The following is a 55,904-nucleotide window of genomic DNA, read 5'->3' as shown; positions in this document are numbered from 1 at the left end:
GCCTTAAGGCATAACGCTGGTAATATGCCCTTATAGGGCTTAGGAAAAACCACCAGCTAAGCTGGTGGATATTTATTAAATTGTAGTTTTTAAATTCCCTCCAGTTTCCTCTATTATTTTTTTTAAATTTTTTATTTTATCCTCTGAATACAGTGGATCTGTGTTTACTACAACTTTATAGCTAGAGGTCAATACATCACTGAAATTGCCCATTCCATCACTTGCTTGAAATGATTTTTGTTCGTTATCTGAAAATACACCTTTGCTTGATATAGCATTTGAAAAACTGTACTCATAGTTGTCAAAATCTATGTAATTGTCATTTAAATCAACTGCAGAGTTTGTGAAACCTTCATTTTTAAATCGATCCAATGCATCATTTGCATTTTTTATTCCATTATAATAAATTTCAATTCTCATGAAATAACACCTCTTTTAGGAATCTTATTTAAAGTTATTATTCTCAATTTTGATAAAAAATATTCTATGGAAAAGTAGAATTATGTTTTTAATTACATATCTATGTATTGAGGTGATGATATGAAAATTGACGTTGTATTTGATGGGGGTGGAGTTAAAGGAATTGGACTAATTGGAGCAATTTGTTGTTTTGAAGACCATGGATATGAAATAAATAGGGCTGCAGGTACATCTGCTGGAGCTATTATTGCTGCACTAGTATCTGCAGGATATAGCGGATATGAGTTAAAATCTATAATGATGGACATAGATTATCGGGATTTCTTTAAAAAGAGAAAGATATATAATATGAATTTACTTAGAAAGTTTATAAGTTTATTAAAAGATAAGGGACTGTATTCTACAAATGCAGTAGAGCATTTTATAAAGGAGCTTATGCTAAAAAAAGGTAAAAGCACATTTTATGATATAAGTGAAAATGGAAAGTCAAAATTAAAAATAGTGGCTTCTGATGTAACTGAAAAAAATATTATAATATTACCAGATGACTTATCAAAATATGGATTAAATCCAATGAATTTTCAAGTATCTAAAGCTGTAAAAATGAGTATAAGCATTCCATTTTATTTTAAACCAGTTAAGTTCTATCATCAAAATAGATGTAGCTATATAGTTGATGGAGGTATATTGAGTAACTTTCCAATATGGATTTTTGATACTAAAGAAAAACCTTTAAGGCCTACTATAGGATTTAAATTAGTAGATAGTAATAAAAGCTATAGTGCTACTAGCAAAATGGATTTCGTGTCTTATCTATTTGACATAGTTGGAACTATGATAGATAAAAATGAAGAAATATATGTGAAAGATAAGGATGCTGTGAGAACTGTGTTTATTCCAACACTTGGGGTAAAAGCTACTGATTTTACTATATCTCATGATATGAAAATGAAGCTTTTTAATTCCGGATATGAAAGTGCTAAAAAATTCTTGAGATTTTGGAGTTTTGAAAAATATATTAGAGACTACTATGCTTAGAGTAAGGCAGGATTTTTATCCTGCTTTTTAAATTTAATAAGATGAGAATTAAAATTTAAGAATACTAGAATATATATACTACATAGAATCATTATATAGGAATAAAAATATATAAATACGAGGTACATATGAGGTGGTCTAAAAAAAAGTATTTTATTTATGGGATTTTCTTTACTTATATATTTGTATTAATATTATTTGGGGTTATGTATTGGAATATAGCAAATCATTCAAATGGAGAGTTCTTTATATTTCAAAATGATATAAATTTGGATACTAAGGTAAATGTATTTAAGAAGAAGATGAAAATAAACAATTATAACAGTGAACTTGATGCAAGTATAAGAAAGTTGATTCTAACTGATGAATATAAAAGACCTGTAGTTAAACTTAATGTGCTTAACAATTCTATATATAAAAATTGCAGTTTTGTGTTTGATAGGACACTTGGAGAAAATTGGGCAGATTATTATTACTTTTTAATGCTTAAAAGAAAGGCTACTCATATAAGTGTAACGAATATGGGTGAAAGTAAAATAAATGGTGGATTTAACAGTTATAAACTTAAAGTAAATTTTTATTTATTAAATGATAAAAGTAAAGATAGGTATTTAATATATGACAAAACTTATTTAAATGAATTTAGAAAGATAGATACTATTTATATATGGGTAGATAACTATGACATAATAAAAAAAGAATATTTTGGGGATAAAAGTTGTATATATCCATTAAATTTTTATTTTCAACAGCTTATGAAGAATTCAATATGTTTTCCAGATAAGAGTCCATTTGTGTTAAAGGAAGTATCCTATGGAAATTTTACATATCCTATATGGAATTTTATTTATTTTAGTGCAGTCACCATAACAACACTAGGCTATGGTGACATACTTCCAAATTCTACAGTTGTTCGTATAATGGTAATAATAGAAACTATAATTGGTGTTGTAGTAAGTGGAGTATTTGTTTCACTGATTTTTTTTGATAAGGATTAAAAGGTCTTATCATTAATTCCTATTATAGATTTTATAACTTCACCGGCTATTATCATACCTGCAACAGGAGGAACAAAAGATATGCTTGCTGGAATTTGGCGCTTTTTAGAGCATTTTTTAGATCCACTAACACATACACAACCATCAATGCAGGTCACAACTTCATCTACTTTTGGTTTAATTGGTATTTCTTCAGAATATAACACCTTTAAATCTTTTATTTTAAGTTTTCTAAGCTCATGTCGCATTACCTTAGCTAATGGACATATTTTAGTATCATATATATCTGCTATTTTAAATTTAGTTGGATCTAATTTATTACCTGTTCCCATGCAACTTATTATATCTATATTATTTTTTTTGCACCATACTACAACAGATATTTTTGAGGATACTGTATCAATGGCGTCAATTACAAAGTCTACATTTTTAGGTATTATTTCATCTATGTTTTTACTAGTTATAAAAGTTTGATAGGATTTTATATTGCAATTTGGATTTATGCTAAGAACTCTCTCTTTCATGACATCTACTTTTGCTTTCCCTATAGTTTTAAAGCTTGCGTGTATCTGTCTGTTTATGTTTGTTAAACATACAGTGTCATCGTCAACTATTATTATATTTCCAACTCCAGATCTTGCTATGGCTTCAAGAGAAAAGCTTCCTACACCACCTAATCCCAATATGACTACTGTACTTTTTCTTAATTTTTCAATTGACTCTTTTCCAATTAAAAGTTCTGTTCTTGAAAGTGAATTTTGTTTCATTTTATAGATTTCAGCTCCTTTAAATATAGTAAGAAAACACTATACTATGATATCACAAAAGATATGTTACAGTTTGTATTTTTAAATATATAATATATAAAATATAAAATACTTGTAATTACTTATATTATAATTGATATATGGTTAAATTAATTTTATATAGTAAGATAAGTATATATTACAAGTTAAAAAATAAAAATATCTTAATCTAAAGTTAAAAAAAGTTAACATAGAGTGATATAATAAGTTAAGTAGTAAAATATAATATTGTCATAGTTAAATTTAATAATTATTGAGTTTAAATTTATATGCAATAAACTTAAAAGTGTGATAGTATTATATAGGTTATTTTAATATGTAACTTTAAAATTGTTTAGATATTGTAGAAATCTAATTTTATTTGTACTTAAGAATTAAAAATGTGTTTAAAAATTGGATGGAAAAACATAAAAGGAAGGATTTTTATGATGAAAAATTTTGTTTTCGACTTTACATTTGTTTTTCAAATAACCGTGTTATTGTTTACTGTGTACTATTTGGTGCTTTCTTTGTTTGGAATTTATAAAAAGAAAGACGATGGTGCAAAGAACTGTGCTCCACAGAAGAGATTTGCACTTTTAGTTGCAGCTCATAATGAGGAAGTGGTTATTGGAAAGATAATAGAGAGCCTACAAGATATTGAATATCCTAAAGATATGTATGATATTTTTGTTATTGCAGATAATTGTTCAGATAAAACTGCTGAAATAGCAAGAAGATATAACGTAAATGTTTGTGAGAGAAATGTTCCTGATAAAAGGGGTAAGGGATATGCACTTGAATGGATGTTCAACAAGATATTTAAGATGGACAAATATTATGATGCAATAGCTATTTTTGACGCAGATAATCTTGTATCAAAAAACTTTTTAAATGAGATGAATTATAAGTTAGTTCAGGGTTACAAAGTAGTTCAAGGTTACATAGATAGTAAGAATCCAGATGATTCATGGATAACAGAGTCTTATTCAATATCATTTTGGACAGTAAATAGATTGTTCCAACTTGCAAGGGCAAATTTAGGTCTTTCCAATCAAATAGGAGGAACAGGATTTTGTGTGGAAACTTCTATATTAAAGAAATTAGGATGGGGAGTTACATGCCTTACTGAAGATTTGGAGTTTACTTGCAAATTAGTGTTAAATGGTTATAAAGTTGGATGGGCACATAATGCTATTGTTTACGATGAAAAACCACTTACACTCAGACAATCATGGAGCCAGAGAAAGAGGTGGATGCAGGGATTTACAGATGTATCTTCTAGATTCTTTTTTAAATTGTTTAAAAAAGCGGTAAAGGATAGAAGCTTAACTGCACTTGACTGTGCTCTTTATACAATACAACCTTTTATAACGCTTTTTATGGGAGTTGCGGCACTTTTAACACTACTTCAGAGTAATCATGGTTTTAATATATTTGTAATAAATTATCTCTTTGATGAAAATACATTTACACAAGTTTTATGGAAGCTATTTAGTATATTCCAATTTTTATTCACTCCATTTATAATGCTTCTTGAGAAAAAATTATCTAAGAAGATGTTTTATATATTTGGACTTTACTCTTTAAATGTTGTGATACTGTCATATATATTTGCATCTCCAACATTTTCACAAGTGTTACTTGGAAATGCAGTATATTTAGCTATATTTATAGTAACAATAGGAATTGTTGATAAGAAAAAATCTATAAAGTTATTTATTTGGTATCTTTTGTATGGAATATACACTTTGACATGGATACCAATTACAATACAAGGAATATTGGACAAGAACAAAAAAGAATGGAGTCACACAAAACATATAAGACAGATAGGAATTCAAGAAGTGGAATAGAAGGTATAAAAAGTATAATAAGTTGGTTGGCGTTTTCTTAAGAATGTTGATCAACTTTTTTATAATTAAATTATGATAATTTTGCAGGTGATAAAGTATGATATATAGGTTACAGAAATACATGGCTTATTGTGGAGTTGCATCAAGAAGAAAATGTGAAGATATGATACTTAAAAATAGAGTTAAAGTAAATGGAGTTATTGTAAATAAACTTGGTACAAAGGTAGACACGAAAAAAGATGTAGTTGAGCTTGACTCAAAGGTAATACATATGGAATCTCATAAAGTATATATAGCACTCAATAAACCAGTAGGATATATATGTACAGTAAATGACGAAAGAAACAGAAAAACAGTTCTTGATATTGTAAAAGTAAATGAAAGAATTTATCCAATTGGAAGATTGGATATGGATACATCTGGACTTCTGTTATTAACTAATGATGGTGCTATCTGTAATAATATAATGCATCCAAAATTTCAAAAGGATAAAGTGTATATTGCAAAGGTAAAGGGAAATTTGAGCCATGAGGATATAGAGCGATTTGAAAATGGAATTGATATAGGAGGGTATGTAACTAGTAAAGCAAGTATTAAGGTATTAAGATATGATAAATACACATCTGAAGTTAAAATTAAGATACATGAAGGAAAAAATAGGCAGATAAGAAAGATGTGCGAGAAAATAGGCCATCCCGTCATAACACTTAAAAGAATTGCTATTGGTAATATAAAATTGAATGATTTAAAAATTGGAGAGTGGAGATATTTGACTAGTAAGGAAATCAATGAAATTTTTAACAAATAGTTGAGGTAAATTAACCTCTCTATTTTTTTTATAAGATATATTAACATATTAAATATTATGTAAATTAAAAACAAAAGTAAACAAAATGAAAGATAAGTTGATAATATATTCAATAGATGTTAAAATGAAATAAAAGTTGCATAAGTTAAAGGAAAAAAGAGAGGAATGAAATAATTATGGAAGATATAAATAAACAAGATTTAATGAGAACTATCCAAGTTAAATTTCCAAGACTTAGCAAAGGGCAAAAGCTAATAGCTGAATACATATTAAAACATTATGACAAAGCTGCTTTTATGACAGCGGCCAAATTAGGAGTAAGTGTAGGTGTTAGTGAATCTACAGTAGTAAGATTTGCTAATGAACTTGGATTTTTAGGATATCCAAAATTGCAAAAAGCTCTTCAAGAACTAATAAAAAATAAATTGACAACTGTACAGAGAATTGAACTTTCAAATGATATAGTAAGCCAGGAAAATCCATTAAAAGGTGTATTAAAAGCTGATATGGAAAATATAAGGTCAACTCTTGAAAAAATAAATCATAAGACTTTTGATGAAGTCATAAATAGTATATTTAAAGCAAAAAAAATATACATAATAGGACTTAGAAGTTCTACTGCCATAGCAGATTTTTTAGGATTTTACCTAAATTTAATACTTGACAATGTAAAAGTTGTTGGCTATGGAATAAGTGACATATTTGAACAGATGATAAACTTAAAGGAAGATGATCTTGTAATAGGTATAGGTTTTCCAAGATATGCATCAAGAACTATAGAGTCTTTGGCATTTGCAAAGAGTAGAGGAGCTGAGGTTGTTGCAATAACTGATAGCTTACTTTCACCACTTGCATCAGCTGCTGATTACACACTAATTGCACAAAGTAATATGGCTTCTTTTGTAGATTCTCTTGTAGCACCACTTAGTGTAATAAATGCACTTATAGTTTCTGTAGGACTTAGAGAAAAGGAAAAAATATCATCTACATTTAGTAATTTGGAAAATATATGGCAGGAATATGGAGTTTATTCATTTAAGAGTCAGTAAAATAAAAAAGTAATTTATAATTCCTATTTTATTTGAAATCTATTTAAAATAGAGAGTATAAATGATAATATATTTTATAGAGGTTAAACTATTTTAATAGGACGGATGAATTTATGGCAAAGGTGATAGTAATTGGTGGCGGACCTGCTGGAATGATGGCTGCTATAACAGCTTCTAAACATAATTCTACAATTCTTTTAGAGAAGAATGAAAAGCTAGGTAAAAAGATGTACATAAGTGGTAAAGGAAGATGTAATGTTACAAATGCAAAAGATATAAGTGAATTTTTTGACTATATTCCAGGAAATGCTGATTTTTTGTATAGTTCATTGTATACTTTCACAAATCAAGATACTATTGACTTTTTTAACAATTTAGATGTAAAGTTAAAAGTTGAAAGAGGAGATAGAGTTTTTCCAGTTTCAGATAAGTCATCTGACATAATAAAAGCTATGGAAAAGAGTTTGCATAGAAATAAAGTGGATATAAAATTGAATTCTAATGTGAAAGAATTTTTACATAAGGGTAATAGAATTTATGCAGTTAAACTTTCAGATGGAACTATTATTAAAGGAGATTATTTTATACTTGCTACAGGTGGAAAGTCATATCCTCAAACAGGATCTACTGGAGATGGATATCGTTTGGCAAAATCACTTGGACATAGTATAGAAAAATTAATTCCTTCACTTGTTCCTATAGAAATTTATGATAGTTTAGTAAAAAAACTTCAAGGACTGTCACTTAAAAATGTAGAGCTTTATATAAAGAATTCTCATGGTAAAATATTATATGATGAATTTGGAGAAATGATTTTCACACACTATGGTATATCAGGACCTATAGTTTTAAGTGGTAGTAGAGTTGTAGGAGAAAATCTGCATAAAGATAAACTTAGTGCCATTATAGATTTAAAACCGGCGCTTTCTACTGAACAACTTGATAAAAGAATACAAAAGGATTTTATGGAATTTTCAAATAAAAGTTTTAAAAATTCACTAGATAAACTTCTTCCAAAAAAGATGATACCAGTTATTATTGAAATGTCTGGAATAGATCCAGATAAGAAGGTAAACTCTATAACAAAAAAAGAGAGGTATAACTTAGTTTCAAATATAAAACAATTTAAGCTTAATATAAAGGGATCTAGACCTATAGAAGAAGCAATTGTAACATCTGGTGGAGTAACTACAAGAGAAATAAATCCTTCTAATATGAAGTCAAAGTTAATTGATAACCTGTATTTTGCTGGGGAAGTTATTGATGTTGATGGATATACTGGAGGATTCAATATACAAATTGCACTGTCTACAGGGTTTAGTGCAGGAAGTGGGGTAGATAGTAAATGATAGCATTAAGAGGTGCTACTACTATAAAAGAGAATAATGAATCTGAAATAAAAAATGCATCTATTGAGTTGTTTTCAAAACTTATAGAGTCAAATGATATTGACTTAAATGACATAATCACAATAGAAATATCATGTACAAATGACATAACAAAAGCTTATCCAGGTAAATTTATAAGAGAGCATTTTAATTTATCTGATGTAGCAATAATGCATTTTAATGAAATGGAAGTTGATAAAGACTTAAATGGATTTCTTCCACTTTGTATAAGATTACTTCTTCTTGTAAATGTAGAAAAAGATAAGAAAAAATTTATATATCTAAATGATGCAAAAAAATTGAGAAAAGATTTATTAGATGAATAATGTCATAAAATAGAGGATTTTATTTTTTTTTATAGAATATATATAAGATGTAATATCATATTTTTTATTTCTCAAGTTTGAGAGGAGAGAAACAAATTTTGAGTATATCTATAGCAATAGATGGTCCAGCAGCTGCAGGAAAAAGTACTATAGCAAATATAATAGCTAGAAAATTTGATTTTATATACATAAATACGGGATCCATGTATAGAGCTGTTACGCTTATGTGTTTAAGAGCTAAAATAGATTGTAGCAATATAAGCGCAATATATAATTTAACTAAATCATTGGAGATGCATTTCAAAAACAATAGACTTATAGTAAATGGAGAAGATGTTGAAGATGAAATAAGAGAATTATATGTTACAAATAATGTATCAAATTATGCGTCAATAAAAGAAGTGAGAAATATACTTGTACAAATGCAAAGAGATATGTCAGATAAGTACAATGTAGTTATGGATGGAAGAGATATAGGTACTGTTGTATTAAAGTCTGCACCGTTGAAATTTTTTTTGACAGCAAGTGCAGAGGCTAGAGCTAAAAGAAGATATGACGAGTTAACTAAAAAAGGTATAGTTGTAGAATACGATGATATATTAAATGATATACGAGAAAGAGATTATATTGATTCAAATAGAAAAGAATCACCACTAAAAAAAGCTAAAAATGCAATAGAGATAGATTCTTCAAATCTTTCAATAGATCAAGTTGTAGATATAATGTCTAGCCATATAAAAGCATATATGACAAAATTACATTATAATTAAAGGTGGATAATATGAAGATTATTTTAGCAGATAATGCTGGATTTTGTTTTGGAGTAAAAAGAGCTGTAGAAGAAGCTTTAAATGCAAAAGAAAAATATAAAGATAGAGAAGTATATACTTTGGGTCCATTGATTCATAATACTGATGTTGTGAATTATTTAAAACACAAAGGTATATATCCTATAGAATTAGAAAATATAAACAATATAAGTAGTGGAAGTGTTATTATAATACGTTCACATGGTATACCTAAAAATGTATTTGATATTCTGAAAGAAAAAGATTTAGTTGTCGTAAATGCAACCTGTCCATATGTATTGAATATACAAAAAAAGGTTGAAGAATATAATAAGATGGGATATCAAATATTAATAATAGGAGATAAAAATCATCCAGAAGTTAAAGGAATAAATGGATGGTGTGAAAGTACTGCAATTATTTCAAGAGATGGATCAGAATTGGGAAACTTGCCTAATAAGTTGTGTATAGTATCTCAAACTACAGAAAAACAAGCAAATTTTGAAAAAGTACTTAATATAGTTGCAAAACAATGTAAGGAATTTATAGCTTTTAATACAATATGTAGTGCTACAGAATCAAGACAAAAATCGGCATATTCTATATCAAAAAAAGTTGATATGATGGTTGTTTTAGGTGGTAAAAATAGCTCAAATACTACAAAACTCTATGAAATATGTAAGAGCAATTGCAGTAATACAATTCATGTTGAAAATTCAGGAGAAATACCTGATAATATAATTCATTCTAATAAAATAAAAACTATAGGTGTTACAGCAGGAGCTTCAACACCAGATTGGATAATAAAGGAGGCAATTTTGAAAATGAGTGATGACAAAAATTTGGAATTAAACGAGCAATTATCATTTATGGATGAAAATGACAAACAGATAATACTAGGTGAAAAGATTACAGGCAAAGTAATATCTGTAAATGAGAAAGAGGTATTTTTAAATATAGGATATAAATCAGATGGGATACTTCCTAAATCAGAAATAACAAAGGATGAAGATGCAAATTTAAAAGAGTTAATAAATCCAGGAGATGAAATAGAAGTAAAAGTAGTAAGACGACAAAATGAAGATGGGTATGTTGTTCTTTCAAAATTAGAGCTTGAGAGAGAAAATGCATATAGAGAATTAGAAAGTGCAAGTGAAAATAATGAAATATTAAAAGTGACTGTAAAAGAAGCAGTTAAGGGTGGTCTTGTTGCCAATTATAAAGGAGCTAGAGTATTTATACCTGCATCTCATGTTGAACTCTATCATGTAGATGATCTTTCAATATATGAAGGAAAGGAATTCGATGTAAATATAATAGAATTTAAATCAGATAAAAAGGGAACAAGAGTTGTAGCTTCAAGAAGAAATATATTAAAAGTGGAAAAAGAAAAACAAGAGGAAGAAACTTGGAATACTCTTGAAAAAGATACTGTAGTAGAAGGAGAAGTTAAAAGATTAACTGATTTTGGTGCATTTGTAGATGTACAAGGAGTTGACGGACTTTTACATGTATCTGAACTTTCCTGGGGAAGAGTTGAAAAACCAAGTGATGTACTAAATATAGGTGATAAGATAAAAGTATATATACTTGATGTAGATAAAGAAAAGAAAAAATTATCACTTTCAATTAAAAAACTCCAAGAAAATCCATGGGTAAATGTAGAAGTGAAATATCCAGTAGGAAGTGTAGTTTTAGGAAAAGTTGTAAGATTTGCAAGTTTTGGAGCTTTTGTTGAATTGGAGCCAGGAGTTGATGCTTTAGTTCACATATCTCAAATAAGTCATAAGAGAATAGATAAACCAGAAGATGTACTAAATATAGGTGATGAAATAAAAGCAAAAATACTTGATGTTAATAAGGAAGATGAAAAAATAGCTTTAAGTATAAAAGAAGTAGACGAAATTTAATATAGTTAGTATATTTATAAAAGTCCCGTAAAAATTCCGTGATTTAAATATCACGGTAATACAGGACTTATTTTATATAGGTAGGTGTTAAAAACACTTAAATTAACTTTATGGGGAAGTATACTATGTATGAATGTGTAACATTGATGAAAAAAGATATTGAAATATTTCAGAAATTAAATGATGAAAGAGAACATTTTAATCCACTAAATAAGAATTTCTTTAAAGATTATTTCAAATGTAATTTTGCAAAGCAGATTTCAATGAGGAGAAAAGTAAAACTCATAAAATACAATTCAAGTTATATAGGATATATATGGGTAAGTAACTTGAATAAAAAGGTATACAAAATAAATGCTCTTAATGTTATTAGAGGATATGATAATACATATTTACCATATAAATATTTAAGTGAATCCATAAAAAAGAATGTTAAAATAAAGTACTTATGCCAAAAAAAAAATAATAATTTTGATATATTAAATTCAATTGGATTCGTAAAAAAAGAGGGTACATTAATATTTAAATTAGACATTGATGAAAGTATAGACTTTGAATTAAAAGATGGACTTAGTTTTCATGTATTAATATGTGGCAAAGATGAAGAACTTCGCTGCAATATTCAAAATAGAATTTTCCAGGAAAAAAGTAGAATTCCACTTACTGTAGATGATATATATTATGATGAAATGCAAAGTTACTATTTAGAAAATGGTGCTATTTTCTTAAAAAAGGGTAATGAGTTTATAGGTTATGGACAAATAATTTTAGAAAATAATATTACTCCCATACTAGTAAATTTTGGAATAATAGAAAAATATAGAGGACATGGATACAGTAAGTATTTTCTAAAATATCTATTGAAAATCACTTATCATAATGGATTTCATAATATAAGAATAAAGGTGAAAAGTTCAAATTATATTGCAATAAACTTATATAAATCAATGGGATTTAAAATATATCAAGAAATATATAATTGGGAGTTAGAAGCATAATAAACAAAAGGTTTATTATGCTTCTTTATTTATGCTTCTATTTAATTATTGTATTTTTCAAGTGCTAATTTTAATATATTCATAGCTTTTTTTAAGGAATCCTTATTTATACAATAAGATATTCTCACTTGATTTTTGCCAAGTCCAGGTGTAGCATAGAATCCCGTTGCAGGTGCAAGCATAACTGTATTTTTATTATAGCTAAAATCTCTAAGTAAAAACTTTACAAAATCTTCTGAATCATCTACAGGAAGCTTGGCTATAATATAAAATGCACCTTCTGGTTTATTACATGAAACTCCAGGAATATTATTTAGTTCTTTTACTATTAAATTTCTTCTTGATTCATACTCACGTCTAGTTTTTTCAAAATAGCTTTTTGGAGTGCTCCATAAAGCCGATGCACCTATTTGTTCTATTGTAGGTGTACACAGCCTTGATTGACATAATTTCATTATGTTATACATAAATTCTTTATTTTTAGATGCAACAATTCCTATTCTTGCACCACAAGCACTATATCTTTTAGACATACTATCTATAATTATTATTCTGTCTTGTATATCTTTCATAGATAGTGCAGATGTAAATTCAAGTCCATCGTATATGAATTCTCTATACACTTCATCTGCTATAAGATATAGATCATATTCTTTTACTATATCCCCAAGTATTCTGAGTTCATCTTTTGAATAAACCACACCTGTAGGATTACTTGGATTTGATATTATTATTGCTTTTGTATTTTTGGTTATCTTATCTACTATGTCAGATTTGCTGGAAATATGGAATCCGTTTTCTGGCTTAGTTAAAAAAGGAACTATTTTAGTAGATGAGATTTGAGCAAAACTATTGTAGTTGGTGTAAAAAGGTTCTGGAGAAATAACTTCATCTCCTGGATCAAATATTGCCATAAATGTCATTAAAAGAGCTTCACTACCTCCATTTGTTACTATAAGTTCTTTATCTGTAAATTCTGTGTCTAAATTTTCTCTATAGTAATCTATAAAGTTTTTCTGAAGCTCAGTTATTCCTTCTGATTGTGTGTATTTTAACACGTCTTCTTTAAAATTTGAAATTGCATTAAAAAAATTATCAGGTGTTTTTATATCAGGTTGTCCGATATTTAAATGATATATATTTATACCTCTTTTTTCTGCTTCTTCAGCATATGGAATAAGACTCCTTATAGATGAAAATTCCATATTAAGTATTCTATTAGATAATTTCATAAAATTAAGCCCCCCGACCCTTAAAATTCTTATTTTATAATATTTTCTGTAGGAATATGAATAGATTTTAACTCAAATATGCTATTACATTTTTGCAATTGTCTAAAATAATATCTATCACAAATGCAGTTTGATCTTAAATTTGATTTTAAAATAGTATTTTTTTTATCTGATTCTTTTAAAGATTTTATATCATACATTGTAAACTCCTCCTTTTAATAGGGAGTTTACCCTGAAAAAAGATTTTTTATTCTAATAATATTCTTACATAGTGTTGGAAATAATAAAAGAACCACATAATATAATTTTTCTGTATATAGTGGCTCTTCTATAGACATTTAATTTACATCATAAATATTATGTAAATTAACAAAAAAGTAAACTAACTAAAAAATTAAAAACAAAAAAATAAAAGTATATAAAATCTACAATAATAAATGTAAAATTTTATATACTTTAATATAAAAATAATATATTAGTTTTTAATATAATCTGTATAATTATATATATAATAAAATAGATCTTTCGCTATAGGAGCAGAAGTTTGAGATGCATAGTAATTTGAAGGATCCGGTTCATCTATAGTGACAATAAGAGTAATTTTAGGATCCTTGTAAGGCATCATTCCAGCAAAAGATGAAACATACTTTCCAGGAACATATCCACTACCATTTGGATCTGCCTTTTGTGCAGTTCCAGTTTTCCCTGCGATATCATAGCCTTTTATATATGCACTTGATCCTACACCCTCAGATACAACTTTTTCAAGATATCCTCTAAGTTTTTCTGTAACTTGTGTATCCATTATTTTTTTAGAATCTAAATCTTTGAATTTACTATCCTCTATAAATACATTATTTTTGCTCATAGTTCCAGTTTGTTTCATAACATGTGGTTTTATCCATGTTCCACCATTTGCTATTGCATTAAAGGCTGCCATATACTGAACTTGAGTAACTCCAATACCTTGACCAAAAGCTATATTTGCAATATCTATATTTTTTAAATAACTTTCATTTCTCATAATTCCAGAAGCTTCTCCTGGAAGGTCAATACCTGTTTTTTGTCCAAATTTGAATTTATTTATATATTGATACATATTTTTTTTCCCAATTTTAAGACCAAGTTGTGCGAATCCAACATTATTAGAATCTTTAAGTATATCTACAAAACTCATCATTCCATGGTCGGCTTTATCCCAATTCCATATTTGTGTTCCATCAATTTTTATACTTGGTTTACAAGAAAAATATTGATTTTCGTCTGATGTCTTTGTTTCAAGAGCTATTTCAGAAGTTATTGCTTTAAATATTGACCCAGGTTCGAAAGTACTTTGAATAGCTGCATTGTATATATTTGAAGATTTAAATCCAGTTTTAAATTTATTTACCATAGCAAGTATTTCACCAGTTTTAGGATTCATTATAGTAATTGTAACGGATTTTGCATTATTTGTTTTTAATGCTTTAGCTGCTTCTTTTTCAGCAAATAACTGTAAATTTGAGTCTATAGTTAAAACTACATCTTTACCATCTACTGGCTTTATATATTTAACACTAGTGTATGGAAGATCAAGTCCTTTGCTGTCAACTTGAGATATACTATAACCTGGAGTTCCTGAAAGTACGTCATCATAGCTTAATTCTACACCACTTACACCTTTATTTTCTGAATTTGTATATCCAAGTACTTGAGATAGAAAATCTCCATTAACATAATACCTCTTTGTATCAGGTGAAATTATTATTCCATTTATATTAAGAGCTTCAATTTTATCCTTTTGATCACTTGATATCCATCTTTTAAGAATTTTGTAGTTACCATCTGATTTTAATATAGTATCAATATCGGAAGTTTTCATCCCAAGTATAGTGGAAATTTTACTTTCAAGTTCACTCATACTCATTTTTTTAGTTTCTAATGATTTTTCCATAGTCTTTAAGTCAATATCAATTCTAAAATCATTTTCGTTAGTTACAAGTTTGTTGTAATTTCTATCAAGTATTTCACCTCTAGTAGGTTGTATTAATGTCTTGCTTGTCCATTGTTTTTCAGCCTTTAGTCTTAGATAATCTCCCTGGACTATCATGATATATACTAATCTTCCTATAAATCCAATAAGCACAATAGTAAATATAATAAGTATAATAAATAATCTGTTTCTCAATGAAAATTTTTTCTTTTGATTTTTATGTTTCAATTTTATTCTCCTATGTTTTTGATTTTTTTATTTATGTATTCTTTTAAAATTATAAGTGTTATATATATATATTACCATATTATTTCTTTTTAATTTGACTTTATGTGTTATAATTTTAATATATAATAATTACTAAAGTCTAGATTAAATTATCTAGGCATTTTTATTGCAATTATTACTTTATTATTGTAAAGAAGTAAAACTATAAACTACTAAGGAGGAAATTATAAGTGAATTTACTAAGAAAGAAGAGTATAAATGATTTTTCAAACTCAATAAAAAAAAGTGGACTTAAAAAAGAATTAAATTATATGGATTTAGCACTTTTAGGTATAGGATCCGTAGTTGGAACAGGTGTATTTGTATCAACTGGACAAGGTGCCCAAATTGCAGGACCTGCTGTAATAATATCTTTTGTTATAGCTGCAATTACAAGTGCTCTTTGTGGGCTCACTTACTCTGAACTTGCATCAATGTTTCCTGTTGCAGGAAGTACATATTCTTATTGCTATGTTGCATTTGGTGAAATAGTAGCTTGGATTATAGGCTGGAACCTAATGCTTGAATATCTTGTGTCAGGAGCAGCTGTTGCATCTGGGTGGTCAAGCACCTTTGTTGGAATTTTAAAATCTTCAGGAATTAATCTTCCAAAGGCAATTACAACAACTCCACTTAAAGGCGGAATAATAGATCTTCCATCGGTTTTAATTGTAGCTATTATAACCTATATATTATATATTGGAATAACTCAAAGTAATAGAGTAAATAGCATAATAGTTGGAATAAAAATATTTGTAATACTTGTGTTCATATTTATAGGAGTAACTCATATAAATCCTATAAACTATCATCCATTTGCACCATTTGGAATGAAAGGAATAATGTCTGGTGCTGCAATAATATTTTTTTCATTTATAGGTTTTGATTCTGTATCTACAGCAGCAGAAGAGAGTAAAAATCCTAAAACAGATGTTCCTATTGGACTTGCTATTTGTTTAGGAATTACTATTGTACTTTATATAGCAGTTGCCGCTGTACTTACAGGAATGGTTCCATTTAAAAATATAGATGTAGAAAATGCTCTTCCAGCTGCACTTGCAACAGTTGGAATTAATTGGGGGTCTGCATTAGTTGGAGTAGGTGCAGTTATAGGAATGATCTCAACTCTTCTTGTAATATTATATGGACAAATTAGAATATTCATGGTTATGGCAAGAGATGGATTGCTTCCAGAGTCATTTTCAAATATAAATAAAAAACACAGAACTCCAGGAATTTGTACAATTGTAACTGGAGTTATAACCGCTATAATATGTGGATTATTTCCACTAAATGTAATAATAGATCTTTGTAGTATTGGAACACTGTCCGCTTTCTTATTTGTATCTATGGGTATTATAATTTTAAGAAAAACTATGCCAAATGTTGAAAGAAAATTTAAATGTCCATGGGTTCCCTTTACTCCAATAATTACTATATTATTTTGCTTATATTTAATGATAAGTCTTCCAACTGTTACATGGATAAGATTTTGTGTATGGACAGGGGCAGGATTACTTCTATATTTTATATATGGAATGAAGCACAGTATATTAAATGATGAAACTAATTATGTAAATAAAGTCCAATAAATCATAATATCTTTACACATATGATCATTAACGATATAATTGTATGGTAAAAATAATGTGATTGGAGAATACAAAAATGAATAAACAGCAAGTTCATATATATGATGATAAACAAAACAAGAATATAAATGAAAAAAATTTTTTAATTGAAACATGGGGCTGTCAGATGAATGAAGAGGATTCAGAAAAATTATCTGGTATGCTTAAAAATATGGGATACAATAAAACTTCTAATAAAGAAGATGCCGATATAATAATATTCAATACATGCTGCGTAAGAGAAAATGCGGAGCTTAAAGTATTTGGTAATCTTGGAATGCTTAGAAAATTAAAAAATAAAAATCCAAATTTAATAATAGCTGTATGTGGTTGCATGATGCAGGAAGAGAATATGGCAAAAGATATAATAAAGAGATTTCCTTTTGTAGACATAATATTTGGAACTCACAATTCTTATAAATTTCCAGAGTATTTAAATAGAGTACTACGTGAAGGAAAATCTGTTATTGAAATACAGCAAAAGGAAGATGAAATTGTAGAAGGACTTCCTATTGATAGAAAAAGCTCTATAAAGGCATTTGTAACTATAATGTATGGATGCAATAACTTCTGTACATACTGTATAGTTCCTTATGTAAGAGGTCGTGAAAGAAGTAGGGATCCTGAAAACATAGAGAATGAAATTAAATCTTTAGTAGCAAAAGGATATAAAGAAGTAACTTTACTTGGACAAAATGTTAATTCCTATGGAAAGGATTTGGAACCAAAAATTACTTTTGCACAGCTTCTTAGAAGAATAAATGAAATTGAAGGTTTAGAGAGAATAAGGTTCATGACACCTCATCCTAAAGATTTTACAGATGATGTAATAGAAGCTATTTCTGAATGTGATAAAATATGTGAGCACATACATCTTCCAGTTCAATCAGGTTCTACAAGGATTTTAAAGAAAATGAACAGAAATTATTCTAAAGAAAAGTATGTAGAAATAGTAAAAAAAATTAGGGGGGCAGTTCCAAACGCTGCTATAACTACGGATATAATAGTTGGCTTCCCAGGTGAAACAGAAGAAGACTTTTTAGAAACACTTGATCTTGCAAAACAAGTTCAGTATGACTCTGCATTTACATTTATATTTTCAAAGAGAAAGGGAACTCCTGCATATGAAATGGAAGATCAAATTCCTGATGATGTAAAGCATGATAGATTTAACAGACTTATAAAAGTTATAAATGAATCTTCTGCAAAGATAAACAAAACATATGAAGGAAAAATAGAAGAAATACTAGTTGAAGGTCCAAGTAAAAATGATCCAACTAAACTTATGGGCAGAACAAGAACGGGTAAACTTGTAAATTTTACAGGTAAAAAAAGCAGTATAGGTAAACTTGTAAATGTAAAAATAACATCTGCAAATTCATTTTCACTTTTAGGTAAGCAACTGGACTAAAACAAATTAAAGAAAGGAGGAAACTGGCTGTGGTATTAGAAAACACGGCCAATAATTTATTATGGCATTAACTCCTATGATGAGACAATATTTAGATATAAAAGAAAAATATAAAGATTGTATAATATTTTTTAGGTTAGGTGACTTTTATGAGATGTTTTTTGAAGATGCAAAACTTGCTTCAAAGGAACTTGAATTAGCGCTTACAGGAAGAGATTGTGGTCTTAAAGAAAGAGCCCCAATGTGTGGAATACCATATCATTCAGCTGATACATATATAAGTAAACTTATAAGTAATGGTCATAAAATTGCAATATGCGAGCAGCTTGAAGATCCAGCTCTCGCAAAGGGAATTGTAAAAAGAGGAATTATAAAGATACTTACTCCAGGTACATACACAAATGCTTCATTTTTAGAAGAAAATAAAAATAACTATATAGCAAGTCTTTACATAGATGAAAGGAAAAATAAGTTTTCAATTAGCTTTTGTGATGTATCTACTGGAGAATTCAATTGCACAGATTCTTCTTTAGAAATATCAACTATACTAAATGAAATATCTAAGTACAATCCTAATGAAATATTAATTCAAGAAAATATTCCATCTAATATATATAATAAGATAGATGAAATTTTCAAAAGTTCATTTACAAAGCTAAATAATAGCTACTTTACAGATTACAACTTTAATGAAATTTTAAGCAATCAATTTAATAATTTTGATAGTAAGAACTTTAATGAATTTTTAATAAAGTGCTGTGGCTCACTTTTGAAATATATAATTGATACACAAAAAACCTCACTTTCACATATAAATAAACTTAATTATTATAACATAGTAGATTATCTTTCAATAGATATAAATTCAAGAAAGAATCTTGAACTTACTGAAAATTTAAGAGAAAAGAGGAAAAAAGCTTCTCTTTTATGGGTTATTGACAAGACAAATACTGCTATGGGGGGAAGACAACTTAGGAGATGGATTGAACGGCCGCTTATAAACAAAAATGAAATAAATAAAAGACTTGATGCAGTAGAAGAACTTATAAACGATATATCTAATCATGAGGACTTAAAAAATGCACTTAAAAATATATACGATATTGAAAGACTTGTTGGAAAGATATCATCTAAAAGTGTAAATGCCAAGGAACTTATTTTCTTAAAAAATTCTATAGAAAAGATACCAGATATAAAATCTATACTTTCTAAATTTAAAAGTAATTTGCTTTCTAACATGTATAAAAATTTAGATGAATTAAAAGATATATACGATATTATAAATACTGCCATACCAGATGATCCTCCTATATCTTTAAAAGAGGGAAATTTAATAAAAAAAGGATATAGTGCTGAAATAGATGAATTAAAGGATATTAAATCCAACGGTAAGAAATGGATAGCAAATTTAGAACAAAGCGAGAGAAATGAAACTGGAATAAGATCATTAAAAATAGGATATAATAAAGTCTTCGGATATTTTATAGAAGTAACTAAAAGCAACTTAAATCTTATACCTGATGGTAGATACATAAGAAAGCAGACACTTGCAAATTCTGAAAGATATATAACTCCAGAGCTTAAGGAAATGGAAGACAAAATATTAAAAGCAGAAGATAAACTTATAAATTTGGAATATATTGAATTTGTAAAAGTAAGAGAATCTATTGAAAAACAAGTAGATAGAATGCAAAATACATCAAAAATAATTTCTGAATTAGACTGTTTGAGTTCACTTGCAACAGTGGCTCTTGAAAATAATTATTGTAAACCTAAGATAAACTCTGGAGATAAAATCTCAATAGTAGAAGGAAGACACCCTGTAGTTGAGAAAATGCTTGAAAGTGGAGATTTTGTATCTAATGATACATATTTGGATAATGATGAAAATCAAATGTTACTTATAACAGGACCTAACATGGCAGGTAAATCCACATATATGAGGCAAACGGCATTGATTGTTATACTAGCTCAAATAGGAAGCTTTGTACCTGCTAAATCCGCTTCAATTTCAATTTGTGATAAAATATTTACAAGAATAGGTGCATCAGATGATTTAGCATCTGGTAAAAGTACTTTTATGGTAGAAATGTGGGAAGTATCAAATATATTAAAAAATGCTACAAATAAAAGTCTTGTCCTATTAGATGAGGTAGGGCGAGGAACAAGTACATATGATGGACTAAGTATAGCATGGGCTGTTATAGAATATATATGCACTAATAAAAAGATAAAATGTAAAACACTATTTGCAACCCATTATCATGAACTTACAAAACTTGAAGGAACTATTCCAGGAGTTAAAAATTATTCTGTATCTGTAAATGAACTAAATGGTGAAGTTGTATTTTTAAGAAAGATAATACCAGGAGGCGCAGATCAGTCCTATGGAATAGAAGTTGCAAAACTTGCAGGACTGCCAAATAGTGTAATAGATAGAGCAAAGGAAATTCTCAAAAAACTTGAGATGAAAAAAACTGGAATAGATGTAAATACTATTTTTAATAGTGATAATAATAAAAATACTGTAAATAATACTAATGAGAAAAAAAGAAATGATTCTGCTATTCAAATGGATATTACTGATATAGAAAAGCAAAATATACTAAAAGAAATATCTAATATAAATATATTAAATATGACACCTATGGAAGGTTTTAATAAACTTTATGATATAATAGAGAGGGTAAAATCAATATTAAAATAAAGGGTTTGACTTATTATGAAAAGAATAAACTTACTTGATGCAAAAACCACAAATAAAATTGCAGCAGGAGAAGTTATAGAAAGACCTGCCTCAGTAGTAAAGGAACTTATTGAAAATAGTATTGATTCAGGGGCTAAAAATATAACTATTGAAATACTTGAAGGTGGACAAAAACTTATCCGTGTTATAGACGATGGACATGGAATACATCCTGATGACATAAAAAAAGCATTTTTACCCCATGCAACAAGTAAAATAAAAGATATAGATGATATATTTAAAATAAATACTATGGGATTTAGAGGAGAAGCACTTGCAAGTATTGCAGCTATCTCAAAATTAAAACTTAAAAGTAGAATCGAAGAAAACAATTATGGAAAAGAAGCAACAGTAAATGGTGGAAAAATACTAGAAGTTTGTGATGTTGCATGTAATTTAGGTACAATAGTAGATGTGCGTGATTTATTTTTTAATGTACCTGCTAGACAAAAATTTTTAAAATCAAAGAGCAGAGAAACTGGATATATATCAGATATAATATCCAGATTAGCTCTAGCAAATCCTTCAATTTCTTTTAAATTTTTTAACAATGGTAAAAAGTCAACCACTACTTTTGGCACCGGAAAACTTATTGATACAATAAGGTGTATTTATGGTAAAACTATATATGAAAATATAATACCTATAGAAGAGCATAGTGATATAGTTTCTATATATGGATATATAGGAAATTCTGAAATTAGCAGAGGAAGTAGAAATAATCAAAGCATATTTGTAAATAAACGATATATAAAAGATAAATCAATAACTACTGCTGTAGAAAAAGCTTTTAAATCTTTTTTAACTATAAATAAATTTCCTTTTTTCATAATATTTATAGATATATTTCCAGAATTTATAGACGTAAATGTGCATCCATCAAAATCTGAAATAAAATTTAGTGATCCTAGATTTATATTTAAATTTGTATTTGATTCAGTACATAAAACGCTAAGAAATACTTTGAAGGATTCATTTACAATAGATACTCATGAGTTAGATGAAAATATAGAAAGTCTTAAAAATTCAAGTGATATCAATAATAAAAATTTTGAAGATAAACAAGATGTACAAATACCAATTGATTTAGAATCTCCAATTGATCTAGAATCACAAAAGTCACAAATTGATATAAAACCTGTTTCTAAAAACTATGAAATAGATACTTTAAAAGAATCTAATACCTATAGTAAATATTCAACTACGAATTCAAATGAATCAACTAAATTTAAAGATTTAGAGCCTAAATTTCCAAAACTTAGGATAATAGGCCAATTTAACAACACATATATAATAGGAGAAGCCTTAAATACCTTATATATTATAGATCAGCATGCAGCACATGAGAAGATATTGTTTGAAAAATATAAAAATGATATTCAAAAAGAAATTGTAGTATCTCAGATGTTAATTTCACCAATAATTATAGAACTTTCAAATAGTGATTATTCTTGTTATATTGAAAATAAGGATTTATTCAAAAAAACTGGATTTAATATAGAATTATTTGGTGATAATACTATATCTATAAGGGAAGTACCTATAATACTTGGAAAACCTAATATAAAAAATCTATTTATAGATATACTTGATAATTTAAAGAATTTAGGATCCGGTAAAACCTGGGAAGTAAAATATAATCTTATAGCAACTAAAGCTTGTAAAGCTGCCATAAAGGCTCATGATAGTTTATCACATATTGAAATGGAAGATCTTGTTGAAAAATTACGATTTATAGAGGATCCTTTCAATTGTCCACATGGAAGGCCTACTATAATAAAATTTTCTCTTACTGACTTAGAAAAAAAATTCAAAAGAATACAATAAAAATGGAGGATAAATTCAAAATGACTGACCTTTTTATACTTGCAGGTCCTACAGCTGTTGGGAAAACCGATATATCTATAAAACTTGCAAAAAAGTTAAATGGGGAAATAGTGTCAGCTGACTCTATGCAAATATATAAATATATGAATATAGGTTCTGCTAAAATAACTAAAGAAGAGATGAATGGAATTAAGCATTATATGATAGATATAATCGAGCCAAAGGAAGTATTTAATGTATCAAAATATAAACTTATGGCAAAAGATTGTATTGACAATATATATTCTAAAAATAAACTTCCTATTGTAGTAGGTGGAACTGGACTTTACATAAATTCTCTCATATTTAATTATAATTTTACAGAAGCAGCTACAGATAAAAACTATAGAAAATATCTTAAAGAGCTTTCAGATAAAAAGGGGAAAGAATATGTTCATAATTTATTAAAAGATATAGATATAGAGTCATATAATAGACTTTATCCAAATGATTTGAAGAGAGTAATAAGAGCTCTTGAAGTGTATAAACTTACAGGTAAAACAATAAGTGAGTACAACAGAGAAAATGATATATATAAAATACCTTATAATGTATATTATTTTGTACTTACAATGGATAGAAAAAAATTATATGATAGAATAAATAAAAGAGTGGACATGATGATATCTTCTGGTCTTGTAGATGAAGTTAAAAAACTTAAATCAATGGGATATGATGCATCAATGCAGTCTATGAAGGGAATAGGGTACAAAGAAATTTTAAGCTATCTTGATGGTAATATATCTTTTGACGAAGCAGTAAGACTAATTAAAAAGGGCAGTAGAAACTATGCAAAAAGACAACTTACTTGGTTTAGAAAAGATTCTAGGGTAAATTGGGTAAACAAAGATAATTTTAGAGATGATAATGATGTAGTTGAATATATAGTTACTAAATTTTATTCTATGAAGAACTTGTTTAAAAGTTAAATACTGGTATAATATAATTATCAATGTTATGAGTTGTATAAAAAGCTACGGAGGGTGAAAAATTTATGAATAAGCCAATAAACAATCTACAGGACATATTTTTAAATGGAGCAAGAAAAAATAGATCTCTTTTAACAATACACTTAACTAATGGTTTTCAAATTAAGGGAAATGTAATAGGATTTGATAATTTTACAGTTATATTGGAATCAGAAGGTAGACAGATGATGATATATAAGCATGCAATTTCTACTATAACACCTTTAAAGCCAATTCTGTTCAATAATGTTCAAAGTAGTGAATCATAAAAAGAACAGGCTATTGCCTATTCTTTTTTTGTGTGCAGATATTACATAATTAATATTATTTACATATTGGGAGGTATTTATTTTGCTAGATATAACTAAAGAAAAACTTAAAAGTGAATATAAAATAAAAGATGAAATAATAGAACTTTACGAAAAAGCTCTTAAAGATGTGAAAGATCAATTTGAGTATTATGACAATATAAGAGAATACAATCAAATTAAAGTTTTAAACGCAATGCAAAAGGAGAGAATAAGCGAATCCCACTTTACAAACTCATCAGGATATGGATATGGCGATATAGGTAGAGATTCTCTAGATAAAGTGTATGCTGACATATTCAATTCAGAAAGTGCTATTGTAAGACCTCATTTTGTAAATGGGACCCATGCACTTGGATGTGCTTTGTTTGGAAATTTAAGACCTAATGATACTCTTCTTTCTATATGTGGAGAACCATATGATACACTTCATGGAATAATAGGAATAGGAGATAAAGATTGTAAAATAGGATCTCTTAAAGAATATGGAGTAAATTATGAGCAAGTAGATTTAAAATCAGATGGGAGCATAGATTTTGAAGCTATAAAGCAGCATTTAGAAAAGAATAAATCAATAAAAATAGTACATATACAAAGATCAACAGGATACGGATGGAGAAAGTCATTTTTAATATCTGATATAAAAGAAATGATTGATTTTGTAAAAAATATAAATCCTAATGTTATATGTCTTGTAGATAATTGTTATGGTGAATTCATAGATACTCTAGAGCCAACAGACGTAGGAGCCGATCTTGCTGCAGGATCTCTTATTAAAAATATAGGTGGAGGTATAGCACCTACTGGTGGTTACATAGTAGGCAAGGATAAGTACGTTACACAGGCTGCTTATAGATTAACTGTTCCTGGAATAGGAGGGGAATGTGGTTCTACATTTGGAATAATGCGACAGTTATATCAAGGGTTATTTTTTGCACCACATGTTGCAATTGAAGCTTTAAAAGGTGCTATATTTTGCTCAAGAATAATGGAACTTGCTGGATTTTCAGTACTTCCAAATTATAAAGATAAAAGAGGGGACATAATACAAGCAATAAAATTCAATGATAAAGATAAACTAATAAAATTCTGTAAGGGTATTCAAAAAGGTTCACCAGTAGATTCTTTTGCACAATGTGAACCATGGGATATGCCTGGATATGATGATCAAGTTATAATGGCAGCAGGTGCATTTATTCAAGGATCATCTATAGAACTATCAGCAGACGCACCTATAAGAGAGCCATATATAGCATATCTTCAAGGGGGACTCACTTTTGATCATGCTAAAACAGGAATACTTATAGCACTATCAGATATAATGAAATAATTCTTACTTAATTTATATCAATAGGTTCTATATATTCCTGCTAACTTTCCAATAATAGTACAATTTGATACTATTATTGGTTCCATTGTTTTATTTTCAGGTTGAAGTCTTATATGGTCTTTTTCCTTAAAGAATCTTTTTAGTGTAGCTTCATTTTCAATAAGAGCAGCTATTATTTCACCATTTTCGGCGGAATTAGTCTTTTCCATTATTGCAAAATCACCATCTAAAATACCTGCATCAATCATGCTATTTCCATGAACTCTCAACATAAAAAGTTGTTTTTTATTTTTTATATAATCTATTGGAATTGTAAACGTATCCTCTATGTTTTCAACTGCTAGAATAGGTGTACCAGCAGATATAGTACCTATGATAGGTATATTTATCATTTCTTTTTTACTTATTGAATTTTCCATAATTTCTATTGTTCTTGGTTTTGTTGAGTCTCTTTTTATAAGTCCATCTTTTTCTAGATTTTCCAAATGCATGTGAACAGTTGAGGTTGATTTCAAACCAACACCTAGGCATATTTCTCTAACAGAAGGTGGATATCCTTTGTCTTGAATATAGGACTTTATAAAGCTGTATATTTCTAATCGTCTATTTCCTTTTTTTTCTGACATAAAAACACTCCTCGAATCTTATTAATTGAAATTATATCATATATATTAATGTAAATCAAACTTATGTTCTATTGTTGACATTTATTTATTTTATGCTTTATACTAGTCATTAGACTATGTACTTTCAGGAGGAAATTATGGATAGAAAATATTGTATATTTGATAGTGGAAAGCTTTGTGATGACTGCGGAGAATGCGAAATATGTGATTTAGATAGAACAAAAAAATGTAATAATTGTGGTAAGTGCATTGAAATGGAAGGTTATGATATGAGAGCTATAAAAATAGATGAAATTATAGAAGATGAAGAGAATGCAAATGTTGAAGAGGGTAACGAGAATGAGTATATAGAAGATTACTCAATTGAAAATCAATATCAATTAAGCAAAGATTATTATAGTAATAAAGAAAGTAGTGACGATGCTTTTGATAATGGTTCAATTCAGTATATAGATGATGTAGATGGGTTAACAGAAGTATTGCAAAATGAAGAAAATTTTAAAAAGTTAATGCATGAAGAATATCCAGGACTAATCAAAATAAAAAATAATAAAAAGGAAAAGAGCCAGCCTTAATATTTAAAAGAGGCTCTTTTTTCTAAGATATAAAATTTTTAAAAATCATCTTCATCACTAAGAGGGTTTAAATTAACTGCTTCACGAAGTTTTTCATCATCTACATGAGTATATATTTGAGTTGTTGATACATTTTCATGGCCTAATATTTTTTGAAGACTTCTTATATCAACATTTCCGTATTTATACATAAGAGTAGCTGCAGTGTGTCTTAATTTATGAGGAGTATATTTTTTATCGTCAAGACCTGCTTTTTTCAAATATTTTTTTAATATTAGTTCTACTGATCTCTTATTTATTCTAGTGTAATTTTTACTTATAAATAAAGCATCTTTATCTTTGATTTTATCATATTCTAAGTTTCTAACTTTCAAATATCTATCAATTGATTTTAAGCATGCATTATTTAAATAAATTGTTCTTTCTTTATTTCCTTTACCTATAACAGTTAAGGTGTCGTTTTTTATCTTTGATATATTAATTCCACACAATTCCGAAAGCCTCATACCGCAATTTAAAAATAGAGTTATCATGCAATAATCTCTTTCTTTAAATCTTCCATCTATAACTTTTAGTAGTGATTTAGACTCTTCTAAAGTTAAATATACAGGATTTCTTTTATCTATTTTAGGAGATTCTAGTTCAAGTGCCGGATTTTCAGATATAATTTTAGCCTTACCATGAAGATATTTAAAAAATGATTTCAAAGAAGCAACTTTTCTAGCTTTTGCATAGTTGCCATTTCCTCTGTAATTTTCTACAAAAGATATGTATGCAAAGAGATCATTTAATCCTATACTCTTTAAGAATTGATTATCTATATCTGATATATTAATATCTTTAAAATCACATTCTTCAGAAACCATTCCTCTATATAATTTTAAAAATTTAAAAAACATAGTTAAATCAATTTTGTATCCACTGATTGTATTTTTAGATTTTCCCTTTATGGTCCCAAGGTAATTGAAAAAATCATTTAAACATCTTGGAAGATTTGAATCATATACATTCTGTAATTTGTATTTCATATACTCACCTTCTCTTTTTATTATATAACTTCGCTAAATGTGTATTTAGCGAAGTTATATATTCGATAAAAGTGGTAAAAAATCCTTCTTATTTCAATAAAAAAATCAAAAAAATCTATATTAATTCCTAATATTTCTATCAATTGATATTATTATCAATTACATAGTAAAAAATGGTTTTTTATAAAATTAAAAATTCATTTTACTTGAAATTAAGTTATCACCATATTGTGGAAATAAAGTTCATATTTATGAAATTAATATTTTTCCACAATAAGTAAAATTTATTATAAAAATTTTATCATTTCTTATTTTGACATTATCCCCTACCCTTTTATCCTAATTAATAAATTTGCATATATTGTAATATAATGCATAATAATGTATTACATTATTTAAAGAATAAAAAATAAATAGTATTAATTTGTAGAATTATATTAATAAACAAATTTTAAAAATATTTTTTTAAAATAATTTAACTGTCAAAATAATTTATTTATGTTATTTTATTGATTTATGTATATCTTTAAAATATTTAGGTAGAATATACTAATGAATTAATAGAAATATAACTAAAAGGAGGTATTCTGCTAATTTAGATTAAATATTATTAGCAGCATCTTTATATGATAGTTGGCATACCAAACGGATTACTAAATTATAAATATTATCCATTTTTAAATACATTTTTCACTAAACTAGGTGCAAAAATTAATCTGTCCCCTTCTACTAATGAAACTATATTAAATTTAGGAAGTAAATATTGCGTAGATGAAGCATGTCTTCCTATAAAAATATTTCACGGTCATGTAGCTTATATAAAAGATAGTTGTGATATTATGCTGATTCCTAGAATAATGCAGCTTGAAAAAAATGAATTTATATGTCCTAAATTTTGTGGCCTACCAGAAATGATAAAAAACAATATACCCAATATGCCTAATATTATATCTACTCCAATCTATGCTTTTTCAAAAAAGAGTTTAAGATCTTGGAGTACACATGCAGGTCTTCTATTTACTAAAAATCTTATAAAAATAAACTTGGCCTATAAATCAGCTTTAAATGTGCAAAAAAAGTTCAAAACAGGTATAAAAGATGCAACTTTTCCAATAAAAGTTGCATTAGTGGGTCATCCATACAATATACATGATAGTTTTGTAAATATGAATGTAGTAAAAAAACTTAATAAACTTGGAATTGGACTTTTTACAGAAGAATGTTTAAATAGATGTATTATAGATGATCAAGTAAAAATGTTATTTAAAAAACCATTTTGGAGTTTTGCTAAAAATTCCTATGCTTTTTCAACTTATATGGCGGAGCAGAAAAAAGTAGATGGAATAGTTTATTTATCTTCATTTAATTGTGGAATAGACTCTGTAGTAATTGAACTTATAAAAGATAGATTACCTGATTTCCCTATATTAGTGCTTAAATTAGATGAGCAAACAGGAGAAGCTGGTTTCAACACTAGGTTAGAAGCTTTTTCAGATATGTTAAAAAGAAGGTGTGTATAAATGAAAATAACTTTTCCAAATTTCGGGAATACTGTATTTGCAGCAAAAGCTGTATTTGATGGACTTGGTATAGATTATGTTCTTCCACCACAAACAAACAAAGATATTCTCCAAAATGGATGTCTTTATTCGCCTAATGAAATTTGTCTTCCATTTAAGATAATGATAGGTTCATACATAGAAAGTATAAAAAAAGGTGCAGATACAATTATTTTAGTAGGTAGCTGTGGTCCATGTAGATTTGGTGAATACTGTGAAGTTCAAATGAATGTATTAAAAAAATTAGGATATAATTTAAAATTTATAGTTATAGATTCTCCAAAGGATATAGGAATTAAAGAGTTTTTAAGAAGACTCTCTGAAATAAATAATGAAAGCAATAAATCTAACTATGAAAAGCTAAAGGTATTATCATGTGGTATTAAAATAATAAATTTAATAGATCTAATAGAAAAAAAGGCAAAAGCATTGTCTGGATACGAATTAAATGTAGGTGAATCAAAAAATATATTAGATGATTGCAAAAGAAAATTAATTAACTCCTCTTCTCCTTATGAAATGCTTAGGATTCTAAAATACTATAAAAATAAAATAAAAAAAGTTGCTGTAGATAAAAATAAACATCCTCTAAAGGTAGCTATAATTGGAGAAATATATACTATAATTGAACCATTTTCTAACCTTTACATAGAAGATAAATTATTAAAATATGGAGTATCTATAGGAAGGTATTTAACTCCAAGTTGGTGGGTAAAAAATATGCTTCTATCAACTGTAAAGTTAAATTCACCTATGATAAGAAGTTATTCAAAAAAGTATATGCCCTTTTACATAGGAGGTCATGCAAGAGAATGTATAGGTGAGGCTATTTTAGCCAAGAAAAAAGGATTTGATGGTGCTATTCAAATATTCCCAATGGGCTGTATGCCTGAGATTGTATCAAAATCTATACTACCAACTATATCAAAAGAGGAAGATTTCCCAATTTTAACTTTGATTGTAGATGAACTTACAGGAGAAGAAGGCTATATAACGAGAATTGAAGCTTTTTTAGATTTACTTGAAAGGAGAAAAAATAAATGTATTATATAGGTGTAGATGTAGGATCTGTTAGTACGGATATAGTAATTGTAGATGAAAATATAAATGTAATAGAATCAATATATTTAAGAACTAAAGGTAGACCTATAAATGCAATTCAAGAAGGTTTTAAAATTCTTTACAATAAATATAGAGATATAAAAATAAGTGGAGTTGGAACTACTGGTAGTGGTAGAAAAATAGCTGGTTCTATAATAGGTGCAGATATAATAAAAAATGAAATAACTGCCCATGCAATAGCATCACTTAATGTAAATAATAATGTAAGGACTATAATTGAAATTGGAGGTCAAGACTCAAAAATAATTATTCTAAATAATGGTATTGTTTCAGACTTTGCAATGAATACAGTGTGTGCTGCAGGAACAGGATCATTTCTTGACAGACAAGCAGAAAGACTTGATATACCTATTGAAGAATTTGGATCATATGCACTTAAATCCACTTCTCCAGTCAGAATATCTGGAAGATGCGCAGTATTTGCTGAATCAGATATGATTCACAAACAGCAACTTGGGTATAATAATAATGATATAGTAAAAGGTTTATGTGATGCACTTGTTAGAAATTATTTAAGCAATGTAGCAAAAGGTAAAGAAATAAAAAAGGAGATATTTTTTCAAGGTGGTGTAGCTGCAAATATAGGTATGAAATCTTCCTTTGAAAATGCTCTCGGATGTAATATAATTGTACCTAAAAATTATAAAGTTATGGGTGCTGTAGGTGCTGCAATTCTTGCAAAAGAGTATATTGAAAAAACAAAATCTAAAACTAAATTTAATGGATTTAACCTTGCAAATATTAAATTTACATCAAAGAGTTTCCATTGCAGCGACTGTGCAAATAAATGTGAAATTGTAAAAATACTTGGAAGTAATAGAGTTATAGGCTTCTTTGGTGATAGGTGTGGGAAATGGAATAATAAAGATAATATCTCTGCATAATAAATTATAACGCATATATTTTACATTGAATAGATTTGACATATCTCACTCCTTTAAGATATAATAATTTACTATTACTATATCTGAAAGGATGTGATGTTGTGCAAAAAAGATATAAAGAAATTTTCTTTATATTAACAAAATTTTTATTCATGTTTATAGGAACAACTTTGGCGGCTGTTGGACTCGAACTTTTTCTAATTCCAAATAACATAATAGACGGAGGCATTACTGGAATATCTATTATGGTAAGTTATATAACGCTCTACCCTCTCGGATTGTTTATCTTTTTATTTAATATACCTTTTTTAATAGTTGGATATAAACAAATCGGTAAGACATTTACGTTTCATACATTATTTTCTGTAATTTCACTTTCTATTATGGTATCTACTTTTAGGAATGTATCTGCTTTTACAAACGATACTCTACTTGCTTCAATATTTGGAGGAATACTTCTTGGAATAGGAGTTGGATTAGTTATAAGAAGCGGTGGTTCTACAGATGGAACAGAAATAATAGCAATAATTTTAGATAAGCTAACAGGATTTTCTGTTGGTGAAGTGGTTATGTTAATTAATATATTTATACTAAGTAGTGCAGGGCTTATATTCGGATGGGATAGAGCAATGTATTCCATGGTTACTTATTTTATTGCATTTAAATTGATTGACATAACTGTTGAAGGTCTGGATGAATCAAAATCAGTTGTAATAATTACAAATAAACACAAGGAAATAACAGATGCACTTTTAGCAAGACTTGGAAGAGGAGTTACATTGTTAGAAGGAAAAGGTGCCTATTCTAATATGCCTACAAATGTAATATTTGTAATAGTTTCTCGTCTTGAAATAGCTAAACTTAAATCTATAGTAAATGGATTTGACAGTCAGGCACTTATCACTATAAGTAATGTAGATGTTTATGGTAAAAGTTTCAAAAAGAAAGCAATACATTAATTTAGAATTAGGCAATAAAAAAAGATATAGACTAAATTAGAACTTCTACATCTTTTTTTATTGCCTATAAATTTATTCTAAGTACATTTTTTACTAAAATTCCTATAATAAATGAAAGTCCAGCAACTCCAAGACTTACTCCTGTCATCTGTAAAAATCTCTTTTTAAAGCTAAATCCTTTGGCTACAGATATATAGTAGTTAAATATAAGTATTATTATAACTGCTAGTATAAGACTTATAACAAGTGCTTGGATATACATATTCTTTGGCATTAAAAAAAATGGCAATATTAAAAGTATAACAGTTATAAAATATGAACATCCAGTATAAATACTGGATTTAAAAGTGCTTCTAATATTTTCAGATTTTTCAGCTATGTATTCACTTGCTGCCATTGAAAGTGTAGCAGATACTCCTGTTATAAGTCCTGCAAGAGCTATGATTTTAGTATTTGCCATAGACAGAGTAAATCCTGCTACGCTACCAGTTATTTCAACAAGAGCATCATTTAATCCAAGGACTATAGAACTTACATATTTTAATCTTTCCTCATCTAAAATATCAAGTAATAAGGATTCATGTTTCTCCTCTTCTTCTGCTATATCCGATAATTCAGGAAAGTGATTTGTAATTTTATAATAATTATATCCTTTAACAGCATGACTTTCTCTCTCTTCCATTTCTTTTAATGCAAAAGTAAATCCGAAGATTCTTGCTATTATAGAATAAAACCATACTCTTTTTTTATCTATAGGTATATGGGTATTGGTATATTTAAAAAGTACATTGTAATGAGCTTTTTCTTCTTCTGCTATTTTATTAAGTATATTTATATTTTTAGCATCCTTTGTGAATTTAGCTACATTTAGATATATTTGTCGTTCATTTACTTCATCAGATTGCATTTTTAACAATATCTTTTTTAAATTCTCATCCATTTTACTGCCACATATTTTTCGTTATATTTTTTAAATGTATTCCTCTTTTTTTAGTTTCTTCTTCGTCAATTGTTATAGAATCACCTTCTATTTTTAATACACACCCCTCTTTCGCATTCATAGGTATATTTATTCTCTTTATGTCCATCATAGTTTTATCTTCTTTTTCACATACTGCATATGGACCTTCAAATCTATCTATTATAACTCTCATTTTGCCATCCCCCAATTAATACTAATATATATTACCATTATATTACTATTATATTACTATACAGATATAGTTACAAGTCAAATATCTATATTACATTAAATTTGCTAATAACGTTTTTCTGTATTTTCCTAACAATATTGCCACTTATCCATGCCGGAGCTATTTTAGAAAATACTATAGCGGTTTTATTAAACACTCCAGGAATTATCAATCCCTTATTCTTTTTTATCCCATTATACGCAATTTTAGCTACTTTTCTAGCAGACATTGAATTTTTTATATCTGCTTTACCTGCATTTTTTGAAAATCCTGTTTTAGTAGCTCCTGGACATAATACAGATACATTAATTCCAAATTCTTTTAATTCATTTCTAAGTGCATATGAAAAAGATAGTACATAGGCTTTTGAAGCATAATATACGGAAATATATGGTCCAGGTTGATATGCTCCTGTAGATGCAATATTCAATATATTACCATGTCCCCTACTTATCATATCTTCTGAAAAAAGTCTAGTTAATTTTGTAAGAGATTGAATATTTACTTTTATAATTTCACTTACTTTTTCACTTGGCATATTGGGAAATAAACCACAATACCCTAGTCCTGCATTATTAATTAGAGTGTTTACCTCTATATTTTCCTTCTTAATTTGGTCGAATATTTTCTCTGAAGCATATTCTGAAGATAAATCTTGAATTATCATTTTAATTTTTACATTGTACTGTTTTTTTAAATTTTCAGTGACTGTTTCCAATTTATTTTTATTTCTTGCAACTAATATAAGAGAAAATCCTTTTTTTGCAAAAATATTTGCTAATTCATACCCTATCCCACTTGAGGCACCTGTGATTAATATTGGATCTTTTAATTTTGCAATCATTTATTATTACCTCCATAATGAGATTATAACATATGGATGTTAAGTTTATATTATTTTTTGTATTTTTAGTTTACTTTATTTGTAATTAACATAATATTTATTATTTAAACTATATTTCAAAATAATAAAATAATAGCAGACCAATTAAATCAGTCTGCCAAAATTTATATTTAACTATCTAAAGCTTCTCTAAGCTCTTCTACAAAACTCCCTGCATTTTTTATAACAGTTTCCTCATTACTGGATTTATCTATTATATCTACTAAAGCACTTCCTACTATAATTCCATTACAATACTCTTTAAATTTAGCTACCATTTTAGGCCCTTTTATTCCAAAACCTATTGCCTTAGGTAAGTCTGTATATGTAGCTACTATATCTATATATTCTTTCATATTGGTATTTATATTTCCAGTAATTCCAGTAACTCCATTTTTAGAAACACAGTACACAAATCCTCCACCAGAATTTACAATTTGCTTTATACGATCTTTTGAAGTAGGTGCAACAAGTGGTATAAGATAAACTTCATATTTCTTCGCTATATCTATTATAGATTCCCTCTCCTCTATTGGAAGATCAGGTATTATAATCCCATCTACTCCACATTTTCCTGAATCGCTTATAAATTTATCAACTCCATATCTAAATATAGAATTATAATATACTAAATATACTATAGGTGTATCAGTATGTTCTCTTATATTTTTAACGCAATTCATTATATCCTTAGTTTTCACACCATTTTTCAATGCATTTTGTGAAGAATTTTGTATAATAGGTCCATCTGCAAGTGGATCAGAATAAGGAAGTCCTATCTCTACTATATCTGCTCCTTTATTGCATATATTTAAAACAATCTTCTCTGTAGTTGCTATATTGGGATCCCCAGCAGTTACAAATGGTATTAAAGCTTTTTTGTTTTTCTTTTTTAATTCATTGAATTTTATATCTATTCTATTCATAATTTATTTTCAGTTTATACTGAATATTCACTTCCTTTTTATTTGTTTTTAGTTTACTTTTTATTTTAATTTACATAATATTTATTATTTATAAAAAATATAATCAATAAATACTACCCATAAATTATATTGCCTATTCGTATAATTTATGAACCTTTTCAATTGTATCTACATCTTTATCCCCTCTACCTGAAATATTTATAACTATTATCTTATCTTTACTTAATTTAGGTGCTAATTTCATTGCATAGGCAACTGCATGAGAACTTTCAAGAGCAGGAATTATGCCTTCTATTTTACTTAAATACATAAATGCATCAAAAGCTTCTTTATCAGTAGCATATTCATATTTAGCACGTCCAGTTTCTTTCAAATATGAGTGCTCAGGACCAACTCCTGGATAATCAAGTCCTGCAGATATAGAATAAGCAGGGAGTATTTGTCCATCTTCATCTTGAAGTAAATAAGTCATCATTCCATGAATTATTCCAATTGAACCATTAGTTAAAGTAGCTGCATTTTCTTTTGTATCTATACCACATCCAGCTGCTTCTACACCAATTAATTTCACAGATTCATCTTTTATAAACGGATAAAATATTCCCATTGAGTTACTTCCTCCACCTACACATGCAACTACATAATCAGGTAATCTGCCTTCTTTCTCAGTTATCTGCTCCTTTGTTTCATCGCCAATTACTCTCTGAAAATCCCTCACTATAGTAGGATAAGGATGTGGTCCTACAACTGATCCCATTACATAAAATGTATCTTCAATATTTTCAACCCATTTTCTCAAAGCTTCATTTACAGCATCCTTTAATGTCCTACTACCTGATTTAACTGGATGTACTTCTGCTCCAAGTATTTTCATTTTAAACACATTTAATGCTTGCCTTTTACAATCCTCTTCGCCCATGTATATAGTACATTTCATTCCAAACATGGCAGCTCCAGTTGCAACCGCTACTCCATGTTGTCCTGCACCAGTTTCAGCTATTACTTTTTTCTTACCCATTCTTTTTGCAAGAAGAACTTGACCTAAAACATTGTTTATCTTATGTGCTCCAGTATGATTTAAATCTTCTCTTTTTAGATATATTTTAGCTCCACCTAAATCTTTTGTCATATTTTCAGCATAATAAAGAGGTGTAGGTCTTCCTGAATATTCCTTAAGATAGTACTTATATTTTTCCATAAACTCAGAATCATCTTTTACTTCATTGTAACTTTCCTCAAGCTCTATAAGTGCATTCATAACCGTTTCTGGAACATATTGCCCTCCAAATATACCAAATCTACCAAATTTATTTTCCAATTGTTTCAATTTATACTCCTCACTTTCTCTATAAACATTTTTATTTTCTCTGGATCCTTAAATCCAGATGTTTCAACACCGCTTGATACATCAACTATATCAGGATTAACTATAGATACTGCTTCTTCAACATTATCTAAATTAAGTCCTCCTGCAAGTATCAAAGTCTTATTAGTTTTAAAATTTTTAGTAAGATTCCAATTAAATTTCTTTCCACTTCCTCCTCTTTTACTATCAAGAAGTATTCCATCTGCATGTCTAAAATCAAAATTAGGAACTTTACCTTTTATCTTTAACGCTTTCCAAACAACAAAATCATTAAAGTTACTAATGTACTCATCGCTTTCCATACCATGAAATTGAATTACATCAAGTTTAACTTCCATTGCCACACACTTAACATAAGAAATATCTTCATCTACAAATACTCCAACTTTTTTAATATTCGGATCTATTGTATTTGATAAACTTTTTGCTTCTTTTAAAGTTACTTGTCTTTTGCTCTTTGAAAATATAAACCCAACATAATCAGGCTTATATTTATTTACACACATAGCATCTTCAAGTCGCCTAATACCACATACTTTTACTTTAAGCACTGTAGGTTCACCTCTAATTTCAATATTTTATATCATATAGAAATTTTTTCATATTATTAATGTCATCTACTTTTCTCATAAAACCTTCTCCAATTAACACCGCGTTTATATCAAGATCTCTTATATATTTAAAGTCATTTTTACTGTTTATACCGCTTTCAGATATAATTACAGTATCCCTAGGTATATACTTTATTAACTTTGCCGTAGTTTCCAAATTTATAGTAAAATTTTCTAAATTTCTATTGTTTATTCCTATTATTTCAACACCTGCGTTAAGAGCTTCATCTAATTCCTCACTATTGTGTACTTCAACAATGCATTGCATTCCTAAACTATAGGCAAGTTTGTAAAATTTTTTTAAGTTTTTTCCTAAAATTCTTACTATTAAGAGTATTGCATCTGCTCCTATTAGTTTAGACTCATATATCTGATACTCATCTACTATAAAATCCTTTCTAAGTACAGGTTTAGAAACTATATTTTTAACCAATCCTATATATTCATCTTTTCCCTTAAAATAGTTCTGCTCTGTAAGTACAGATATAGCATCTACATCAATTTTTTCATACATTTCAGCTATAATTGCTGGATCAAACTTTGAAACTATAACTCCTTTAGATGGTGATGCTTTTTTAATTTCCCCTATAACCGATAATCCTTCCTTTAAAAGTGCCTCTTTAAAATTTCTTTTATAAGCATCTGTATTTTTTCTACTCAATTCATTTACAATGCTGTCAATTGTATACTTTTGCTTTTTAAGCTCAAGTGCATTCTTTTTTGAAGAAACTATTTCATCTAATATCAACTTCTATACCTCCTAAAAGCTAGTTTGAAAACTTATTGCTATAATTTAAAAGTTCACATAGCTTATCATAAGCCTTACCTGAATCAATTAGCTTCTCTGCAATAGAAACACCTTCACTAATACTATCTGCCTTTTTCCCAACATATAGTGAAGCTCCACTATTTAACACTACAATATCCCTTTTAGCTCCTTTTTCCCCCTTCAATATATCAAGTATTATAGATGCATTATACTCTGATGTTCCGCCTTTAATATCTTCACTAGAAGAAATCTTAATTCCAAAATCCTCAGGACTTATAGAATAATTTTTTACTTTTCCATTTTTTAATTCACTAATGTATGTAGTCCCTGTTGTAGTAATTTCATCAAGTCCATCCTCACCATGTACAACTAATGCATGTTCACAACCTAAATTTAAAAGTGTATTTGCTATAGGTTCCGTTAATTCTTTTTTATATATTCCAAAAACTTGTCCTTTTACATTTGCAGGATTTGTAAGTGGTCCAAGTATATTAAATATAGTCCTAACTCCAAGTTCTCTTCTTACAGCTGCCACATTTTTCATAGCTTTATGATAAATAGGTGCAAATAAAAATCCCATTCCTAAAGTATCAATACTATCTTCTACTTTATCTTTATCAAGGTCTATATTTATTCCAAGTTCATTTAATACATCTGCACTTCCACTTTTACTAGATACTGCTTTATTTCCATGTTTTGCAACCTTTACTCCACCTGACGCTGCAACAATAGCTGCTGCAGTAGAAATATTAAATGTTCTTCCTCCATCGCCACCTGTTCCACATGTATCAATAACATAATTACTCTTTAATTTCACAGGTACTGCCATTTTTTTCATAGCTTTAGCACACCCTGTTATTTCAGAAATAGACTCTCCTTTCATCTTTAAGGCCATTAGAAATCCAGCAACTACTGCTTCTTTCTCCTTTCCAGACATTATACTGTTCATTGCACTTTCTGATTCTAACTCAGAAAGATCCTCTCCAGATACAACTTTTTTTATAGCATTAACTAACATAACATACCTCCTGTAAAAAATTTTTTATTATATCATGTCCACATTCAGTTAATATTGATTCGGGATGAAATTGAAGTCCATATATTGGGTACTTTTTATGATTAATACCCATGAGAACCCCATCATCACTTTCAGCAATTTTAGTAAATTCTGATAAAACAGAATTTTCTTCCACTACAAGGGAATGATATCTCATAGCCCTAATTGGTGTCTTTATATTTTTGAATAGTTTATCATCTACATGACTTACCATAGAAGTTTTACCATGTTTTATCTCTTTTGCCCTTACAACATTTCCGCCAAATGCTTTAGCTATAGCTTGATGTCCAAGGCATATTCCTAAAATAGGTATATGCTTTCCATACTCTTTCACAACATCTATGCATATTCCAGAATTTTCAGGTATTCCTGGTCCTGGAGATATTACTATTCCTTGGAGATTCTTAATTTTTCCTATGTCCTCAATTGTAATGCTGTCATTTCTAACTACCTTTATATCTCTATAAATCTCTCCTATATACTGGTATAAGTTATAGGTAAATGAATCATAGTTATCTATCATTAATATCAACTTATATCACCTCCATAAGTACTTTTGCCTTATTTAAAGATTCCTCATACTCAAGTTCTGGAACAGAATCATATACTATACCTCCTCCTGCTTGCATATAAGCATAACTATCTTTAAGAACAATTGTCCTTATTGCAATACATGTATCCATATCACCGCTGTATGAAAAATACCCTACTGCACCTGCATACAAAATCCTTTTATGCATATTCCAGAATTTTCAGGTATTCCTGGTCCTGGAGATATTACTATTCCTTGGAGATTCTTAATTTTTCCTATGTCCTCAATTGTAATGCTGTCATTTCTAACTACCTTTATATCTCTATAAATCTCTCCTATATACTGGTATAAGTTATAGGTAAATGAATCATAGTTATCTATCATTAATATCAACTTATATCACCTCCATAAGTACTTTTGCCTTATTTAAAGATTCCTCATACTCAAGTTCTGGAACAGAATCATATACTATACCTCCTCCTGCTTGCATATAAGCATAACTATCTTTAAGAACAATTGTCCTTATTGCAATACATGTATCCATATCACCGCTGTATGAAAAATACCCTACTGCACCTGCATACAAAATCCTTTTTCGATTTTCAATTTCATCTATAATCTCCATTGCCCTTATTTTAGGTGCCCCTGATACTGTACCTGCAGGCAAACATGACACAAATGCGTCAAAGCTAGATACATTTTTTTTCAACTTTCCCGACACCTGAGATACTAAATGCATAATATGAGAATACTTTTGCACTTCCATAAATTTTGTAACTTTAACACTTCCAAATTCGCTAACTCTCCCAATGTCATTTCTTCCAAGATCTAAAAGCATAACATGTTCCGCTCTTTCTTTTTCATCACTTAAAAGCTCTTTTTCAAGTTTTTTATCTTCTTCTTCAGTTTTTCCCCTTCTTCTAGTACCTGCTATTGGATTTGTACTAACAATATCTCCATGTACACTTACAAGTCTTTCAGGAGATGAACCTATAACTTGGAAATTTTCAAAATCTATATAAAAAAGATAGGGAGATGGATTTTCAGATCTAAGTTTTCTATATATATCAAAAGCTTTCAACTCAGTTTTGCATTTAATTCTCTGTGATATAACAGTTTGAAATATATCGCCTTTTTTTATATACTCTTTAACCTTATCTACATTTTTACAAAATTCATCTTTACTATAATTTGAAGAAAACTCTTTTGTTGTAGAATAATTAGGAATATTGTGAATACTTGATTTATTAGCTATCTGTTTTCCTAGATCTTTAAGATAACTTAAAACACCTTCATAATCCATATTCTCATTTGGAAACACATTATAGACTAGCATTATATTCTGCTTTACATGGTCATAACATATAAAACTTTTGTAAAACATAAAATAAGCTTCTGGTATATTTAACTCATCTGTATTTTCATCACTTATTCTTTCATATTGTTTTATTACATCATACCCGGCATATCCAATAGCACCTCCTGAAAAAGGTATCTTCAACATATCATTACTATAATTTATATTCATAAAATCTTTTATAAAATCAATGATCTTTCCCTCTTTGCTATAACTTGAATCTTTACTTTCTACATATATATGATTTTTAAAACTCTTCACTTTCATATATGGATTTGATGCTATAAAAGAATATCTTCCCTTTTCCATTTCAAACTTAGCACTTTCAAGTATTACTTTATTTTCACATTCTAAATTATAAAATATATTTATAGGTGTAATTTCATCTCCATTTATTTCATAAGTTACTGGGAAAATTACATTTTTGCCTTTAAGCTGTCTAAACTTATTTTCATCCAAATTCATATATTTTATCCTCCCTAATATTTTTATGTAAAATAAAAAACACCTCATCCCTAAATGGGACGAAATGTATAACTTCGCGGTACCACCCATGTTAATTTTATATTTAGATTAAAAAAGCATTTCTTCTTTTTAGGAAGAAATGCGCTACTTTCTAAGCCACCTAAATAATAAAATTCACTTTAAAAGTACGGAGAAAATTCTCGATACTCTGTCTTTTTTAACGGCAGACATCCCGGCTACAGCTACTATAATTCACCTTGCTTCTCACAGATCCATTCAATATCAATCAAAGTATCTGGATTCCACCACCCCAGACTCTCTTTAACCCGATTACAATACCTACTACTTCTGCTCTTAGAATTTGATTTCCTTAACTTGTTGTTTTTAATTTTAAATCCATTTATTAAATTTGTCAATAGTAATTTGGATATTTTATTATTTAATGTAAATAAAACTTATATTTACTACCCCTTTGGTTTAAATATAAGAGATGCTATAAATCCAAAAATTATAGCTGCTGATATACCTGCACTAGTCACTTCAAAAGTTCCTGTAAGCACCCCTATTATTCCATATTTATCAGCTTCCATAAGTGCACCTTTTACAAGTGCATTTCCAAAACTACTTATTGGAACTGATGCACCAGCACCAGCAAATTTTATAAGAGGTTCATATAAGCCTAGCCCTCCAAGTATAGCTCCTGTAACTACAAAAGTTGTCATAGTATGAGCTGGAGTCAATTTGAAAATATCCATCATTATCTGTCCTAGAACGCATATTCCTCCTCCTACTAAAAAGGCCCAAATAAACTTTTCCAAACAAATACACCTTCTTTTACAATTAATATATTAAAATATAAGTAATCTTATTTTTCTATTGAAACAGCACAGGCAATACTAGGTATACTCTCCTTTTGTTGATATGACATTGGAGACATTAATGCACCCGTTGCAACTATAAGCATTTTATTTATTTTATTTTTCTCCATTTCCTTTAAAAAGTGACCATAGGTAGCTACTGCAGAACATCCACAACCACTTCCACCTGAAAACACAGGTTGATCATCATTATATATTATCATTCCACAGTCATTAAAAACTCCTGGTTTAAACTCAAAGCCATCTTTTTTTAGAAGTTCCTCTGAAATTTTATGACCTATCTTTCCCAAGTCACCTGTTGCAACAATATCATAATATGAAGGATCTCTATTTAACTCTTTAAAGTGCGTTTCAATTGTATCTACCGCTGCTTTTGCCATAGCTTCCCCCATATTAAATGGATCAGATATTCCCATATCAATTGCCTTTCCTACAGTTGCTGCAGTTATCTTAGGACCATCTCCATGCTTCCCAAGTATTACTGCACCTGAACCTGTTACAGTCCACTGTGCAGTAGGTGGTTTTTGGCTACCATATTCTGTTGGATATCTAAATTGTTTTTCTGCTGCAGCATTATGACTTGCTGTTCCTGTAAGAACATAATTTGCTGAACCACTATCTATAAGTAAAGATGCAAGTGTCAACCCCTCCATGGAACTTGAACAAGCACCAAATATACCTAAAAATGGGATTGCAAGAGCTCTAGCAGCAAAGCAACTAGTTGTTATCTGATTCATTAAGTCACCGCTTATAAAAAAGTTTATATCTTCCTTGTTCAATTTTGATTTGTTTATAGCTAAATTACTCGCCTCTTCTAAAAGCTTTTCTTCAGCCTTTTCAAAACTATTCTGCCCAAGCCATATATCCTCAAAAATTTTGTCAAAGTCATCTGATATAGCTCCCTTTCCTTCAAAAGGCCCACCTACAGCTGCATGTGATATTATAACGGGCTTTGATTTAAAAATTAAAGATTGTCTTCCAACAAGCATTTTATATCATGCCTCCTAACCATTTAATTATCATAGTAATTATTCCTACTACAAAGGCAGAAAACACACCAAATGTTATAACAGAACCTGCAATCTTAAACATATTTCCACCAACTCCAAGAACATATCCCTCCGTCCTATGTTCTATAGCAGATGAGGCAATAGAATTAGCAAAGCCCGTAATTGGAACTGAAGTACCTGCACCTGCCCATTGAGCAATATGATCAAATACACCAAGTCCAGTAAGAATTGTAGCTATTATTATAAGTATAGCCGAAGCTGGATTTCCTGCTGTTTCCTCTGTAAAATTGAAATACTTTATAAACATAAATTGAAGTGCCTGATCAAATACACATATAGAACCACCTACTAAAAATGCTCTTACACAATTTCTAAAAGCCTTTCTCTTTGGAACCTTTGCATCTGCAAATTCTTGATACTTTTTTTGTTCTGAATTTAAATCTTTATTTGAAGCCATATAATCTGCCCTCCTTACAAAAATATATAAATTATAATTTTATTTTCTTAATAATTCATGAATAGTTTAACCATATATGATATAATTATTACTCTAATACAAATCATCAAAAAACAAATTAAAAGAACCCATATAAAATTTTATATGAGTTCTTTTAATATTTAATTATTAATTAGAGGTAAATATTTATTTTTTATTAAAAATATAAGCTAATTCAACTATATTATTCGCATACCTTTCCAGGATTTAATATATTTTTAGGATCAAAAGCCAATTTTATATTTCTCATAAGTTGTATATAATCATCTCCATATTGATGGAACATATATTTTTTCTTTGCATAACCTATACCATGTTCACCAGAAACAAGTCCATCTAGTTCTTCAGATTTTTTATACAATGCATTGAATACATCATTTAATTTTTTCTCCCAATCTTCTTTTGAAAGATCATCCCTTAGAATATATACATGGATATTTCCATCTCCTGCATGTCCAAAGCTTCTTATTCTTATATTAAATTTCTTTTCAGCTTCAATAGTAAATTTAACAAACTCTGCAACCTTGTTTCTTGGTACAACAACATCACACTCATCCATTTCTGTAGTACTTGCCTTAACAGCTTCAAGAAAAGCTCCCCTTGCAGACCAAACTGATTCTTTTCGCTCATCTGTATCAGAAATATACACATCAAGTGCTCCTTCTTTAAGACATATATCAGCTACTTTCTCATAATCTTCTTCTATCTGTTCTTTGCTATTGCCATCAAATGTAAGAAGAAGGTATGCGTCTGAAGAGTTATCTGGGAACTTCTTCCCTAAAAATTCTTCTGATGCAAGTATAACTTCTCTTTGCATAAACTCTATTGCAGTTGGTATCGATTTTGATTTTATTATTTTAGGTACTGTACTTATAGCTTTATCCAAATTAGGAAATGGTATAAGAAGACTAATTGATTTCTTTGGTAGTGGAATAAGTTTCAATATTATCTTTGTTATTATTCCAAGGGTTCCCTCAGAACCGCATATTAAATCTTTTATACTGTAACCTGAACTATTTTTTACTACCTTTCCTCCTACATTTATAATATTACCATTTGGCAATACTACTTCAAGTCCTCTTATATAGTCCCTTGTAACTCCGTATTTAACAGCTCTCATTCCACCTGCATTTGTACTTACATTTCCTCCTATTGTAGCAGACTTCTCACCTGGATCTGGTGGATAAAATAAATCGTGCTCTTCTACAAATTTACCTATATCCATAAGCAAAACTCCAGGTTCTAATGTAAGTGTCAAATTTTCCTCATCTAATTCAAGTATATTGTTCATCTTACTTAGATTTATCATTATTCCGCCTTCCATTGGAACTGATGATCCAACAAGTCCTGTTCCTGAACCTCTTGCTACTACTGGAATGTTGTTTTTATATGCATATGCCATTATTTTTGAAACTTCTTCAGCACTTAAAACTTCTACCATAGCATCTGGATATTTGCTAACTCCACCTAATTCGTCGTGGCTGTAATCATCATTTATATCTTCTCCAGTAAATACCCTATCTTCTCCAAGTAAATCTACTAAGAACTTTACATCATTTTCATCTAATTTTTTATATTTTGTAGTATATGTTAATTCCATATTTCTCCCTCCAAAATCAAATTTTAAATTGTCTTGTGAAACTCTACATCACTTTACATTCAACATCTGAACCATTTTTTATATTTTCAATAACTCTAGGTATTATTTCATATATATCTCCTACAATACCATAGTGAGCTACATTAAATATAGATGCTTTTGGATCTTTATTTATTGCAATTATAGTATCAGAATTATTCATACCAGCTACAAATTGAACTGAACCAGATATTCCACAAGTTATTATAAGCTTTGGTTTAACTGTTCTTCCGCTTAGTCCTATTTGTTTTTTAGGATCCGCCCATCCTGCTTCAATAAGTGGTCTTGTTGTAGCTACTTGAGCTCCAAGTAAATCTGCAAGTTCATGTATCATAGCCATGTCGGCTTCATTTTTAACTCCTCTACCTGCAGCAACTATTATATCAGCTTCAGATATATCTTCTTCAACTACTTTTTTAGTTACCTTTAATACATTTATACCAGACTTAAATTTATTTCTGTCCATCTGTACTATATTTATCTTTCCTGAAGTTTCATCTGTTCTAGATGGTGCATTCATAACTTTATATCTTACAGTAGCAAGTTGTGGTCTATGATTTGGATTCAATATTCTTGCCATTATATTACCACCAAATGCTGGTCTTATTTGAACAAGGTCAGTATTTTCTTTCATATCAAGTATTGTACAGTCAGCTGTAAGTCCAGTTCTAAATCTAGCTGCAACTCTAGGCGCAAGCGATCTTCCAATAGTTGTTGCTCCAAATAAAAATGTTCCAGGTTTAACTTTATTTATAAAATCTTCTATAGCAGCTGTATATGGTTCAATTCTAAAATCCTTTAGTTCTTCATAATCATATACAAAAGCTTCATCTATTCCATAATGAAGTAACTCTTTAGATTTTTCTTTTATATTGTATCCTACAAATACTGCATATACTGGTTGTTTTATTTTTCCTGCAAGTTCTCTTGCCTTACCTATAAGCTCATAGGTAACTGGATGAATATTTCCCTCTACATGGTCTACATATACTGCAACACCTTTCCAAAGACTTTTATCTATTTTTTTAACTTCATCTTCTACAAATTCCATTACTCCCTTAGGGCCTTTTTTAACACACAATTTGCACATTTTACAAGCCGCATTTATTTCAATTTTTCCATCTTTCTCCTCCATAGCTCCAAAAGGACATATATCAAGCAATTCTTTTATAACTTCAGGATTTACTTTATCATTATGAACTACTAATCTACCCATTTTTAATTCCTCCTACATATTTAAAAATAAATTATTTTATCTAATAAATTTATATCTATAATAATTTCTAAATAAACTTTAATTCCTTAAGTTTTTCAGTAAGCCTCTCTGAAAGTTCTTCTCCTGTACCTTCCCACATTTCCTTATCTGTATTTACTTCTGGTGGAAATATCTTTTCAACCTGAGTTGGAGAACCATTTAATCCATATTTATTTTCATCTTTATCATCAAAATCTTTAAGACTTAAAATTCCAACTTTTCTATCCTTTGTAGCCAACTTCTTTTTATAAGATGGAAGCCTTGGCTGGAATATGTCCTTATCTACTGTCAAAAGACAAGGAAATTTTATATCTGCAACTTCTATAGTATTTGGCATATCCATTTTTACTACCATTGAATCACTTTTTACTTCTTCTATGCTTACTACATTTGCAATATGTGGAACTTGAAGATATTCTGCTATTTCAGGTCCTACCTGTGCTGTATCACCATCAGTTGTCTGCTTTCCACACAATATTAAATCTACATGTCCCATCTTTTTTATACCCTGGGATATTGTGTAGGAAGTTGCAAGTACATCTGCTCCTGCAAACTTTCTATCTGATATAAGAGTTCCTTCATCAGCCCCCATCATATAAGCTTCTTTTATAACTTCAGTAGCTTGTGGTGGTCCCATACTTATTACTTTTATAACTCCACCATATTTTTCTTTAAGTCTAAGTGCTGTTTCAAGTGCAAATAAATCATATGGATTCATTTTTGAATCTATTCCATCTCTTTTTAATACTCCTGTTACAGGATCAACTTCAACTTTTGATGTTCCAGGAACTTGTTTTATACATACTAATATATCCATTTAAACTACCTCCAAAATTTATATTTATCTATTTAATTTTAAAATTTCATCTTAGTTAATTTACAATTACAGCTACCCCATCTGGTATAACTGCTACCTTTGCATCTCTACCTACAATATCGTAGGCCATATTAAGTGCTTCATCAAATGTGTATGCATGTTTCATGTGAATATTCTTTATAATTTCTGGACTACACATATCAGTTACCATAATTACAGTATGCTTATCTAATATCCTTGCAAGTATCTGGGACTCCCATTGATCAGGAGATGTTTCATTTCTTGGAACTTTCAAAACGTTTTCTAAATATTCCTTCGGAGTCTTTACATTTGCAAGATTATTATAAAATCCCTCTCCACCATGTCCATCATTGCATGCAGCCACCATTATTATTACTCCACCGTCTCTACATGTAGCCTCTGCAGCTGTCATTCCTTTAACTGATTGATATATATTTTGATCTAGTGGATATCCTCCATTAGTTGATACTACTATGTCTGCATCTACTTTATTAACTTTAGACAGATCCATTACAAATTTACATCCATCTTCATGCGCTAACTTACTATGTCCTGCAAAAGCATTTATTATCTTCTTGTCACTATCTATAACTACATTTATTATAAATGCCAGATTTGCTTTTTCTGCTGCATAAAGCATATCTTTGTGAATAGGATTTCCCTTTAATATTCCAGTTCTAGAATATGGACTTGCTATAAATTCTGAACAGTGGTTTGCCATAACTGTTTTTGCAGAAGCTATACCAGGAAGTATACTCTTTCTTCCTCCTGAAAATCCAGCAAAGAAGTGTGATTCTATAAATCCTTCTGCAATTAAAAGTTCAGTTTCTACTGCAACTTTATTAATTATAAGTTCACCACCAGATGGAAGTGTTCCTATTTTTACAAGACTTTTCTCATCCCGTGAATCATGTACGATTATATTTTCATTTTTAACTATTTCTTCTCCAAATTTATCTATTAATTCCTCTCTAGTTGAAGCTCTGTGAAATCCTGTTGCAATTAATATTTTTATATCAATTTGTGGATTTACTTTCCTTATTCTCCTTAAAAGTATAGGCATTATTATCTTACTTGGTACAGGCCTTGTATGATCACTACTTATTATAACCATATTCTTTTTTCCCTGTACAAGTTCCTCTAGTTTTGGAGATCCTATTGGATTGTCCAACGCTTTTTCAACTATTTCCTCTTGAGAAAGTTCAGTTTTATATTTTCCTGCTTTAGACTCAAGTACACAGGCTAAATTTTTATCATCTATTTCAATATCAATCATTTTTCTACCATAAGGTAGTTTCATTTTGGCCATAATAAATTCACTCCCTTTAAAATTATTTTATTAATATATATTTTATTTAAGCTTAGTTAGAAACCAAATATTGGCCCTGCAAAGTAAGCTATAGATCCCAAAACGATTACATAAACTATACAAAATTTCAATGTGGCACTAAGTATTTTACCTTCTTGTCCAACAAGTCCTGTAGCCGCTGTTGCAACTGCTATACTTTGTGGAGATATCATCTTTCCTGCTGTGGCACCACCTGTATTTGCTGCAGCAAGCCAAAATTCATTCAAATTCAAAGACCTTGCTACTTGAACTTGAAGTCCTCCAAATAATACATTTGATGATGTGTCACTACCTGTTACAAATGTTCCAAGTGCACCTATTATTGGAGCAATCAGTGGATAAAAACCTCCTGTTATTATAACGAGTATTTCTGAAATAGATTTTATCATGCCACTGTAACCCATTACTTTTGCAAGTGCAACTATTGAAATTGTAGTAATTGCTGGCTTATACATCTGTTTAAATGTATTACCTAAAACTCCTGCTATTTCACCAAACTTAGCACCTTGAATAAGTCCTCCAATAAATGTAGCTACTATAATTAATGTACCTGGAGTAGATACCCAATTAAATGTATATGGTTTGGCTCCTGGCCCAGTATAAATAGGTACTGATGTTTTTACTGAAGATAACAATTTATTTATTGGTGGGAAAAGTGCACTACTTAATATTACAAATGCAAATACCAGTATAAAAGGAAGCCATGCTAAAAATCCTTTCTTAAAAGATATGTGTTCAGCATCTTTTGCAGCAGTATCTTTATAAAATATCTTAGCCACAGCTACAGTAACTATCATACAAACTACAGATCCAAGTATTGCAGGAAGTTCAGCTCCAAGATATTTTGCTGCTAAAACTTCAGGAATTGCAAAAGAAATACCTGACGCAAGAGCTATTCCCCAAAATCCTTTTATTGCTTTTACGCTTTTACCAGTAAGCATTACAAGTACAATAGGCACAATTATAATTAAAACTGCAAGTTGAAGACCAACTGCATAACTCAATTGCCCAACATCTATATTGGCAACCTTTGCAAGAGTAGTTACTGGTATACCTATTGCTCCAAAAGCCGTAGGAGTTGTATTTGCAATCAAACATATTATTGCTGCAAATATTGGATCAAATCCGAGTCCTGCAAGTATACTGGCAGGTATAGCAACTGCAGTTCCAAAACCGGCTATAGCCTCCATAAATCCTCCAAAAGCCCAAGCTAAAATAAGTACTAATATTCTTTGATCAGTAGTAATGCTTGTCATCATTTTCTTTATTACATCCATGCTCTTTGTGTATACAGAAAGATTATAAGTAAATACAGCAGCAACTATTACAATCATTATTGGCCATATAGCTAAAGCAGTACCTTCTAAAGTGGCAGTTATAGCATCAAACATTGGCATTTTCCACACAATTACTGCAAGTATTATAGTAATAAGCAATGTAAATGGACAAGTTTTATGACCTGGCATCTTTAAAGCACTTAATGAAATCATAAGCCAAACTATAGGTATAAGTGCTATAAGGAAAAGCAAATACATATTCATATTATTCCTCCCAATAACTAGTATTATAATATTATGGTATTATGGTAATACCACTTTTTAATTTAAGTTTATCATAATCTTACTAGCATTTCTACAATTGTTATCAAGTTAACAATGTTTTCATATTGTAATATAAATATGTAATTATTGTTATATTAAGGTTTATATAGATTTTATCTCCTAATTATTTTTTTGTTTTTTTTTAATCTATATATAATTAATTATAATTATTGTTAATTAAATAACTTTTATATTTTTTCATTTTTTGAAGGAACTAATATGTATTGATTTATACCTTAAATTCAATATTGGTATTATGGTATTACCAGTTTCTAAATATAATATAACACATATAAATTCAAATTGCCAGTATAGTTACAAAAGTAACATAAAAAATTTAAATTTACATTAGCAGATTATTATTTAAAACTGTTATTATTTGAAAATATCCATAAATCAACTTGAAATTAATATGAGAATTCCTATGATAGTAGATTTGTAGATTTACAATTGATATGAATTATTAAATAAGACTGATTTATACAAATAAATCCACGTCGTAAATTTATTTGTATAAACGAATATATGTTCTGTAAAAATGTTATAAAATTAACATCCTCATCTATTTCTTTTTATGTATTCATTTGTAAAATCAAGATGTTTTCTCATTTCAAGAGATGCTCTTTCTGCATCTCCATCTCTTATGGCTTTATATATGAGTTCATGCTGATTTGCAAGAACTATTAAGTTATTCTCATCTACAAGTATCTTTTTCCTTGCATCTTTTAAAAACGCATCCATAAGAGATGACATTGCATTTAATATATTTATTATCAATAGATTATCTGCAGCTTTAGCTATTTTATAGTGAAATTCCTTGTCATATTTTACATTTTTATTTTCATCTTTGCATACTTTAAATAAGTCAGCTATTCTTTTTAGATCTTCAAGCTCATCTTCATTTATTCTCCTAACTGCAAGTGCTACAGTTTCAATTTCTATTATTTTTCTTACCTCCAATATTTCCTCTGGGTTACTTTCTTGCAACATAAACATTATAGAAATTGGCTCTAGTAGAGTATTTTCAAAATTTTGTTTTATAAAGTTTCCTTCCCCTTGCCTACACTCTACAAGTCCCATAATTTGAAGTGATCTTATAGCTTCTCTTACAGAAGTTCTACTCACCTCTAAATTATCAACTAATTCTCTTTCGGAGGGCAATTTATCACCTTTTTTCAAGCTTCCATCAATGACCATTTGCTTTATTTGATCTATAACCTGTTCATATACTTTTGTACTCTTTATTGGATGAAAAATCATAATACTCTCTCCTCTTTTGAAACTATTTTTTAAAAACTTTTTTCCACATAGCACACATATAAAATAAACTGACAACATCCTGTTCATTATATAGAAGTATCTTTTTTTTCTTTTCTTCAGGCATTCTATCTATATACTTACTATCCTTTACTATTTTACTAAATGTCTTGGCCAAATTAGATCCACTTATAACATCACTATTTCTTTCTATTTTAAATTCCTTTTCAAGAGCTTTAAGCCCTATAGAATTGTGTATTTCCTTTTCATATTGCTTTTGAAGATCAATATGAGTAAAATGTTGACTTATGTCAAATTTCAAATTGTATTTTTTAAGTAAATAATTTATTACAGTAAAATCATTGTTACCTGAAAATGTTACAATATATTTTTTCCCTCTATCATACATATCTTGAAAGTAATCTTGAGCCATTTTTACTATATCTTTAGCATCTTTTTTTCCCTCTATCATGTATTGAGTAACTTTCAACATTTCCTCATTCCAATCATAAAAACAACATCCAAAAACACCTATACAAATTGGTTTTTTGTATATATAGTGTTCTAAATCAAAAAATAGTGCATTTTTTAATATGGAAACACCTTTATCCATCTTTAATTCATTATTGCAATTTGGTCTTTTAACAGATATTTCATTACGTCTATCTATCACCTTATCACTCTTTTCTACATCTTTTAATGCATACATTAACATTATAACATTTTAGATATATAGTTAACATAATCTAGTTAAATTTTCTAAACAATTTCTATACATGTTGGGTCCAAACTATATATCATATCTTTTCTTTCAACTATTATTTTTATTTTATATTTCAACTTTTCATTTTCCACAGCTTCTTTTACAAGTTCTCTAGTTGGATTTACACAAGTTGGATTTCCAACTAATTTTAACATTTCAAAATCTCCTGCAGTATCACCATAGCTATAACTCTTTTCCAAATCTATATCATATTTTTTAACAAACATCTGTATTGCTTTTCTTTTGCTTAAGCTGTCCCACATTGGTATTACTTCACCTGTATATATGTTGTTTTCATCCATTATATATTTTGCTCCAATATAATCATCAAATCCATATTTCTTAGACATTTCTCTAACAAGTTCTATAGGGCTTCCGGAAACAGTTATTATCCTATGTCCATTTTTTCTATGCCACTTAATTCTATCTCTAGTGTATGTGTACACTCTATCACCCTTTTGAGATATAACTTTTCTAGCTATAAATTCTATTTGACACCTATGAAGTCCCTTTATTGCCTCTATATATATATCTGCCATTTTAAGTAGATAGTTATCATAGTTTCCCTGCCTTTTATCCCACTTTTCATACTCTGGCTTAACTTCTTTATACCATCTGTCTGGAGTGATTATTTCATACTTAACTAACTTTTTAAAGACTTCAGTCATAAGTCCTTCTCTGTATAGAGTACCATCTATATCAAAAAACGCTGCTATACTCACTTTTATCCCCCTCTTTCCTATTATAAATAATTCTTTTAATATTATTTTACATGTATTTTAACACAAATAATACACTATTAAAAATAAAAATAACCTTAGGAAAATTAAATATCCTAAGGCAAGTAATTTATTTATTCAATTTTTTGTATAAAAAGTTTCCAATTGTCTGAATAAGTTGAACAAATATTATAAGTATTATTACAGTATATACCATTATCTTTGTTTCAAATCTATAGTATCCATAATTTATAGCTACTTGTCCAAGTCCTCCAGCTCCAATTGCACCTGCTATTGCGGAACATCCTACTATACTTATTGTAGTAAGTGTAATACCAAGTACTATAGATGGAAGTGCTTCTTTAATCATTACTTTAAATATTATCTGGATGTTACTTGCACCAAATGATTTTGCAGCTTCTATTACACCTGGATCTACCTCTTTAAGAGAAGATTCAATTACTCTTGCAGCAAAAGGAGCTGATGCTATTGTAATTGGAACAATTGCCGCTGTAGTACCTATAGCTTTTCCAACAATTAATCTTGTAAGTGGAAAAATTGCTATCATAAGTATTATAAAAGGGAATGATCTTAAAACATTCACTATCACGTCAAATATTTTATATATAACTCTATTTGGTTTTAATCCATGTTTGTCTGTTACTATTAGTAAAATAGCTGGTATAAATCCTATAATTACAGATAGAAAAGTTGATACAAATACCATATAAATAGTTTCACCAATAGCTGGTAGAAGTATTTGATTAAACAATTCAATAAAGGTCATTTTATTCCACCTCCCAATTTATGTGTCTTGAAGAAAGATAGTTGCATATAACTTCTTTATCCTCTTCATTTATATTTATAACAAGACTTCCAAGAACATCATTTCTAAACCTTTCAAGTTTCCCCCATACTATAGAAAATCTTATGCCTAAGTCTATTGCCATAGATGTTATTAAGTTTCCCTGACTTATTTCTTTTGGGAAAAATATTCTTAAATTCACTCCACTATCAGGAATCATGGTATCTGATCCCAACAATTTTTTCAAATTCTTTCCAGGTCTTAAAAATACATCTTCTACATTTCCAGTTTTCTTTATTTCTCCATCGTCTATAATTGCAACTTTACTGCATATTTCCTTTATAACTTCCATCTGATGAGTGACAATAACTATAGTTATGTTAAATTCTTTATTTATCTTTTTTAAAAGTTCAAGTATAGACATTGTAGTCTTTGGATCAAGTGCAGAAGTAGCTTCATCACAAAGTAGTATACTAGGATTCATTGCAAGCGCTCTTGCAATTGCAACTCTCTGTTTTTGTCCACCACTTAGTCTTCTTGGCATACTATTTGCTTTATCTTGTAGCCCAACAATATTTAACAAATCATTAACTCTCTTTTTTATTTCTTTTTTATCTACTTTCCACACTTCAAGAGGAAGAGCTACATTATCATATACAGTTTTTCTATTAAGTAAATTAAAATTTTGAAATATCATGCCTAAATTTTTTCTAAATGATCTAATTTCCCTGTTACTTAAATCTTTAACTTCCTTATTCATTACTTTTATACTTCCAGTATCATAAGTTTCAAGTCCATTTAAGCATCTTAAAAGTGTGGATTTGCCAGCTCCACTATGACCTACTATACCAAATATCTCTCCTTTATCTATATGTAAATTTATATCTTTAAGCACATATTTATCTCCAAAACTTTTTCCTACTCCATTAATATCTATCAAAATATATTTTCCTCCCTATTAAACATTAATTAAACTTCCAAAAATAAAAATCTGAGGAAAACCTCAGACATAATTTGATAAAATCATCTCATCTTTCAGCTTTCGCTGCAGGAATTAGCACCATTGTACAATAACTGTACTGGTTGCCGGATTTCAAAGGGCCCGTTCCCTCCATCTCTCTAAATAAGTTTAATTTTATATTGAATTTGTTCAGCTTATTATATCAATTTAAAGACATTATGTCAACATATTATCAATTTTCCTCATAAATTTTATGATTGAAAGATGATAATGTCCTAGTATAAGAAAGATGAAAATGTCCCAAATAAATAAAATTTATATTATAAT

The 55,904-nt window shown here is 28.7% G+C and carries 52 protein-coding genes, 2 pseudogenes, 1 riboswitch and 1 other annotated feature; of the genes and pseudogenes, 22 read left to right on the top strand and 32 right to left on the bottom strand.

What is annotated here, in order from left to right; translation table 11 throughout:
* Nucleotides 1–75 precede the first annotated feature (75 nt).
* Entirely contained in the window at nucleotides 76–420 is a 345-nt protein-coding gene (locus H2684_RS11670; protein ID WP_182089574.1) for a hypothetical protein, read from the bottom strand.
* Nucleotides 421–540: 120 nt separating this feature from the next.
* Between H2684_RS11670 and H2684_RS11665 the strand changes: the two genes are divergently transcribed.
* A complete protein-coding gene (locus H2684_RS11665) occupies nucleotides 541–1,458 on the top strand; it encodes a patatin-like phospholipase family protein (protein ID WP_182089573.1) in 918 nt (305 codons plus the stop codon).
* 206 nt (nucleotides 1,459–1,664) lie between these two features.
* Nucleotides 1,665–2,456, top strand: coding sequence for a potassium channel family protein (locus H2684_RS11660; RefSeq protein WP_243159340.1), 792 nt, complete (start codon nucleotides 1,665–1,667; stop codon nucleotides 2,454–2,456).
* Here H2684_RS11660 and H2684_RS11655 read toward each other — a convergent pair.
* A complete protein-coding gene (locus H2684_RS11655; protein ID WP_182089571.1) occupies nucleotides 2,453–3,223 on the bottom strand; it encodes a tRNA threonylcarbamoyladenosine dehydratase in 771 nt (256 codons plus the stop codon). The two genes, H2684_RS11660 and H2684_RS11655, sit on opposite strands and share 4 nt — an antisense overlap.
* 467 nt (nucleotides 3,224–3,690) lie before the next feature.
* On the opposite strand from H2684_RS11655, the gene H2684_RS11650 reads away from it, so the two are divergent.
* From H2684_RS11650 to H2684_RS11615, 8 genes are all read left to right on the top strand, one after another.
* Entirely contained in the window at nucleotides 3,691–5,097 is a 1,407-nt protein-coding gene (locus tag H2684_RS11650) for a glycosyltransferase family 2 protein (RefSeq protein WP_182089580.1), read from the top strand.
* 97 nt (nucleotides 5,098–5,194) lie between these two features.
* Nucleotides 5,195–5,905 (top strand): pseudouridine synthase, encoded by a 711-nt coding sequence (locus H2684_RS11645; RefSeq protein ID WP_182089570.1) that lies wholly within the window; start codon nucleotides 5,195–5,197, stop codon nucleotides 5,903–5,905.
* Nucleotides 5,906–6,081: 176 nt separating this feature from the next.
* Entirely contained in the window at nucleotides 6,082–6,954 is an 873-nt protein-coding gene (locus tag H2684_RS11640) for a MurR/RpiR family transcriptional regulator (protein ID WP_182089569.1), read from the top strand.
* A 113-nt stretch (nucleotides 6,955–7,067) separates the two neighbouring features.
* Nucleotides 7,068–8,303 (top strand): NAD(P)/FAD-dependent oxidoreductase, encoded by a 1,236-nt coding sequence (locus H2684_RS11635; protein WP_182089568.1) that lies wholly within the window; start codon nucleotides 7,068–7,070, stop codon nucleotides 8,301–8,303.
* Nucleotides 8,300–8,668, top strand: a complete 369-nt coding sequence (aroH, locus tag H2684_RS11630) for a chorismate mutase (RefSeq protein WP_182089567.1) — start codon at nucleotides 8,300–8,302, stop codon at nucleotides 8,666–8,668. The genes H2684_RS11635 and aroH overlap by 4 nt, the downstream gene beginning before the upstream one ends.
* Before the next feature lie 95 nt (nucleotides 8,669–8,763).
* Nucleotides 8,764–9,438 carry a (d)CMP kinase gene (gene cmk, locus H2684_RS11625; protein WP_182089579.1) on the top strand — a complete coding sequence of 225 codons (675 nt, stop codon included), beginning with the start codon at nucleotides 8,764–8,766 and terminating at the stop codon, nucleotides 9,436–9,438.
* A gap of 11 nt (nucleotides 9,439–9,449) precedes the next feature.
* On the top strand, nucleotides 9,450–11,366 hold the full coding sequence (locus H2684_RS11620) for a bifunctional 4-hydroxy-3-methylbut-2-enyl diphosphate reductase/30S ribosomal protein S1 (protein ID WP_182089566.1): 1,917 nt from the start codon (nucleotides 9,450–9,452) through the stop codon (nucleotides 11,364–11,366).
* 125 nt (nucleotides 11,367–11,491) lie between these two features.
* Nucleotides 11,492–12,364, top strand: coding sequence for a GNAT family N-acetyltransferase (locus H2684_RS11615; protein ID WP_182089565.1), 873 nt, complete (start codon nucleotides 11,492–11,494; stop codon nucleotides 12,362–12,364).
* Nucleotides 12,365–12,405: 41 nt separating this feature from the next.
* On the opposite strand, the gene H2684_RS11610 is transcribed toward H2684_RS11615, so the two are convergent.
* The 3 genes from H2684_RS11610 to H2684_RS11600 form a co-directional block, all read right to left on the bottom strand.
* Complete coding sequence (locus H2684_RS11610) at nucleotides 12,406–13,596, bottom strand: pyridoxal phosphate-dependent aminotransferase (RefSeq protein ID WP_182089564.1); 1,191 nt, start codon at nucleotides 13,594–13,596, stop codon at nucleotides 12,406–12,408.
* A 29-nt stretch (nucleotides 13,597–13,625) separates the two neighbouring features.
* Complete coding sequence (locus H2684_RS11605; protein WP_182089563.1) at nucleotides 13,626–13,796, bottom strand: hypothetical protein; 171 nt, start codon at nucleotides 13,794–13,796, stop codon at nucleotides 13,626–13,628.
* Between the two features lie 275 nt (nucleotides 13,797–14,071).
* Complete coding sequence (locus H2684_RS11600) at nucleotides 14,072–15,796, bottom strand: penicillin-binding transpeptidase domain-containing protein (RefSeq protein ID WP_347707549.1); 1,725 nt, start codon at nucleotides 15,794–15,796, stop codon at nucleotides 14,072–14,074.
* A gap of 230 nt (nucleotides 15,797–16,026) precedes the next feature.
* On the opposite strand from H2684_RS11600, the gene H2684_RS11595 reads away from it, so the two are divergent.
* The 7 genes from H2684_RS11595 to H2684_RS11565 all read left to right on the top strand — a co-directional run bounded on the left by H2684_RS11595 (nucleotide 16,027) and on the right by H2684_RS11565 (nucleotide 26,095).
* Nucleotides 16,027–17,427 (top strand): amino acid permease, encoded by a 1,401-nt coding sequence (locus tag H2684_RS11595; protein ID WP_182089562.1) that lies wholly within the window; start codon nucleotides 16,027–16,029, stop codon nucleotides 17,425–17,427.
* Between the two features lie 76 nt (nucleotides 17,428–17,503).
* The gene (gene miaB, locus H2684_RS11590) at nucleotides 17,504–18,877 is read left to right on the top strand and encodes a tRNA (N6-isopentenyl adenosine(37)-C2)-methylthiotransferase MiaB (protein WP_182089561.1); all 1,374 of its coding nucleotides are present in this window, start codon (nucleotides 17,504–17,506) and stop codon (nucleotides 18,875–18,877) included.
* 61 nt (nucleotides 18,878–18,938) lie between these two features.
* Nucleotides 18,939–21,584: a DNA mismatch repair protein MutS gene (gene mutS, locus H2684_RS11585; protein WP_182089560.1), complete on the top strand. Its 2,646-nt coding sequence runs from the start codon at nucleotides 18,939–18,941 to the stop codon at nucleotides 21,582–21,584.
* Nucleotides 21,585–21,599: 15 nt separating this feature from the next.
* Nucleotides 21,600–23,450: a DNA mismatch repair endonuclease MutL gene (gene mutL / locus H2684_RS11580; protein WP_182089559.1), complete on the top strand. Its 1,851-nt coding sequence runs from the start codon at nucleotides 21,600–21,602 to the stop codon at nucleotides 23,448–23,450.
* Nucleotides 23,451–23,470: 20 nt separating this feature from the next.
* Nucleotides 23,471–24,418, top strand: a complete 948-nt coding sequence (gene miaA / locus H2684_RS11575) for a tRNA (adenosine(37)-N6)-dimethylallyltransferase MiaA (RefSeq protein WP_182089558.1) — start codon at nucleotides 23,471–23,473, stop codon at nucleotides 24,416–24,418.
* Between the two features lie 65 nt (nucleotides 24,419–24,483).
* The gene (gene hfq, locus H2684_RS11570) at nucleotides 24,484–24,726 is read left to right on the top strand and encodes an RNA chaperone Hfq (RefSeq protein ID WP_182089557.1); all 243 of its coding nucleotides are present in this window, start codon (nucleotides 24,484–24,486) and stop codon (nucleotides 24,724–24,726) included.
* Nucleotides 24,727–24,808: 82 nt separating this feature from the next.
* The gene (locus tag H2684_RS11565; RefSeq protein ID WP_182089556.1) at nucleotides 24,809–26,095 is read left to right on the top strand and encodes a methionine gamma-lyase family protein; all 1,287 of its coding nucleotides are present in this window, start codon (nucleotides 24,809–24,811) and stop codon (nucleotides 26,093–26,095) included.
* Nucleotides 26,096–26,112: 17 nt separating this feature from the next.
* On the opposite strand, the gene lexA is transcribed toward H2684_RS11565, so the two are convergent.
* Nucleotides 26,113–26,721 (bottom strand): transcriptional repressor LexA, encoded by a 609-nt coding sequence (gene lexA / locus H2684_RS11560; protein ID WP_182089555.1) that lies wholly within the window; start codon nucleotides 26,719–26,721, stop codon nucleotides 26,113–26,115.
* Nucleotides 26,722–26,858: 137 nt separating this feature from the next.
* On the opposite strand from lexA, the gene H2684_RS11555 reads away from it, so the two are divergent.
* Entirely contained in the window at nucleotides 26,859–27,296 is a 438-nt protein-coding gene (locus H2684_RS11555) for a hypothetical protein (protein WP_182089554.1), read from the top strand.
* Between the two features lie 38 nt (nucleotides 27,297–27,334).
* Here H2684_RS11555 and H2684_RS11550 read toward each other — a convergent pair whose 3' ends face one another.
* Nucleotides 27,335–28,324 (bottom strand): tyrosine recombinase XerC, encoded by a 990-nt coding sequence (locus tag H2684_RS11550; protein ID WP_182089553.1) that lies wholly within the window; start codon nucleotides 28,322–28,324, stop codon nucleotides 27,335–27,337.
* A 626-nt stretch (nucleotides 28,325–28,950) separates the two neighbouring features.
* Between H2684_RS11550 and H2684_RS11545 the strand changes: the two genes are divergently transcribed.
* The 4 genes from H2684_RS11545 (at nucleotide 28,951) to H2684_RS11530 (ending at nucleotide 32,848) form a co-directional block, all read left to right on the top strand.
* The gene (locus H2684_RS11545; RefSeq protein ID WP_182089552.1) at nucleotides 28,951–29,844 is read left to right on the top strand and encodes an acyl-CoA dehydratase activase-related protein; all 894 of its coding nucleotides are present in this window, start codon (nucleotides 28,951–28,953) and stop codon (nucleotides 29,842–29,844) included.
* The gene (locus H2684_RS11540) at nucleotides 29,845–30,936 is read left to right on the top strand and encodes an acyl-CoA dehydratase activase-related protein (protein WP_182089551.1); all 1,092 of its coding nucleotides are present in this window, start codon (nucleotides 29,845–29,847) and stop codon (nucleotides 30,934–30,936) included.
* Nucleotides 30,924–31,889 carry an acyl-CoA dehydratase activase gene (locus H2684_RS11535; RefSeq protein WP_182089550.1) on the top strand — a complete coding sequence of 322 codons (966 nt, stop codon included), beginning with the start codon at nucleotides 30,924–30,926 and terminating at the stop codon, nucleotides 31,887–31,889. The genes H2684_RS11540 and H2684_RS11535 overlap by 13 nt, the downstream gene beginning before the upstream one ends.
* A 101-nt stretch (nucleotides 31,890–31,990) precedes the next feature.
* Nucleotides 31,991–32,848: a YitT family protein gene (locus H2684_RS11530; protein WP_182089549.1), complete on the top strand. Its 858-nt coding sequence runs from the start codon at nucleotides 31,991–31,993 to the stop codon at nucleotides 32,846–32,848.
* 64 nt (nucleotides 32,849–32,912) lie between these two features.
* On the opposite strand, the gene H2684_RS11525 is transcribed toward H2684_RS11530, so the two are convergent.
* The 25 genes and pseudogenes from H2684_RS11525 to H2684_RS11405 all read right to left on the bottom strand — a co-directional run bounded on the left by H2684_RS11525 (nucleotide 32,913) and on the right by H2684_RS11405 (nucleotide 55,556).
* Nucleotides 32,913–33,788, bottom strand: coding sequence for a VIT1/CCC1 transporter family protein (locus H2684_RS11525; RefSeq protein WP_182089548.1), 876 nt, complete (start codon nucleotides 33,786–33,788; stop codon nucleotides 32,913–32,915).
* Nucleotide 33,789: 1 nt separating this feature from the next.
* Nucleotides 33,790–34,002, bottom strand: coding sequence for a DUF3006 domain-containing protein (locus H2684_RS11520; protein ID WP_182089547.1), 213 nt, complete (start codon nucleotides 34,000–34,002; stop codon nucleotides 33,790–33,792).
* An 85-nt stretch (nucleotides 34,003–34,087) separates the two neighbouring features.
* Entirely contained in the window at nucleotides 34,088–34,885 is a 798-nt protein-coding gene (locus H2684_RS11515; protein WP_182089546.1) for an SDR family oxidoreductase, read from the bottom strand.
* Between the two features lie 170 nt (nucleotides 34,886–35,055).
* On the bottom strand, nucleotides 35,056–35,850 hold the full coding sequence (gene trpA / locus H2684_RS11510) for a tryptophan synthase subunit alpha (RefSeq protein ID WP_182089545.1): 795 nt from the start codon (nucleotides 35,848–35,850) through the stop codon (nucleotides 35,056–35,058).
* Between the two features lie 133 nt (nucleotides 35,851–35,983).
* Nucleotides 35,984–37,168, bottom strand: a complete 1,185-nt coding sequence (gene trpB, locus H2684_RS11505) for a tryptophan synthase subunit beta (protein WP_347707550.1) — start codon at nucleotides 37,166–37,168, stop codon at nucleotides 35,984–35,986.
* A 5-nt stretch (nucleotides 37,169–37,173) separates the two neighbouring features.
* Nucleotides 37,174–37,767 (bottom strand): phosphoribosylanthranilate isomerase, encoded by a 594-nt coding sequence (locus H2684_RS11500; protein WP_182089544.1) that lies wholly within the window; start codon nucleotides 37,765–37,767, stop codon nucleotides 37,174–37,176.
* Between the two features lie 19 nt (nucleotides 37,768–37,786).
* Nucleotides 37,787–38,575 (bottom strand): indole-3-glycerol phosphate synthase TrpC, encoded by a 789-nt coding sequence (gene trpC, locus H2684_RS11495; protein WP_182089543.1) that lies wholly within the window; start codon nucleotides 38,573–38,575, stop codon nucleotides 37,787–37,789.
* 19 nt (nucleotides 38,576–38,594) lie between these two features.
* Nucleotides 38,595–39,614 carry an anthranilate phosphoribosyltransferase gene (gene trpD / locus H2684_RS11490; RefSeq protein WP_182089542.1) on the bottom strand — a complete coding sequence of 340 codons (1,020 nt, stop codon included), beginning with the start codon at nucleotides 39,612–39,614 and terminating at the stop codon, nucleotides 38,595–38,597.
* Complete coding sequence (locus tag H2684_RS11485; RefSeq protein ID WP_182089541.1) at nucleotides 39,604–40,185, bottom strand: aminodeoxychorismate/anthranilate synthase component II; 582 nt, start codon at nucleotides 40,183–40,185, stop codon at nucleotides 39,604–39,606. The genes trpD and H2684_RS11485 overlap by 11 nt, the downstream gene beginning before the upstream one ends.
* A gap of 1 nt (nucleotide 40,186) precedes the next feature.
* A pseudogene (locus H2684_RS11480) lies at nucleotides 40,187–40,387 on the bottom strand (chorismate-binding protein); the annotation flags it as partial.
* Nucleotides 40,384–40,578: pseudogene (locus tag H2684_RS11475) on the bottom strand (aminodeoxychorismate/anthranilate synthase component II); the annotation flags it as partial. The pseudogenes H2684_RS11480 and H2684_RS11475, both read right to left, overlap by 4 nt.
* 1 nt (nucleotide 40,579) lies before the next feature.
* Nucleotides 40,580–42,007, bottom strand: a complete 1,428-nt coding sequence (gene trpE, locus H2684_RS11470; RefSeq protein WP_182089540.1) for an anthranilate synthase component I — start codon at nucleotides 42,005–42,007, stop codon at nucleotides 40,580–40,582.
* Nucleotides 42,008–42,059: 52 nt separating this feature from the next.
* Nucleotides 42,060–42,372, bottom strand: a binding site (T-box leader).
* Between the two features lie 99 nt (nucleotides 42,373–42,471).
* On the bottom strand, nucleotides 42,472–42,825 hold the full coding sequence (gene spoVAE / locus H2684_RS11465) for a stage V sporulation protein AE (protein WP_182089539.1): 354 nt from the start codon (nucleotides 42,823–42,825) through the stop codon (nucleotides 42,472–42,474).
* Nucleotides 42,826–42,872: 47 nt separating this feature from the next.
* Complete coding sequence (spoVAD, locus tag H2684_RS11460) at nucleotides 42,873–43,874, bottom strand: stage V sporulation protein AD (RefSeq protein WP_182089538.1); 1,002 nt, start codon at nucleotides 43,872–43,874, stop codon at nucleotides 42,873–42,875.
* Nucleotide 43,875: 1 nt separating this feature from the next.
* Nucleotides 43,876–44,352 (bottom strand): stage V sporulation protein AC, encoded by a 477-nt coding sequence (spoVAC, locus tag H2684_RS11455; RefSeq protein ID WP_182089537.1) that lies wholly within the window; start codon nucleotides 44,350–44,352, stop codon nucleotides 43,876–43,878.
* 223 nt (nucleotides 44,353–44,575) lie between these two features.
* On the bottom strand, nucleotides 44,576–45,991 hold the full coding sequence (locus tag H2684_RS11450) for an FAD-linked oxidase C-terminal domain-containing protein (RefSeq protein ID WP_182089536.1): 1,416 nt from the start codon (nucleotides 45,989–45,991) through the stop codon (nucleotides 44,576–44,578).
* A 43-nt stretch (nucleotides 45,992–46,034) separates the two neighbouring features.
* Nucleotides 46,035–47,246: an electron transfer flavoprotein subunit alpha/FixB family protein gene (locus H2684_RS11445; RefSeq protein WP_182089535.1), complete on the bottom strand. Its 1,212-nt coding sequence runs from the start codon at nucleotides 47,244–47,246 to the stop codon at nucleotides 46,035–46,037.
* A gap of 67 nt (nucleotides 47,247–47,313) precedes the next feature.
* Complete coding sequence (locus H2684_RS11440) at nucleotides 47,314–48,102, bottom strand: electron transfer flavoprotein subunit beta/FixA family protein (protein WP_182089534.1); 789 nt, start codon at nucleotides 48,100–48,102, stop codon at nucleotides 47,314–47,316.
* Nucleotides 48,103–48,157: 55 nt separating this feature from the next.
* Nucleotides 48,158–49,432: a nickel-dependent lactate racemase gene (gene larA, locus H2684_RS11435; protein ID WP_182089533.1), complete on the bottom strand. Its 1,275-nt coding sequence runs from the start codon at nucleotides 49,430–49,432 to the stop codon at nucleotides 48,158–48,160.
* Between the two features lie 56 nt (nucleotides 49,433–49,488).
* Nucleotides 49,489–51,012, bottom strand: coding sequence for an L-lactate permease (locus H2684_RS11430; protein ID WP_182089532.1), 1,524 nt, complete (start codon nucleotides 51,010–51,012; stop codon nucleotides 49,489–49,491).
* A gap of 618 nt (nucleotides 51,013–51,630) precedes the next feature.
* Nucleotides 51,631–52,329 carry a FadR/GntR family transcriptional regulator gene (locus H2684_RS11425; protein WP_182089576.1) on the bottom strand — a complete coding sequence of 233 codons (699 nt, stop codon included), beginning with the start codon at nucleotides 52,327–52,329 and terminating at the stop codon, nucleotides 51,631–51,633.
* A 25-nt stretch (nucleotides 52,330–52,354) separates the two neighbouring features.
* Nucleotides 52,355–53,002, bottom strand: a complete 648-nt coding sequence (locus tag H2684_RS11420) for a ribonuclease H-like domain-containing protein (protein WP_182089575.1) — start codon at nucleotides 53,000–53,002, stop codon at nucleotides 52,355–52,357.
* Nucleotides 53,003–53,088: 86 nt separating this feature from the next.
* Complete coding sequence (locus tag H2684_RS11415) at nucleotides 53,089–53,814, bottom strand: HAD-IB family hydrolase (protein WP_182089531.1); 726 nt, start codon at nucleotides 53,812–53,814, stop codon at nucleotides 53,089–53,091.
* Nucleotides 53,815–53,941: 127 nt separating this feature from the next.
* Entirely contained in the window at nucleotides 53,942–54,598 is a 657-nt protein-coding gene (locus tag H2684_RS11410; RefSeq protein WP_182089530.1) for a methionine ABC transporter permease, read from the bottom strand.
* A gap of 1 nt (nucleotide 54,599) precedes the next feature.
* On the bottom strand, nucleotides 54,600–55,556 hold the full coding sequence (locus H2684_RS11405) for a methionine ABC transporter ATP-binding protein (protein ID WP_182089529.1): 957 nt from the start codon (nucleotides 55,554–55,556) through the stop codon (nucleotides 54,600–54,602).
* An 85-nt stretch (nucleotides 55,557–55,641) separates the two neighbouring features.
* Nucleotides 55,642–55,746: riboswitch (SAM riboswitch) on the bottom strand.
* Nucleotides 55,747–55,904: the final 158 nt, after the last annotated feature.

It is taken from the genome of Clostridium sp. cel8 (genome assembly GCF_014050525.1).
In the GTDB taxonomy this organism is placed as follows: Bacteria; Bacillota; Clostridia; order Clostridiales; family Clostridiaceae; genus Clostridium_B.
The sequence above is the reverse complement of the archived record's forward strand: the minus strand, read 5'-3'. Positions and strand labels throughout refer to the sequence as shown.

What these genes read in the sequence shown, in the direction of transcription:
- H2684_RS11650 (WP_182089580.1), top strand. Translation starts at nt 3,691, where the DNA reads ATGAAAAATTTTGTTTTCGACTTTACATTTGTTTTTCAAATAACCGTG.
- lexA (WP_182089555.1), bottom strand. Translation starts at nt 26,721, where the DNA reads ATGTCAGAAAAAAAAGGAAATAGACGATTAGAAATATACAGCTTTATA.
- H2684_RS11445 (WP_182089535.1), bottom strand. Translation starts at nt 47,246, where the DNA reads ATGGGTAGATTAGTAGTTCATAATGATAAAGTAAATCCTGAAGTTATA.
- spoVAD (WP_182089538.1), bottom strand. Translation starts at nt 43,874, where the DNA reads ATGCTTGTTGGAAGACAATCTTTAATTTTTAAATCAAAGCCCGTTATA.
- H2684_RS11635 (WP_182089568.1), top strand. Translation starts at nt 7,068, where the DNA reads ATGGCAAAGGTGATAGTAATTGGTGGCGGACCTGCTGGAATGATGGCT.
- H2684_RS11610 (WP_182089564.1), bottom strand. Translation starts at nt 13,596, where the DNA reads ATGAAATTATCTAATAGAATACTTAATATGGAATTTTCATCTATAAGG.
- larA (WP_182089533.1), bottom strand. Translation starts at nt 49,432, where the DNA reads ATGGCCAAAATGAAACTACCTTATGGTAGAAAAATGATTGATATTGAA.
- H2684_RS11605 (WP_182089563.1), bottom strand. Translation starts at nt 13,796, where the DNA reads ATGTATGATATAAAATCTTTAAAAGAATCAGATAAAAAAAATACTATT.
- mutS (WP_182089560.1), top strand. Translation starts at nt 18,939, where the DNA reads ATGGCATTAACTCCTATGATGAGACAATATTTAGATATAAAAGAAAAA.
- H2684_RS11640 (WP_182089569.1), top strand. Translation starts at nt 6,082, where the DNA reads ATGGAAGATATAAATAAACAAGATTTAATGAGAACTATCCAAGTTAAA.
- H2684_RS11660 (WP_243159340.1), top strand. Translation starts at nt 1,665, where the DNA reads ATGTATTGGAATATAGCAAATCATTCAAATGGAGAGTTCTTTATATTT.
- miaA (WP_182089558.1), top strand. Translation starts at nt 23,471, where the DNA reads ATGACTGACCTTTTTATACTTGCAGGTCCTACAGCTGTTGGGAAAACC.
- H2684_RS11525 (WP_182089548.1), bottom strand. Translation starts at nt 33,788, where the DNA reads ATGGATGAGAATTTAAAAAAGATATTGTTAAAAATGCAATCTGATGAA.
- trpD (WP_182089542.1), bottom strand. Translation starts at nt 39,614, where the DNA reads ATGTTAGTTAATGCTATAAAAAAAGTTGTATCTGGAGAGGATCTTTCT.
- H2684_RS11535 (WP_182089550.1), top strand. Translation starts at nt 30,924, where the DNA reads ATGTATTATATAGGTGTAGATGTAGGATCTGTTAGTACGGATATAGTA.
- mutL (WP_182089559.1), top strand. Translation starts at nt 21,600, where the DNA reads ATGAAAAGAATAAACTTACTTGATGCAAAAACCACAAATAAAATTGCA.
- H2684_RS11670 (WP_182089574.1), bottom strand. Translation starts at nt 420, where the DNA reads ATGAGAATTGAAATTTATTATAATGGAATAAAAAATGCAAATGATGCA.
- H2684_RS11440 (WP_182089534.1), bottom strand. Translation starts at nt 48,102, where the DNA reads ATGGATATATTAGTATGTATAAAACAAGTTCCTGGAACATCAAAAGTT.
- H2684_RS11655 (WP_182089571.1), bottom strand. Translation starts at nt 3,223, where the DNA reads ATGAAACAAAATTCACTTTCAAGAACAGAACTTTTAATTGGAAAAGAG.
- H2684_RS11450 (WP_182089536.1), bottom strand. Translation starts at nt 45,991, where the DNA reads ATGGAATTAACATATACTACAAAATATAAAAAATTAGATGAAAATGAT.
- H2684_RS11410 (WP_182089530.1), bottom strand. Translation starts at nt 54,598, where the DNA reads ATGACCTTTATTGAATTGTTTAATCAAATACTTCTACCAGCTATTGGT.
- H2684_RS11520 (WP_182089547.1), bottom strand. Translation starts at nt 34,002, where the DNA reads ATGAGAGTTATAATAGATAGATTTGAAGGTCCATATGCAGTATGTGAA.
- H2684_RS11545 (WP_182089552.1), top strand. Translation starts at nt 28,951, where the DNA reads ATGATAGTTGGCATACCAAACGGATTACTAAATTATAAATATTATCCA.
- H2684_RS11665 (WP_182089573.1), top strand. Translation starts at nt 541, where the DNA reads ATGAAAATTGACGTTGTATTTGATGGGGGTGGAGTTAAAGGAATTGGA.
- H2684_RS11645 (WP_182089570.1), top strand. Translation starts at nt 5,195, where the DNA reads ATGATATATAGGTTACAGAAATACATGGCTTATTGTGGAGTTGCATCA.
- spoVAC (WP_182089537.1), bottom strand. Translation starts at nt 44,352, where the DNA reads ATGGCTTCAAATAAAGATTTAAATTCAGAACAAAAAAAGTATCAAGAA.
- H2684_RS11555 (WP_182089554.1), top strand. Translation starts at nt 26,859, where the DNA reads ATGGATAGAAAATATTGTATATTTGATAGTGGAAAGCTTTGTGATGAC.
- H2684_RS11515 (WP_182089546.1), bottom strand. Translation starts at nt 34,885, where the DNA reads ATGATTGCAAAATTAAAAGATCCAATATTAATCACAGGTGCCTCAAGT.
- H2684_RS11540 (WP_182089551.1), top strand. Translation starts at nt 29,845, where the DNA reads ATGAAAATAACTTTTCCAAATTTCGGGAATACTGTATTTGCAGCAAAA.
- aroH (WP_182089567.1), top strand. Translation starts at nt 8,300, where the DNA reads ATGATAGCATTAAGAGGTGCTACTACTATAAAAGAGAATAATGAATCT.
- H2684_RS11430 (WP_182089532.1), bottom strand. Translation starts at nt 51,012, where the DNA reads ATGAATATGTATTTGCTTTTCCTTATAGCACTTATACCTATAGTTTGG.
- trpE (WP_182089540.1), bottom strand. Translation starts at nt 42,007, where the DNA reads ATGAATTTGGATGAAAATAAGTTTAGACAGCTTAAAGGCAAAAATGTA.
- miaB (WP_182089561.1), top strand. Translation starts at nt 17,504, where the DNA reads ATGAATAAACAGCAAGTTCATATATATGATGATAAACAAAACAAGAAT.
- trpA (WP_182089545.1), bottom strand. Translation starts at nt 35,850, where the DNA reads ATGAATAGAATAGATATAAAATTCAATGAATTAAAAAAGAAAAACAAA.
- H2684_RS11620 (WP_182089566.1), top strand. Translation starts at nt 9,450, where the DNA reads ATGAAGATTATTTTAGCAGATAATGCTGGATTTTGTTTTGGAGTAAAA.
- hfq (WP_182089557.1), top strand. Translation starts at nt 24,484, where the DNA reads ATGAATAAGCCAATAAACAATCTACAGGACATATTTTTAAATGGAGCA.
- H2684_RS11550 (WP_182089553.1), bottom strand. Translation starts at nt 28,324, where the DNA reads ATGAAATACAAATTACAGAATGTATATGATTCAAATCTTCCAAGATGT.
- H2684_RS11615 (WP_182089565.1), top strand. Translation starts at nt 11,492, where the DNA reads ATGTATGAATGTGTAACATTGATGAAAAAAGATATTGAAATATTTCAG.